We start from the raw sequence: 57671 nt of genomic DNA, 5'->3' as shown, positions 1-57671 counted from the left end.
CCAATAATAACAATGTCCATGTCTTTACCAGCCAACTCTCTAATATAAAGCCAAACAGTTTGTAATATAAAAATCAGCATGAGTATAGTAAACACGCTGAAAAATGTACGTAGGTACGTTGTTAATATGTAACGATCTAAAATTTTCACTAAAAAGTTAGTCTAAATTATTGATGTAATAATCGCTATATTTGGTAGAATCAAAGGTAAATAAGGTTTTTGATAACGGGGTGTTAGTTTTAAATGAATTTACCGTTAATGTTGTTTTTGTTCCATTTTTACCTAATTGAATAAGGTTGTAAATGTTTTTCGTTTTAGAATCTACACCTAAATGAATGGTTTTAATTTCGGAGTTAGAATCAATAGGTATTAATTTTACATATTGAATTTTGCGCCCATTAATATTTTGTTCAATATCTAATTTATAAGTATAGCCTTCTTCGTAAAAAGATAGCATTTTACTTGGTGTAATAGCGCTACCATCATCGTCAGTTTCTGCAGAAATGGTTACTTCTTCATCTTCAGGACTAATGCTGTATAGTTTGTTGCCATCAAAAAGTCGGGTTACTCCTAAAATGTTTAATCGGTATTTATCACCTTGCATAATTACATCGCCTTTGGTTTCTTGTTTAACGTTCTCTGAGATGTTTTCAAGGGTATATTTAAAGTCTATCGATATATTATTATAACTTTTTACTTTTTCTGAAACTTCGTTTAATAGTGCTTTGCCATTATTTTGAGCAAATGCCGAAATTGAAAGTGTAAGTAAGGCTAATGTTATAAATTTTTTCATTGTTTTTTATTAATTAAATTTCGTTTTCTAAATGTTGATCTAATGCAATTAAATCGGGTATTAAAACTTGGCGTGCTTTACTGCCTTCAAACGGGCCAACAATGCCTGCAGCTTCTAATTGATCTATAATTCGACCGGCTCTATTATAGCCTAGTTTTAGTTTTCGTTGCAACAACGAGGCCGAACCTTGTTGGGCAGTTACAATTACAATGGCGGCATCTTTAAACAGTTTATCGCGATCTGCAATGTCTATATCAAGACTTGTGCCACTTTCTTCTCCTACATATTCCGGAAGTAAATAAGCATCAGGATAGGCTTTTTGGGCTCCAATATAGTCGGTTATTTTTTCAACTTCAGGCGTGTCAACAAAGGCACATTGTACACGAATTAAATCATTACCTTGTGTATAAAGCATGTCTCCACGACCAATAAGTTGGTCGGCTCCCGAGCCATCTAAAATGGTACGTGAATCTATTTTTGAAGTTACCCTAAATGCAATTCTTGCAGGGAAATTTGCTTTAATAATACCAGTAATAACGTTAACTGACGGACGTTGCGTTGCAATAATTAAGTGAATGCCAATGGCACGAGCTAATTGAGCTAAACGAGCAATTGGAGTTTCTACTTCTTTGCCAGCAGTCATTATTAAATCGGCAAACTCATCAACTACTAAAACAATGTAAGGTAAATATTGATGCCCATCGTTTGGGTTTAACTTTCGGTCTTTAAACTTTTTATTGTACTCAACAATGTTACGACACATAGCATTTTTAAGCAGTTCGTAACGGTTATCCATTTCAATACAAAGCGAATTTAAGGTGTTGATTACCTTAGTGTTATCTGTAATAATGGCTTCTTCACTATCTGGTAGTTTGGCTAAGTAATGGCGTTCAATTTTATTAAAAAGCGTTAATTCTACTTTTTTAGGATCTACAAGAATAAATTTAACCTCGGCAGGATGTTTTTTATAAAGTAAAGACGTTAAAATAGCATTAAGCCCAACCGATTTACCTTGGCCTGTTGCACCTGCCATAAGCAAGTGAGGCATTTTTGCTAAATCAACAACAAAAGTTTCATTACTAATGGTTTTACCAAGTGCAATAGGTAAATGCATGTCGGAACTTTGAAACTTTTTAGCCGCAATTACCGATCGCATAGAAACAATAGTGGCATTGGTGTTTGGTACTTCAATACCAATAGTTCCTTTTCCAGGGATTGGTGCTATAATTCGAATACCAAGGGCCGAAAGCGAAAGCGCAATGTCGTCTTCTAAATTTTTAATTTTTGAAATTCGAATTCCTGCATCTGGTACAATTTCGTAAAGTGTTACGGTTGGCCCAATGGTGGCTTTTATACTTGCAATACCAATTTTATAATTACTTAAAGTATCTACAATACGATTTTTATTGGCTTCTAGTTCTTCCTGGTTTATAGTAATGCCTTCGGTGTTGTATCTTTTTAATAGATCGAGCGGAGGGAACTGGTATTTTGATAGTTCTAATGTGGGGTCGAATTCACCAAAATCTTCAACCAATTTATTGGCTAGATTTTTTCTTTCAGCATCTTCATCAATTACTGTTTTAACTTCCATTTCCAGTTCTGGTTCAATTTCTTCCTCTTCTTCAGCTTCAGCAACATTAACTTCTAAAGGTGCCGAAATAGATTCTGTTTTTACAACCTTACCAGGTTCTGGAATTGGCTCGGGTTTAAGTTCTGGTTTATTATCTAAATTAATTTCGAAAGCTTCTTTAAAAGCTTCGGCTTCATCAGATAAATTATTATCCACAGGGATTATAGTGTCATTATTAGCATCCTCAAATTCATCTTTTAAATCTTTTTTTGCCGATTTAAATAAGTTTGAAATGCTCTCGAAAGTTACTTTAAAACGAATGGCTAAGTAGGAGATTAATCCAAGCAAAAGTAGTAGAGAGGTGCCTATCTTACCAATATAATCTTGTAAAAATGAATTGAGTTCGAAGCCTACGGTACCACCCAGAACATCCATTTGGTTTTTAAAAAAACCAAATAATATAGAGAGCCAAATAACAATTAAAGTGCCCCAAAACCAATGTTTTCGAAGTTTGGCCTTGTTTAAATTCATTAAAACGTAAATTCCAGACAAGAAAATTAGTCCGGAAAATATAAATGAAGCAACTCCAAAACCTTGATGAATAAAAAGATTACTTAACCAAGCACCGGTTTTGCTAAGCCAGTTTTTGGTTTCGATATTTCTATTTGTGAAATTCGAAAGACTACTTTGGTCTGCTTCACCTGTAAAGAAAAAAGAGATAAATGAAATACAAAGAATAATACCAAAAATAACCAAAAAGCTACCTAAAACCAGTTTTTGCTGGTTAGATAGTTTAAAACTAGGTACTTTAATTTTTTTACTAGGTGTTTTTTTAGTTTTGGGTTTACGCTTAGCCATTAATGGTTTTAGTTTGAGCAAAAATACAAATTACTAACGTTAACGAAACTTTATTTTGAAAAATTGCGCGGCAATATCTCGAAAGATAGATATAAACTTAAATTCGTAATGGTTTGAGGTGAGATTGCGACTTTTAAAAAAGTTTTGGTGCATAAATAATAAGGCCAATAATTACTGCAAAAACTGAAGCTATAAATACGGCTCCAGCTGCTATATCTTTTATTAAACCTATTTTACTATGGTGTTCTGGATGTATAAAGTTAGCTATTTCTTCTACAGCGGTGTTCATACCTTCAGTACTCATTACAAGAGCAATAGCAAGAAGTTGAACAATCCACTCGTTGGTAGAAATTTTAAAATAAAAACCAAAAACCGTAACTAGTATAGCAATTCCAAACTGAATTTTAATACTAGCTTCGGTTTTTAGCAGTAGCATCATGCCTTTAAATGCATAACCGACACTTTTTAAGCGATTTATAATAAAAGGCTCTTTTTTTTGCATCAACTATTTTAATAAAGAGCTTCTAATGCAGCTTTGTAGTTCGGTTCATCAACGGTTTCACTTACTTGCTCAGTATGTATTACTTCGCCAGATTCGTTTAGTACAACTACACTTCTAGATAAAAGACCTTCTAATGGGCCATTAATAAATTCCACACCGTAATCTTTACCAAAAGTTCCAGTTTTAAAGTCAGATAAATTAATAACGTTGTCTAATCCTTCAGCACCACAAAAACGATCTTGGGCAAATGGTAAATCTTTAGAAATACAAAGTACCTTTGTGTTTTCTAGCTCGCTAGCTTCAGTGTTAAATTGTCTAACAGATTGTGCACATGTACCCGTATCTACACTTGGGAAAATATTTAAAATTAACCTAATTCCGTTAAAGTCACTTAACGATTTTGTAGATAAATCTGTTGCTGTTAACATAAAATCCGGTGCTTTAGACCCAATTTTTGGAAGTTCTCCAACGGTGTTTATCGCGTTTCCTTTTAAGGTTACTGTTGCCATAATATAGTATTTAATTTTTATAAAAGTAATAATAATAAATGGTTGTGTTGCTATTATATTGTTAACGGATGTTAAAATTTAAATATGGTTATGTGATGGACTAAAATGGTAGGGGTGCATGAACTATTAATATTATAGATGTCGTGTGGACAAATAAGTATAACTAATATTTTTTTTAGAATTAGCAAATTTAAATAAAGGAATTATGTGTAATAGTTTAAAGCTATAATTTTTTGAAACACTATAAATATTAATGATTATTGTATAGTTTTTTAAAATAAAATTTTAACATTTTTCAGCTGGTTATTCTGTAATTTTATAAAGTGAAATTTCGATTACTCTAAATATATAGTCTAAATTATCAGAATATTTCAATTAGAAGGCTAAATAATTATTGTTTAGTCAATGTTAATTAATTAAAATAACAAGCATTACACATGGGAAAATCAACTAACAATTCTTCAGGTTCTATCCATGAAGAAAATCAAGAATTAAATGGATCGGGTTCTTCAGGGAAATGTCCTTTTATGCACGGCGCCATTACAACTACAGAAAAAACAGTTACAGACTGGTGGCCAAATAGTTTAAATTTAGATATTTTACATCAGCATGATACAAAAACAAATCCTTTAGGAAAAGATTTTAATTATCAAGAAGAGTTAAAAAAACTTGATGTTGAGGCATTAAAAAAAGATCTTCATGAGTTTATGACAGATAGCCAAGATTGGTGGCCCGCCGACTGGGGGCATTACGGTGGATTAATGATAAGAATGGCGTGGCATAGCGCAGGTTCTTATCGATTGGCCGACGGTAGAGGTGGCGGTGGTGCTGGTAATATTCGTTTTGCGCCATTAAATTCTTGGCCAGACAACGTTAGTTTAGATAAAGCTAAGCGTTTACTTTGGCCAATAAAGAAAAAATACGGTAATAAAGTTAGTTGGGCAGACTTAATTATCTTAGCAGGAACCATGGCTTATGAAAGTATGGGTTTAAAAATTTATGGTTTTGCATTTGGCCGTGAAGATATTTGGCATCCGGAAAAAGATGTGTATTGGGGGGCTGAAAAAGAGTGGTTAGCACCAAGCGATGAGCGTTATGCTAACGTGGATGCACCAGAAACTATGGAAAATCCATTAGCCGCGGTTCAAATGGGATTAATTTATGTAAATCCAGAAGGAGTAAATGGTAAACAAGACCCGTTAAAAACTGCTAAACAAGTTCGTGAAACCTTTAGACGCATGGCCATGAATGATGAAGAAACTGTAGCTTTAACTGCAGGCGGACATACAGTAGGTAAAACTCACGGTAATGGTGATGCAAGTATTTTAGGTCCAGATCCTGAAGCTGCTGATGTAGAGGCTCAAGGTTTAGGATGGGCTAATCCTACAAAAACAGGAAAAGGAAGATATACGGTAACAAGTGGTTTAGAGGGCGCATGGACAACGAATCCGACTAAATGGGATAATGGCTTCTTTGAAATGTTATTTAATCATGAATGGGAATCTAGAAAAAGTCCTGCTGGAGCAAGTCAATGGGAACCTATTGATATTAAAGAAGAAGACAAGCCAGTCGATGTAGAAGACTTAACAACTAGGCATAACCCAATGATGACTGATGCCGATATGGCTATGAAGATGGATCCTATTTACAGAGAAATTTCATTGAAATTTATGAACGATTTTGATGCTTTTTCTGATGCTTTTGCTCGTGCTTGGTTTAAGTTAACGCATCGCGATATGGGACCTAAAGATCGTTGGTTTGGTCCAGATGTTCCACAAGAAGATTTAATTTGGCAAGATCCTGTACCAAAAGGTAATTACAATTATGATGTTCACGCAGTTAAAGACAAAATTGCAGCTACTAATTTGAGTATTTCAGAATTGGTATCAACAGCTTGGGACAGCGCAAGAACTTATAGAGGTTCTGATTTTAGAGGAGGAACTAATGGTGCTCGAATTCGTTTAGAGCCTCAAAAAAGTTGGGAAGGTAACGAACCAGAAAAATTACAAAAAGTACTTTCTGTTTTAGAGCCAATAGCTGAAGAATTCAATATTAGTGTTGCAGATACTATAGTTTTAGCAGGAAATGTAGGTGTAGAAAAAGCAATTAAAAATGCAGGAATGGATGTAAGTGTTCCGTTTTCTCCAGGGAGAGGAGATGCTTCTCAAGAAATGACCGATGTAGAATCTTTTGAGTCTCTAGAACCTTTTGCTGATGCCTTTAGGAACTGGCAAAAAGCTGATTATGTAGTGAGTTCTGAAGAAATGATGCTAGATAGAGCACAATTAATGGGCTTAACTGCACCAGAAATGACTGTGTTAATTGGAGGTATGCGTGCAATGGGCACAAATTATGGTGGCACTAAACATGGCGTGTTCACAGAAAATGAAGGTGCTTTAACTACCGACTTTTTTGTTAATTTAACCGATATGATTTACGATTGGAAACCTAATGGTGATGGCACCTATAACATTGTAAATCGTAAAACAGGAGAGCAAAAGTATACCGCAACACGAGTAGATTTAGTATTTGGTTCAAATGCCGTTTTACGTGCTTATGCCGAGGTTTATGCGCAAGATGATAATAAAGAAAAATTTGTTACCGATTTTGTTTCAGCTTGGACCAAAGTTATGAATGCAAATAGATTTGATATTTAATTTTTATTAAAAATGTAGTTAGGCTGTTTAAGAAGTGCAAAACCTGTCATTCTGAATTGATTTCAGAATCTGAAACAAGTTCAGATTGACAAAATGTGACTTTTTAGACGGCCTAATTTTATAAATGTATAACGATATGGATGATAAAAATAGTTTTTTTAGCGCTATACAAAGTGGAAATATTCCTGCCATTTATCAACTAATACAACGAAATCCAGAATTGGTAAACGTAAAAGATGCTCGTGAGTTTACACCTTTAATTTTAGCATCGTATTTTGATAAAGAAGATATTGTAAAAGTTTTAGTTGAAAAAAATGCAAATTTAAACGATACCGATGCTTCCGGAAATACCGCCTTAATTGGTGTGTCTTTTAAAGGTAGTGTAAACTTGGTAAATTATTTATTGGAGGAGGGGGCTAATATAAACGCTAAAAACTCTAACGGAGCAACTGCCTTAATTTTTGCTGCCATGTATAATCAATACGATGTGGTGAAAATTTTACTGAAAAATAATGCAGATAAAACCATTGTTGATAATGATGGTAAAACAGCGTTGCAGTATGCCGAAGAAAAGAAATTTACGCCAATTATAGATCTTTTATCCGATGAGTAATTTGGTTGTCAATGATGTGTTTTAAAATACTATTGTGTTTATAATTAATAAAGGTCGCTTAAGTAATTAAGTGGCTTGTTTGTTTTTAAATGAAACTTATCAAAATAATACAATATTGATTTTATGGGTTTCATTTCATTTATTTTAAGGACGCTTTATGGTTTGAAACATCATGTTTTATGGTTTGAAACATCATTAAGAATAATTATGTTTTTTTAGTTTAAATAGAATGCAACCTGTTATAAGCTTTAAAAACTGTATGCATAAAAAAAGCCACTTAAATTTTACATTTAAGTGGCTTTAACAATTTAAAGTACTAATTTTTATTTATCAATAGATCCTAAAACACGAGACATAAAATTATTTAAAGCCTCTTTTTTAGGTTTGCCATCTTTTATCATTTTGTTAACTTCAATGGCACCGTACATATTAGATATTAGCTCGCCAATAACGTCTAATTCTTCATCTTTAAGTGAAGATACTTCGGTTAAATTTTCAAGCGTATCAATAGTTTCTAAAACGTAATCTTCATCGTTCTCTTCAATAAACTGTGTTAATTGCTTAATTACTGGTAACTTCATTAACTAAATCTTTTAGAACGTCAAACTTATTTGTCTGCACTTGGTTTACAAAAGAACCTCCTTTAAACGTTGCAAATGTTGGTAAATTATCAACGGTAGCTAATTTTCTAGATTCTGGAAATTTTTCAGCATCAGCAATAACGAAAGTTACGTTTTCGTTTTCTGTAGCAAGTTTTTTAAACTTTGGTTTCATAATTCTACAGTTTCCACACCAAGTGGCAGAATATTGAACAATTACGGTATCATTTCCTGAAACTAAGTCAGGTAAATTATCTTGATCTAATTCTTTAATCATAACTATTTTGTGTTATTAGTTAGCGGCAAGATACTCGGCAACACCATTACGGTTAGCATTCATAGCTTCTTTACCTTCTTCCCAGTTAGCAGGACAAACTTCACCTTTTTCTTGAACGTGAGTTAAGGCATCAACTAATCTTAAATATTCACCAACATTTCTACCTAAAGGCATGTTGTTAATACTTTCGTGTTGTACTAAACCATCTTCGTCAATAATGTAAGTAGCGCGGTAAGTTACGTTATCACCTTCAACTTGTACAGTATTAGTTTCTTCGTCAAACGTTTCTTTGGTAATATCTAAAATACCTAAAATGCTAGATAAGTTTCTGTTGCTATCTGCTAAAATAGGATAAGTTACTCCTTCAATACCACCGTTATCTTTGGCAGTGTTTAACCAAGCAAAGTGTACTTCTGGAGTATCACAAGATGCACCAATTACTATAGTGTTACGTTTTTCAAATTCTGGTAAAGCAGCTTGAAAAGCGTGTAATTCTGTAGGACATACAAAAGTAAAATCTTTTGGGTACCAAAATAATACTACTTTTTTCTTGTGGTTTACAGCTTCTTCTAAAACATTTAGTTTAAAAGTGTCGCCCATGTCGTTCATGGCATCAACGTTTAAATCTGGGAATTTTTTTCCTACTAAAGACATAATATATTGTATTTTTAATTAATTTCTTAATACAAATCTATGTGAAGAAGTATCGATTAAAAATAAATTATAATTATTAAATTTTATGTAACAATAGGTTTTAGAAATACCAATAAAAACTTAGCTCTTAATTTGTGAAGTGTTAAATTATTGTCTAGTTAAATTATAAATTTAACAATTTTAGCGTTAAAATAGCTGTTTATTTAAAGTTGTTTATTTCTCTTATTTTAATTTTTAATGCTGCAAAAAGTAATGTGGTAAACGGACTTAACCAGTTAAATATAGCATAAGCAAAATACTCGCCAACTCCAACCCCTAAAACACCACTTTGGTATGCACCACAGCTATTCCAAGGAATTAATACTGAGGTTACAGTACCAGAATCTTCAAGAGTTCTACTTAAATTTTCGGGAGCTAATCCTTTATCTTCAAATGCTTTTTTAAACATTTTACCAGGAATTACAATGGCTAAATATTGGTCTGAAGCAATGGCATTTAATCCTAAGCAACTAAATACCGTACTTGCAAATAACCCAAATATCGAGGAGGCTACAGATAGCAAAACTCTGGTAATACGAGCTAAAGCTCCAATACCATCCATAACACCACCAAATATCATAGCGCTAATTATTAAGAAGATAGTCCATAACATACCGTTCATGCCCCCAGCCGAAAATAATTCGTTAAGCTTATCGTTTTCTGTTGTTATTTGGGTATCGGTTAAAATTGAGGTGATTACCGCGTTTAATTTCGATGCGTTTAGGGCAGATAAAATTTCTGGTTGAAATATAAATGCAAAAATTGCGGCAACAATAACTCCAGAAGCTAATGCGTATAATGGTTTTATTTTAAGTAAAATAAGAGCAATAACAATTCCTGGTACAAAAAATAACCATGGTGTTATTTTAAAGGTGCTTGCTATTGTATTTAATAAGTTACTAACATCTGCATTTCCTGTAGTTTCTGCGGTTGCACTAAAAATTGCAAACACAATAAGCGTAACCAAAATAGTAGGTACGGTTGTTAAAGACATGTAACGAATGTGGGTGAACAAATCGGTTCCAGCAATAGCAGGGGCGAGGTTAGTAGTGTCACTTAAAGGTGACATTTTATCTCCAAAATAAGCTCCGGAAATAACGGCTCCAGCGATGATTCCTGGATTAATTCCTAAAACATTACCAATACCAACAAGGGCAATACCAACAGTGGCCGAAGTAGACCATGAGCTTCCGGTAGAAATTGAAACTAAAGCACAAATAATTACGCAGGCCGGAAGAAATATAGACGGATTTAAAACATTTAACCCATAATATACCATGGCTGGAATTACGCCACTAATAAGCCATGTTCCAGATAAAGCACCAACTAAAAGCAGTAGTAGAATTGGGATAAAAACACTCTTTAGGTTTTCCCAAACTTCTTTAAGCATTAATTTCAAACTTACTTTATTAAATAACCCAACCCCTGCAGCGATCAAAGCACTAATTATTAATATAAGTTGATTTGAGTAAGCTCCTAACATTTCTCCTTCAGCAAAAAAAATATTGTAAGCTAGTAATGCCATTAAAATAATTACAGGAATTAGGGCTTCCCAAATGTTTAATTCGGTGTTTTCAATAATAGATTGCTTGTCGGTTTTTAACTCTGAAATGTTGTCGTCTTTTTGCATTGAGTAGTGTTTACAAATGTAATGTTACGATAAACTTATTTTTTATACAAATAATAACGACCTTCAATTTAATACTTAGGGTGACTATTAATAAGTTTATGTGTCTTAAAGGTATGATAATCAATTTAAATGTACAGTTTTGAAAGTTGTTTTAGGCTCGTTTTTTAATTATTCCTATAGGTCCTTGGTAGAAAAATGTCAAGGTCTAATTAATATAGGTTTGTTGAGTTCTTATGACAAAAATGATGTATTAACTAGTACAAGTATTTTTATAAATACAAGTAATAAGACGAAGGAAATAGTTAAACAGGCCGATAATTTATTCGAGCTTTATAATAATAATTTAAAGTCGAATTTGAAAATGCTTGATTTTTTAACTTCAATAGAAGAAACCTTAACCTTAACTTTAAACACAGATCAGCTTTTAGAAGTACAAAAAATGAAAGTCAAATTACAAAATGATATTATTGAGTTGACCGATAAAATTAATCGTTTAGGATAATTCCCAATTCAAGCATACATGCCTTCATCGTTTGGTAAGTGCGCTCAATATCTGCATCCAAACCAATTGAAAACCTTATTAAACCATCGCTTAAACCCATCTCTTTTTGTTCAGCCTCAGGTATTTCTGAGGAAGTTGAAGAACCAGGTGTACTAAAAAGTGTTTTATAAAAACCTAAACTAACAGCTAAGTAACCTAAATTTTTATGCTGCATAAGCTCCATAAGCGCATTAGCTTTTTCTAGAGAGCCAACATCAGTAGTTAGCATGCCTCCAAAGCCGTATTGTGTATTCATCATGGTTTTAAAGAGATTATGAGAAGGGTGTGATGATAGTCCTGGATATACTGTTTTTAGACCATCAGTTTCAAATTTTTTGGACAAATACAATGCATTTTTACTATGTTGTTGCATACGGATATGTAAAGTTCTTAAGTTTTTTAAAATTGAAGCGGCACGTAAACTATCCATGGTGGAACCTAAAAGCATTACCGCACCATTGTTTACGTTTCTTAAATCGTTTATAAACTCTTGAGTTCCGCAAATTACACCACCAACAGAATCGCTAGAACCGTTTATAAACTTGGTTAAGCTATGAATTACAACATTGGCGCCTAAAATGGCGGGAGAAATAGATAAAGGAGAAAAAGTATTATCGACTACTAATTGTAAACCACGGTTTTGTGCAATTTGAGATAGACCTTTAATATCTGCGATTTCCAAAAGAGGATTGCTAACAGACTCGCAATATAATATCTTTGTATTGGGTTTTATGGCAGCTTCTATGGCTTCTAATTTAGTAATATCCACAAACGAAGATTCAATATTCAATTTAGGAGTGAAGTTTTTTAAAAACGCATAAGTCCCTCCGTAAATAGTTCGGCTAGAAATAATATGATCACCAGCACTGCAAAGCTGCATTAATACGGCTGTGATGGCTCCCATTCCTGAAGCTGTTACGTTAGCGGTTTCTGTGCCTTCCATAGCTGCTAAGGCCTCTCCTAAATATAAGTTGGAAGGCGAGGAGTGGCGAGAGTATAAATAACAACCATCGGCGTTACCTTCAAAAGTATCGAACATAGTTTTGGCAGATAAAAATGTGTAGGTTGATGAGTCGGATATAGAAGGGTTTACGCCTCCAAATTCACCAAAATACTGTAAGTCTTGTATATTATTTGCTGGTTTAAAGCTCATGTCGATTGTGTTTATTCTTGTTAAAGTTGATTTGTTTCGATGCGATTCATACATTAATATTCTAGAAACTTACTAGATTGTTAAATGGTTGAAAATCAAATTATTGTAAACTTCGAGTTATGTTATCCTGAAATAAATCAGAATAACATAAACCTTGAAGTTAAACTAAAAATGAAATCAAAATTCGATCTATTTAGTTTAATAATCAATGATATATCTGTTTATTAGAAAATAAATCTATATTTTAAATTATTATTAACAAATATATCTAAATAAGGGGCTATATTGCTTTTGTATAGAATAATTATCACTTATGATTTTTGATACAATAGACAGAAACTTGCTCGAACTATTACAAATCGATAGTAAACAAACTAATAAAGAGCTTTCTTTAAAACTTAATTTATCAGTTACGGCGGTTTACGAGCGTATAAAAAAGTTAGAGCGTTCGGGTTATATTAATAGTTATGTCGCTTTAATAAATAAGAAAAAAGTTGATAAAAATTTTGTTGTGTTTTGCCATGTTAAACTGGTGCAACATACCCAAGATTATGTCATGCAATTTGAGCGCGAAGTAGCTAAAATATCTGAAGTTTTAGAGTGTTATCATCTTAGTGGAGACTACGATTATTTACTAAAAGTTTTGGTTAAGGATATGGATGAGTTTAGGGCTTTTATGGTAGCTAAGCTAACTACAATTAGTCATATTGGTAGTACACACAGCATGTTTGTGATTAATGAAGTAAAACATTCTACTGTTATAAAGTTATAATTTGTCCTGAATATAAATTTTTAGTAATATAAATTCCCGGGATTCGGTGCGCCAAGTGTATTATTATTTTATAATATTACATGTACCCACCTTGCAAAATTTTTTAATAGTGTTTCCATCAAAATGACAAAAAAACTTGGAAAGTTTACGATTAACTACTAATAAGCGTTAATTTTAATTTATTAACAAAATCTAAATGAATGAATTCTAAACTGTACAAAATCTCCGAGTTTTTTATCATATTTATTTTACTGCCTATAAGTTTTGTTGTGCCGTATTCTAATTATGTAAAATTAGGGTTGGGAGTTGTTGGTTTTGCTTATATAATTTATGTTCTATTAAAAGTTGAAAACCAAAAAATTAAAATAAATAAACATCTTAATTGGTATAAATTTTGGAAAATAACCATGTTGAAATTTTTAGTTATTATAGCTATAACATTTATTTTAGTATTTGTAACCAGTAAAGAATTGCTGTTTCACGTGGTATTAAATAAGCCTAAAATGTGGTTGTTTATTTTGTTTATTTATAGTTTGTTTTCAGTATATCCACAAGAATTATTATATCGTACGTTTTTCTTCTTGCGTTACTCAAATATATTTAAAAATACTAAATGCTTAATTTTTATAAACGCTATAGTATTTAGTTTAGGACATGTTTTTTTTAAAAACGCCTTGGTTATACTGGTAACTTTTATTGGAGGGTTAATGTTTGCATTTACTTTTATAAAAACAAAATCAACGATTTTATCTTCTGTAGAACACGCTATTTATGGGTGTTGGTTATTCACTGTTGGTATGGGAGGTATGTTAGGTTTTCCGTCTTAGTAAAAAAGTATTAAATGGAAAGTTTTTACTATTTTTAGCAAATTAATTAATTAACCAATTAAATATGAAGAAACTTGTTTACCTTATTATAGGGTTATTTATTGGGGCTATTTTAACCTATTATTTTTGTCCTAGAGAGCCTTTATGTAAAATGCCTATTAAAGAAAACATAGTAGTAAAACCTCCAAAGGATACAATTTCTATTGCAGAAGCAACCACGTTTAGTAAAAATTGGGAAAAATATAACCCGAAAGAAATTGATTCAAGCCTAGAGTTTGAAGGCTCAAAAAAGCAAACACGTTCTGTTTGGTGGTCTAAAAGCGATATTGAAGAATATCTGGCATACTCAAAATACGGGGCAGACTCGTTACATTATAATTTTACTGGTTTACGTGTGTATTTTGCTAACTACGGGACAGATAAAGGCAAGCCAACAAAACGCTACCGTAATACCCTATTTATTGTACCTACTGGAAACAAAAAGCAAGCAAAGGCTAGTAGTTTAAATATTAATTTACCACCAGATGATGGAGATATACCTTTACCACCACTTAATAATGGAGGAGGCGGAACGACAGGGTATCCTTGATTTTTTAAATGAACGAATTTTTAATAAAATATTATTATATAATAACTTTTTCTGTAGAATCTTTAGCTGCTGTAACTGGTTTAATTTTATATAAAAAATATAAACTCACATCTGCTAAATATTTTATTTGGTTTTTATGCTATTTAACTATTTGCGATACATTAGCGTACTATCCACTTTTAATTAAGCATGGATATTTAAGTTTTTTGAGGAATACTAGGTTTTTTTCAAATTTTTGGTGGTCAACTCTATTTTGGCATATTGGAGCAATTTTATTTTTTACTTTTTATTACAGAAAAATTTTAACTTATAAAACGTTTAAAATAGTTTTAAAGTATGCAGGTTATCTGTTTCTAGCTTTTTGCTTTATATATGTAAGTTTAAATTTCGAAGATTATTTTGTTAGATTTTTTCCTGTAATAAGTGTTTTTGGAGCCTTAATTATTTTTATGTGCGTTATGTTTTATTTTATAGAAATGCTACAAAGTAATAATATTTTGACATTTTACAAGAATTTAAATTTTTATATTACCGCCATAAGTTTTATTTGGTGGCTAATTATTACAGCTACAGTGTTTTATGAAATATACAATTCTAATAATGATTGGAATTTTATTTTCTTAAGGTGGCAAATTTATATGTTTGCTAACGCGATTATGTATTTTGGTTTTACTTTTGCTTTAATCTATTGTAGACCAGAAGCAAAAGGCTGGTTGAAAGAATGAACACGTTTTTTATATACTATTATACTGCTATAATTTATTCTCTAGAAATTTTAGCAGCAATTACGGGAGTGTTTGTCTATAAAAAGTTTAAAAATACTGCGGTTATTTATTTTATTCATGTTTTAATTTATAGCTTTTTTATTGATCTTTTAGGGGGATATACAATGTTAATTAACGCCAATGGCTTCTTAAGTTTTCTAAGAAATACAAGGTTTGAGCAAAATTATTGGTGGTATACACTCATGTGGAATCTTGGAGCTACAAGTTTTTATGTATATTATTTTTTAAAAATTTTAAAATCTAATAGTTTTAAAAAAGCACTAATAGGTTTATGGGCTATTTTTATTTTAAGTAGCATTTTTATCATCAGTTTTAATTTTGATACCTTTTTCACAAGTAATTTATCTTTAATAAATAATTTCAGTGCGATTTTAATTTTACTAAGTTGTATGTTTTATTTCGTTGAAAAACTATATGGAAACAATATATTCTATTTTTATAAATCAATAAATTTCTATATCAGCATTACCTTGTTATTTTGGTGGCTTATTATGACGCCCTTAGTTTTTTTTGATAATTACAATACCAGATCCGATTGGAATTACGTATTTTTAAGAAGGCAAATTTATATGATGTCTAATATATTCATGTATTTAACTTTTACATTTTCTTTATTATGGTGCAAACCACAGAACGTTTAGCCAGTACGGCTTCCGAACGTTATTTACTTATTTATATGATAGCCGTTTTGGTTATTATTACCTCCTTAGTTATTGTGTTTTTTGTGGTTTTTCAAAAGCGTAAAAATAAATTGCTGCTCGATAAAATAAAGCAACAGCAGGAATTCGAGCAAGAAATTGCTCAAGCACAAACAGAAACTCAAGAGCAAACGTTAAAAAACATTGGTTGGGAGTTACACGATAATGTTGGACAACTCCTTTCATTTGCGAGCATGCAATTAAGTATTTTAAAAATGCAAGTTCAGGATGATGTAAAAGATAAGTTTAAAGACACCACCGAAGCCTTAAGTCAGAGTTTACATGAAGTTAGGCAGCTATCAAGAACATTAAATAACGAAGTAGTATTAAATATTGGTTTCGAAAAATCTATAAACAACGAGTTAAAGCGTTTAAAAAAAATGAAGTTCGCTTCTGCGGAATTAAAAGTAGTTGGCAAGAAAGTTGAGTTCGAAAATCGAAAGCATGAAATTATAATTTTCAGGATTTTACAAGAGTTTTTATCGAACTCGGTAAAATATTCTGAAGCGGAAAACTTAAAAATTACCTTAAATTATAAGTCTGATTATTTAATTATTGATGCTGAAGACGACGGAATAGGTTTTGATATCAAAACAGTTAAAAAAGGTGCCGGATTATTAAACATGAAGAGTAGAGCTAATCTTGTTAATGCCAGTTTGGATATTGCTTCACAACCAAACGAAGGTGTTAAAATGGTTATTAATTATCCGTTTGTTTAATTTTAAAAGTTTTTTTAACCCGATTTTCAGGTTGAGCACAGTCGAAACCAATTTAAAATAGTAAAGATTACAAACAAGCCTCCCAAAGCGTATCGTTAGGTAATGGTGCTTCAATAAATAAAGGTTCTTTTTTTACAGGATGCTCAAAAGCTAAATAACGTGCGTGTAAATGAATACTAGCATCTTTATTACTTCTATCAAAACCATATTTTAAATCGCCTTTAATAGGGCAGCCAATTGAAGCCATTTGTGTTCGTATTTGGTGATGACGACCGGTTTCTAAGTTTATTTCAAGCAGAAAATAGGAGTTTAATTTTTTTATAAGCTCGTAGTGTAAAATGGCTTTTTTACTATCTTTTACTTCTTTGTTGTGTGCGTAAGATTTATTGTTTTTAGGATTCTTTTTTAACCAATGTATTAAAGTGTCTTTTGGTTTAGGTGGTTCATTTTTAACTACAGCCCAATATGTTTTTTTGGCATGCTTTTCGGCAAACAATTTATTAAGGCGTGGTAAAGCTTTGCTTGTTCTGGCAAAAACAACAATGCCAGTTGTTGGTCGGTCTAATCTATGTACAACACCAAGATATACATTTCCTGGTTTGTTATATTTTTCAGCGATATATTCTTTTACAACATCACTAAGCGGTTTATCGCCAGTTTTATCGCCCTGAACAATATCGCCTGCACGCTTATTTATTACAATAAGATGATTGTCCTCGTAAAGTACGTTTAGGTTATTTTTATTGGAAAGTATTTTTTTTATCACAAATACAGAAATATTGTCGCTAACAACTAACAATTAACAACTAAAACCAACTAGTACTTCTCACTATCATTAGGGAAATCTTGAGTTTTAACATCGTCAACATATTGTGCGATGGCATCGGTCATATCATCAAATAAATTTAAATAACGACGTAAAAAACGCGGGTTAAATTCATGCGTCATTCCAATCATATCATGAAGTACTAAAACTTGACCATCAACATCTGGTCCAGCACCAATACCAATTACAGGAATGCTAATGCTTTCTGCCACTTTTTTAGCTAATGCAGAAGGTATTTTTTCTAAAACCACACCAAAACAGCCAATTCGTTCCAACATTTTGGCATCTTCAATTAATTTTTCAGCTTCAGCTTCTTCTTTGGCACGTACGGTATAAGTCCCGAATTTATAAATAGATTGCGGTGTTAAACCTAAATGCCCCATAACAGGAATTCCGGCATTTAAAATGCGCTTTATAGAGTCTTTTATTTCCTTTCCGCCTTCAAGTTTTACGGCGTGTCCACCGCTTTCTTTCATAATTCTAATCGCAGAACGCAACGCTTCTTTAGGGTCGCTTTGGTAGCTTCCAAAAGGTAAATCTACAACCACTAAACTACGGTTTACAGCTCTTACAACAGAAGATGCGTGATAAATCATTTGGTCTAATGTAATAGGCAACGTGGTTTCATGACCCGCCATAACATTACTAGCCGAATCCCCAACCAGAATAACGTCTGTGCCTGCACCATCTACTATTTTTGCCATAGTATAATCGTAGGCCGTTAGCATGGAGATTTTTTCACCATTGGATTTCATATCAACCAATGTTTTAACCGTAATGCGCTTGTATTCTTTTTTAGCTGTAGACATTTTTTTGTTTTTTTGGAGATGCTAAAGTAATAAATTAATAGCTGAAACTTTTTTGAATTTTAAATTTTAATAAGTGTTTATTAAAATATTAGCAATCGGTTAAGTTAACACCAATAGCTAAACCACCTTCGCTAGTTTCTTTATATTTTGTATTCATATCCTTTGCGGTTTCCCACATGGTAGACACCACTTTATCTAAAGGTACTTTTATATTTTCTGGAGAGGTATCTAGTGCAAGTTCGGCAGCATTTATAGCTTTTATGGCTCCCATAGCATTGCGTTCAATACATGGTATTTGCACTAAGCCACCAATAGGATCGCAGGTTAAACCTAAGTGATGTTCCATAGCAATTTCGGCGGCAATTAAAACTTGTTCTGGCGAGCCGCCTAAAAGTTCGCAAAGTGCTCCTGCAGCCATAGCGGACGATACGCCAATTTCGGCTTGACAACCACCCATGGCAGCACTAATAGTAGCTCCTTTTTTAAATATGCTACCAATTTCGCCTGCAACTAATAGGAACTTTTTAATGTCTTCGAAATTTCCGTCGTGGTTTTCTATAACTAAATAATACATTAAAACGGCAGGAATTACGCCTGCGCTTCCGTTTGTAGGTGCAGTAACCACACGACCAAGCGATGCATTAACTTCGTTAACAGCCAAAGCAAAACAACTTACCCATTTAAAAATTTGTCTGAACTTCACTTTTGTGTCTCGAATGGTGTAAATCCATTCTGTGCCATTAGTATATGGTTTGGTCCCGATAAGATTTTTATGCATATCGAACGCACGACGCCTCACGTTTAACCCGCCAGGTAATGTGCCTTCGGTGTGGCAACCCGTGTACATACATTCTAGCATAACATTCCAAATGTCTTGTAACTCTTTATTTATTTCTTTTTCTGGTCGAAGGGATTTTTCGTTTTCGAAAACCACTTGAGAAATAGACATGTTTAACGATTTACAAAAATTTAGGAGTTCGGTACCTTTATCTATTGGGTAAGGAAAGCTGCATTTTATTTCAATATTCTTTTTTGCGTTTTTGCGTTTTTTCTTTACCACAAATCCGCCACCTATAGAATAATATTTTTTGGTTTGTTTTTTACCATTAATATGAGCTGTAAAACTCATGCCATTGGCATGAAAGGGTAGAAACTCTTTATTAAAAATAATATCGGTTTCTGGATTAAAAGGCAATAGTTTTTCGTCGCCAAAATTTATGGTCTTGGTTTCTTTTATGCTATTTACAATAGTATGAATGTTTTCTGGAGGAATGGTTACCGGATCTTTACCACTTAACCCGAGCATAACAGCATAATCTGTGGCATGACCTTTACCGGTAAGTGATAACGAACCGTAAAGGTTTACGGTAATTTTATCTACGTTCTGAAATGTGTTTTTTTCTTTTAGTTTGTTAATCCAACGTTCGGCAGCGCGCCAAGGACCTAGCGTGTGCGAACTAGAAGGTCCAATGCCAATTTTAAGCATATCGAAAACAGAGATACATTCCATAAAAAAACACCTTAATTGTAATAACAAATATATACGGATTTTACAGGCGTACAATATTATTTAATGTTAATTGTGAAGCCCGCGTTAAGGATAGTAGTGGAAAGCCCACAGCGTAGCGAGGACTTGTAACGGATAGCCTGACCCCGCCCAATGCGGGGTAACGCCCAAATAGCAGTTTTAAATAGCTTAATATGACAGTGTGTCAGTATTTTTTGGTTGGCATAATGATTGACTAATATTAACCGAAATTAAAAATGAATAAATGTTTTCCGTTAAATCGGAAATATATAAAACACAAATAAACATTATGAGTAAAATTATTGGAATTGATTTAGGAACAACAAACTCTTGCGTTTCGGTAATGGAAGGTAACGAGCCTGTTGTAATACCTAATGCAGAAGGAAAAAGAACAACACCATCTGTAATTGCTTTTGTTGAAGGCGGTGAAATTAAAGTTGGTGATCCTGCAAAAAGACAAGCGGTAACTAACCCTACAAAAACGGTTTATTCTATTAAACGTTTTATGGGTAATAAATACTCGGAGTCTAAAAACGAAGCAGAACGTGTACCTTACAAAGTTGTAAAGGGAGATAACGATACACCTCGTGTAGATATAGATGGTCGTTTATATACGCCACAAGAATTATCGGCAATGATTCTTCAGAAAATGAAAAAAACAGCTGAAGATTACTTAGGTACCGATGTAAGTCGTGCGGTAATTACAGTGCCTGCTTATTTTAACGATAGCCAACGTCAAGCTACTAAAGAAGCTGGTGAAATTGCTGGTTTAAAAGTAGAGCGTATTATTAACGAACCTACGGCTGCAGCATTAGCTTATGGATTAGATAAAAAAGGATCGGACCAAAAAATTGTAGTATTCGATTTTGGTGGTGGTACACATGACGTTTCTATCTTAGAATTAGGTGACGGCGTTTTTGAAGTATTATCTACAGATGGTGATACTCACTTAGGTGGTGACGATGTTGATGAAAAAATTATTAACTGGTTAGCCGATGAGTTTCAAGCTGAAGAAAGCATGGACTTACGTAAAGACCCAATGTCTTTACAACGTTTAAAAGAAGCTGCTGAAAAAGCGAAGATTGAATTATCATCGTCTGCACAAACAGAAATTAACTTACCATATATTACGGCTACTGCTAGCGGACCAAAGCACTTAGTGCGCACGTTAACACGTAGTAAATTCGAGCAATTAATTGACGATTTAGTAAAACGTACTATCGAGCCTTGTGAGTCTGCACTTAAAGCAGCAGGTTTATCGAAATCTGATATCGATGAGGTCATTTTAGTTGGTGGTTCTACACGTATTCCTGCGGTACAAGCAGCCGTAGAAAAATTCTTTGGTAAAGCGCCAAGTAAAGGTGTTAACCCAGATGAGGTTGTATCTTTAGGTGCTGGTATACAAGGTGGTGTATTAACAGGAGATGTTAAAGATGTATTACTTTTAGATGTAACACCTTTATCTCTTGGTATTGAAACTATGGGTAATGTATTTACCAAGTTAATCGAGGCAAATACAACCATTCCTACCAAAAAATCGCAAGTATTCTCAACAGCCGCCGATAATCAGCCTTCTGTAGAAATTCACGTATTACAAGGTGAAAGAGCAATGGCTGCCGATAACAAAACTATTGGACGTTTTCACTTAGATGGTATTCCACCTGCACGTCGTGGTACACCACAAATTGAAGTAACTTTCGATATTGATGCAAACGGTATTATTAAAGTATCTGCGGAAGATAAAGCGACTGGTAAAAAACAAGATATTAGAATTGAAGCTTCTTCTGGATTAACTGAGGAAGAAATCGAGAAAATGAAAGCTGATGCTGAAGCTAACGCCGAAGCGGATAAAGCTGCTGCTGAAACGGCACAAAAGCTAAATGAAGCAGATTCTATGATTTTCCAAACAGAAAAACAATTAGAAGAGTTTGGCGATAAATTATCTGATGATAAGAAAAAGCCAATTGAAGAAGCTTTAGAAGAACTTAAGAAAGCTTACGAAAGCAAAGATTTAGCAGTTATTACACCAGCTTTAGATAAAATTAACGAAGCTTGGAAAGTAGCTAGCGAAGAAATGTACAAAGCACAAGCTGAAGCTCAAGGTGCTGGTGCACAACCAGGACCAGATGCAAGCGCCGGTGGCGATGCTAACGAAGGTAGCGATGTAGAAGACGTAGACTTCGAAGAGGTTAAGTAAGCAGTGAATCGCTTATTCCCCGAGCTTGTTTCGGAATCTTATAAGCAAAACCTATAAGTTAGAGTCAAAGTACAGGTATTTCGTATAAATAAAATACACTGTCATGCTGAACTCGTTTCAGCATCTCAAAAATAACAAGCTTAAAGCTTGAATTAAGAACGCAATCATTAATTTGGTTGCGTTTTTTTATGCTCTAATTTCTTAAAAACCAGAAAATTCAATAGCTTAGCAAGCCTAACTAACCTGCTTTGTTTTATGAAAAAAGTTGTTGTTTTATTTGTTGTTTTGTCTTCGTTTTTATGGTCTTGTTCTGGAGATTCTGAAAACGGTTCTAATCAGGAAACTGATGCTTTAGTTGGTACTTGGGTTGCCCAAAATATTGAAACAACTGGGACAGCCACATTCGAGGTTCTAGATCAGAATATTACAGCACCAATAGCAGGAGAAGGTTACGATGTCGATTTTAGTTTAACATTCTCCGAAAATCCAAATAATTATACCACGGAAGGTTCCTTTGGTCTTGAAATTTCGGTAACTTATTTGTTTCAAACAGTGAGCGAACGTATTGATGATCAGGAGTTTTTAGGAAATGGTACTTGGAGTAAAGATGGAAATGTTTTAACTATTACTGAAAATGGAGAAACCACGGTTTTAACTATTTCAGAATTAACCAATACAAGTTTGGTTTTAACAGCACAAGAAACCGAAACTATAACCGAAGATGGACTTACTTACGAATCGGAATTTGATTTAGAAGTTAGTTTTGTTAAGCAGTAAAACTATTTTATGAGTAGGAAGTTTTTAATAGTTTTATTCTTGATTTCAGCCTTTTCTTGTAAAAAGAAAGCTGAACAAAAAGCACATTTAGAGCAACCTGCAGAATTAATTAAGTCTGATGAATTTCAATTGGTAAAATCGCCTAGTGAAAACGGATTGTTGGTATTATTTCCTTGTTTTCCTTGCGATGCCGAAAATACGTTGAATGAGTTTAAAATAGCAGATTTGGCTACTGCAAACGGTTTTTCTGTTTTAGCTTTAAATGTTAATAGAAAATTATTTCTTTCTGAACATGAAAAGGAAGAAATAACTTTGATGCTTCAAAATATAATTAAAAAGCAAAGTTTAGTTACTAAAAATGTTTATTTCGGTGGATTTTCAAGTGGTGGTAACATGGCTTTATTAGTTTGTAATCATCTTATAAAAAACAATAAAAATATACAACCCGATGGTGTTTTTGTAGTTGATTCTCCGTTGGATTTATTGGCTTTATACAGAACAGCAGAAAAGAATTTAAAACTGAATACCGCCGAAGTTTCAGTTCAAGAATCTCAGTTTTTAAAGCAAATGTTCGATGCTGAGTTTGGAAACCCTAAGGATAGTTTAGCAGTTTACGAAAAGCGATCGCCTTTTACATTTCAAACACAAAACATTTCAAATCTTTCAGCATTAAAAAACACAAAATTGCGTTTTTACACAGAACCCGATTTACAGTGGTGGAAAGAACAACAACAAAACAATTACGAAGATTTAAATGCCTATTATTTAAAGCAATTAGCAAATACATTAAAGTCGGAATTTAAAACTAACACTATAGAACTTATTGAAACCGAAAATAAAGGTTATCGCGCTAATGGCGAACGCCATCCGCATTCTTGGTCTATTGTAAACACCAAAGAATTAGTTTCCTGGATGCAAAAAGGAATTTAGGGTTATAATTCTTCAATTTTAAACAGAGGCATTCGTTTATATCTTTCGTACTTTCGCAGTCTTAACGGTTTTCAATGTCATTTTCAGAAAAAATACAATCTAAATATTCATCAATTCGGCTTGCGGTAAAATTAAATGCTAAAGGCGAACAATTTGTGTTAAAAGGGCATCCGTGGGTGTTTTCAAATAACATTACTAAAATTAACGACGATGCTAAAACTGGCGATTTAGCTATAGTTTTTAGTAAAAATAAAAACCGAGTTATAGGTTTAGGTTTGTACGATGCCAATTCGCCCATTCGTATTAAAATGTTGCATAGTGGCATGGAAAAGGCTGAAATTAATGCGGCTTTTTTTAAAAACAAAATACAACAAGCCTTTAAAAAACGAACCTCGTTACTAAAAACAAATACGAATAGTTACAGATTAATTTTTGGGGAAAATGATGGTTTTCCTGGTTTAATTGCCGATGTGTATGCTTCGGTTTTAGTCATAAAATTATACTCAGAAATTTGGTTACCTTATTTAGAATCTATTTTTCAAGACTTGCAGCAAACGTCTAAAGCAGCAACAGTAGTATTACGTTTAAGTAGAGGTCTACAAAACTCAAAAGCACATCATTTTACAGATGGCGAAGTTATTTATGGTACATTAGAAAATGAAGTAGTAAAATTTGTAGAGCATGGTATTAATTTTTCTGCAAATGTTATAAAAGGACATAAAACCGGTTATTTTTTAGATCATAGAGCCAACAGAAAACAGGTAGGCGAGTGGAGCAAAGGTAAAACTGTTTTAGATGTTTTTAGTTATGCCGGAGGGTTTTCGGTACATGCTTTAGCTAATAATGCCAAAGAAGTAACCAGTTTAGATATTAGCAAGCAAGCCCTTGAAATTGCTGTTGAAAACGGTAAACTAAACGACTATACCGGTAAGCATAAAACGATTGCAGGTGATGCTTTCGATGAGTTAAATAAACTTATAAAAAACCGGGTCACTTTTGATGTTGTAGTTATTGATCCACCAAGTTTTGCAAAACAAGCTTCAGAAATTGCCTTAGCACAAAAAAAGTATGCACAATTAGCTGAGTTAGGAGTGAAACTTACCAGTAAAAATGGACTTTTAGTATTAGCTTCGTGCTCATCAAGAGTGACTGCCGATGTGTTTTTTAACATTAATGCTGAGGTTTTAAATACATCGAACAGAACCTATAAAAATATTTTAAAAACCTATCACGATACCGATCATCCTATTGGTTTTCCTGAAGGCGCTTATTTAAAGTGTGGATATTATAAGTTGGTATGCATTAGAAAACAGAACTCAAATTGAAAATTATAACTTGGAATTGTAATGGAGCATTAAGAAAAAAGTTTGAGAATTTAACAGACTTTAATGCTGACATACATATAATTCAAGAGTGTGAAAATCCAGCGGAAACCAAACACAAAGAATATAATGAATGGGCGGAAAATTATTTATGGATTGGAGACACCAAAAATAAAGGAATTGGGATTTTTGCAAAGAAAAACATAGAACTGAAAAGACTGAATTGGTCGGACAATTATAAAGACCATAAAGTAAAACACTTTTTACCTTGTTCTGTAAATGGAGACTTTGACTTATTAGCCGTTTGGAATCACAGTAATAAATCACCGACTTTTGGATATATTGGACAATTATGGAAATATCTTCAAGTCAACAAACCTAATTTAAATAAGAGTTTAATTATTGGAGATTTTAATAGTAACAAGATTTGGGACAAATGGGACAGATGGTGGAATCACTCTGACGTTGTGACTGAACTGAACGAAATCGGAATTGAAAGTTTATATCATAAATATTGGAAAGAAGAACAGGGAACTGAAACTCGACCGACTTTTTTCCTGCATAGAAAATTAGAAAAGCCATATCATATCGATTATGTTTTTGGCAGTAAAGAATTTATAGACGCACTAAAAGAAATGGAATTTGGAAAAATTAGTGATTGGTTAAAAGTAAGCGACCATTTACCAATTATTTGCGAATTTGAAACTGAAAAAAAATAACGACACGTCAACACCGTGTATAATTTATTGCTGGTTCTAGCCTACTTACGAAAATCTTATCGGATTTTCTATTCGGTTTTTATTTGCTAAATTAAGTGCTTAAACCAGGCAACAAGCCATATATAAACACGTTGTAAATAATTAATCGGAACGGTTTTTGAGAGTAAATATTAGTTTATAAATAATTCATTATGAAAAGATTACTATTTATTTTTGCTTCTCTAACTTTATTTAGTTGTTGTAATAAAACGTACAAAAAAAATCATTCTATAGTAGGAATGGAGTTTAAGAACTTCAATGAAATAGATAAACTTTCTGATTATTCTAAAATAAGTGACACTACTATTTACGGAAATAATTCTGAACCTAAACACGGAATTCTTCATTTAAGAAACAAAAAAAATAATCTGATAATTTTAAATAACATAACTTCTGATTCAAAAAATGAGAAAAGAATTTTTAAAATTTTGGATACCTTAATAATACCTAATTTAGATAAGCCTGAATTAATTACGATTGGATATTGTCAAATAAATGAAAACAATGATGAAAATTTGATTGCTATTGTTGACAAAACCGATAGTTTAAATATTCAGAATATTAGAAGAATATGGAGAGCTAATACTAGTACAAATAAAATCGAAATACTAAACAATCGAAACGGAATCAATTGCATTAATGAATGGTTTTTGGAATAATAACTGTTTAAAACAATTTATAACGGCAATTACTGCCGATTCTACTACTCTTGGACTTCCTTCAGGATTGGCTTCCGAATCCATTCGGAACTGTTAATGGCTAAGCTGGAAAATTTGCGTACTTTAAACCGTTTTCTTCTTAAAAATTTTAAGACACTAAAAAAACTATGCATGCATAATATTTATTATATTTGTTTACCAACTTAAACTGAAAATTATGTCTACTAAGCTAACTACTTTACTTGCAATAAATCATCCCATAATTATGGCACCCATGTTTTTGGTGTCGAACGTAAAAATGGTTAAAGAAGCGATGGATTGCGGAATTGCGGGTTGCATTCCTGCGTTAAATTATAGAACTATAGATGAGCTTAAAACAGCATTACAAGAGTTAAAAGATGCAAAACCAAATGGTGGTGCGTTTGGCTTTAATTTAATTGTAAATAAATCCAATATTAAATATCACGACCAACTTAATGCCATTTGCGAAATAGGTTGCGACTTTATAATAACATCTTTAGGAAATCCGAAAGAAACTATAGAGCAGGCTCACAATGTAGGTATAAAAGTGTTGTGCGATGTTACCGATTTAAAATTTGCCCAAAAAGTTGAAGATTTAGGAGCCGATGCTATTATTGCTGTAAACAATGAAGCGGGAGGACATAGAGGAAATATGTCACCAGGAGAATTAATAAAACAGTTAAAAAGTAACTGTAGTATTCCGGTTATTTCTGCTGGCGGTGTTGGTGTAAAAGAAGATTTAGATATTATGTTGGCTTACGGGGCCGATGGCGTTTCGGTTGGAAGCCCTTTTATAGCCTCGGTTGAAGCTGGTGTTACCGACGAGTACAAACAAGCATGTGTAGATTATGGTGCTGATGATATTGTTATGACCGAACGAATTTCTGGAACGCCGTGTACTGTTATAAATACACCCTACGTTAAAAAAATAGGTACTAAAGCCACTTGGATTGAAAACTTACTGAACAAAAACCGAAAACTTAAAAAATGGGTGAAAATGATTCGGTTTTCAATTGGTATGAAAGCTACAGAAAATGCAGCTACTAAAGCCACTTATAAAACGGTTTGGGTTGCGGGCCCAAGTATTGAACATACTACAGAAATTTTACCCGTGAAAGATATTGTGAAAAAGTTAATTAACTAAAGCGACATCCTTTGGTTTCTTCTTTTTACCAATAAATAAACTAAAGCTAGTGGTAGCAACAAATCCGCCTACGCCAGTAGCTAATGCTTCACCAGTATCAAGTTTTGTATTAAACTCACGGCTATCTATATATTCTTTGGCAAATCCTGCAAGCAGAGACGAGCCTATACTTAAGTAAAACGCTAACTTTTTATTTTTTGTAGTTGCGTATATAGTTGTATAAGTTATACTAGAAACAACAAAGCCAGCACCGGCATGCTTAAGCTGGTCATTGCTTATTTGCTGAGAGTAACTAAAATGGGTGTAGGTAAACAAGAAAAGGGCAATAAAAAAAATCTTCAATGTTTATAAGGTGTTTGAAGCTCTTAGGGTATTTTCTTTTTTAAAAGTAGCAATTATTTTTTAATCAATAGTTAAATTATAAACTAATTTTAAATTGGAGTTTCTATGCGCTTATAAAAATGAGTATTATTTTTTTATAATTTGCTAGCTAGATTTAATTTAATAGTTGGCCATTCTTCATTTAAAATACCATACACGCAAGTATTTCGTTTAAAACCATCTGGCATAAGTACATCTTTTCTTAATAAGCCTTCTAAAGTAGCACCTAGTTTTTCAACGGCTTTTCTTGAGCGTATATTTCGTTCGTCAACAGTAAAAACGATTTTATCAAATTTTAAAGTTTCAAAAGCGTATTCTAACATTAAAAACTTCATATTGGTGTTTAATCCTGTACCCTGAAAATCTCGACCAATCCAAGTCCATCCTAAATAAATCACTTTATTTTTCCAATTTATATTACCTAAACGCGTAGAACCCGCAAAAGCATTCTTTTTTTTATCAAAAATAATAAAAGGAATGGCATTGTTTTTCTCTTGTTGTTCAATTGTCGCTTCTACATATTCCTTTAAATCCTTAGGCGTATTAATAATTGATGGCGAATATTGCACCAACTTATCTTCTTTAGCAATAGCAATTAGTTCGGTATAATTACTTAAGGTTAAAGGCAATAATTTTACACGATTATTTTCTAGAGTTGGCACGCTTAGTTTTTCCATTTTTTAAGAATGAATTCTGAAAGTTTTACTTAGGTGTTTTGTACTTTTGTAATCTTAAATAAAATTACGGTATTCTATGCAATTATCTAAAGAAGAAGTTTTAAAACAAGCAAATTTGGCTTGTAAAAATACATTAATGGAAACGTTGAATATTGAAATGATAGATTATGGCGAAGATTTTTTAGTTGCCAGAATGCCCGTAAATTCTAGAGTACATCAGCCAGATGGTGTTTTACATGGCGGAGCAACAGCAGCTTTAGCCGAAAGTGTTGGTAGTTTTGCAACTCACGTGTTTATAGATACTAAAAATTTATTTGTTCGCGGTTTAGAAATTACAGCCAACCATTTAAAAAGTGTAAAGGAAGGTTTTGTTTATGCCAAAGCCACTTTTATTCATAAAGGAAGAACTACCCAATTATTAGATATTAGAGTGACAGATGAAGCCGATAATTTAATATCGGTATGTAAATTATCTACTATTTCGTTGCCTAAAAAATAAACATGACCTCAAACGAATTTTTTAAGCGTATTGAAACCCAATACCAAAATAATTTACCTTTTGTTGTTTATAGAAAACCTAATGAAACTTCAGTTTTTGCGATGCTTCAAAAGGATGATAAATTGCATTTTACTTCAAATTTTACAGAGAAAGGTTTTGTGTTTTCACCGTTTGAAAATATAAATGAATCGGTAATAATTCCAACGGAAGTTTCAGAATATTTAGAAAGCGAAACCGATTTTCCAGATTTAAATGTAGTTGAAAATTCTATTGATAGCAGCAATACTTCCGAAGAAAATCATCATATAAAATTAGTAGAAAAAAGCGTAAAAGCTATTAAAAACGGTGCATTTAAAAAAGTGGTGGTATCCAGAGCTGAAGCAATAAAACTGGACGAACCGAATCCGTTATTAATTTTTAAGCGTTTAGTACACAAATATAAATCGGCGTTTGCCTATTGTTGGTTTCACCCAAAAGTAGGGTTGTGGTTGGGCGCTACGCCAGAAACACTTATGAAAATTGAAGGCGCAAATTTTTCAATTATGGCATTGGCAGGCACACAAGAATACAAACGTGTAAGCAAAGTAGTTTGGCAAGATAAAGAAAAAGAAGAGCAGCAATTTGTAACCGATTTTATTGTAGAACAATTAAAACCATGGGTTTCAACATATAAAATTTCGGATGTAGAAACTGTAAAAGCTGGGAATTTACTGCATTTAAAAACCATGATTAATGCACGCTTAAAACCAGAAATTCCGTTAAAAAATATTATAGAAAGTATACACCCAACACCTGCAGTTTGCGGATTGCCAAAAGCTGAAACCAAAACGTTTATTTTAGAAAACGAAAATTACAACCGCGAGTTTTACACCGGTTTTTTAGGCGAATTAAATTTTGAAACCATCGCAAAACCACGTTCCGGCAGAAGAAATATTGAAAATAGAGCTTATGCCATTCCTAAAAAAAGTACGCAACTATACGTGAATTTACGTTGTATGCAAATACAAAATAACAACGCAATAGTTTATGTTGGTGGCGGAATTACCGAAACTTCGGTGCCAGAAAACGAATGGCAAGAAACGGTTTTTAAATCGAAAGTTATTAAAAATGTGCTTTCCTAAAAAATCGCCGTCGATAGAAAGTTGATTTCCGTCGAGACAATCACCCAGAACTTCCATTACCTTATAATATAAGAAGTAATTGTTTCAATTTTGAAGTGTAAAATTAAATACTTTAAAAATGAAACCAATTATATACATCTGTTTTTTTGCACTTAGCAGCTTGGGTGTTTTTGCTCAAGAAAGCCAAGTTAAGCAATGGACGTTCCAAGAGTGTTTGGAGTATGCTGTAGAACATAATATTAGTATAAAAAATATTGAATATTCTGCAGAAACTGCCAATGTAACGCTTCAGCAATCTAAAGATAGTCGTTTGCCAATTGTAAACGGAAGCGCATCTCAGGCTTTTAGAAATGGGCAGTCTATCGACCCAATTACCAGCGAGTTTGTCGATCAGCAAATTAACACCACTAGTTTTGGTGTAAATGCTTCGGTTAATTTGTTTCAAGGCAATCAAATTAAAAATAGAATTAAGCAGAACACGTTATTAGCCGACCAAAACAGTTTATATGTTGAAGAAGCTAAAAACAGTATTAAGTTAAGCGTAGCCGAAGCCTATTTGCAAGCCTTGTATGCCAAAGAAGGTATTGTTGTAGCAGAAAAAACATTAGAAGCTTCAACTAAAGAAGCCGAACAAGCGAAAGCCAGATTAGATGCTGGAAGTATTGCTATGCAAGATTATACAGATGCTATTTCGCAAGAAGCAACAAACCGATACGATTTAATTGAAGCTAAAAATAATTACGAGCAGCAAGTTATTGTTTTAAAACAATTATTAGAGTTAGAGCCCGAGGTAGAATTCGATATTGTAACGCCAAATAATGACATTTATACAGCGCCTATTTTACCAAATAAAATAGCCGTTTATGAAGCAGCTTTAGGTATGTTGCCAGAATACGAAGCTGTAAAATTGGATGTCGATGTTACCGAAAAGGACTTAGATATTGCCAAAGGTGATTATTTACCAACATTGGCTTTAACAAGTAGTTTGGGTACTGGTTATACAAGTTCTCAGGATATGAATTTTTCAAACCAATTAAATGGTAATTTTAATCAAACCGTAGGTTTATCGTTAACTATTCCCATTTTTAACGGATTTCAAACAAAAGCCGAAGTGCAAAAGGCTAAAATAGCAATCGATCAATCTAAACTCGAAGTTGTTAGTCTTCAAAAGGAAATTTATAAAAATGTAGCAACCGCTTATCAAAATGCGCTGTCGTCTCAAGAACAATTAGAAGCATCAAAAGCAGCTAATAAAGCGGCAGAGGAATCGTATAAACTAGCTCAAAAAAAATACGATTTAGGCGCTTTAAGTACTACAGATTTAGTAGTAAGCCAAAACACTTTTACTAACGCCCAATTAAACTATTTACAAGCTAAATACTTAAATATTCTTTACAATCAATTATTACAATATTATCAAGGAAACGAGATAACACTTTAATATCAACATCATGAAAAATAAAAACAAAAAACTAATTATAGCAGGAATAATTACTGCCATTATTGCATTGGTACTTTACAATATTTTTAAGCCTAGTCAGGATGCAGTTGTAGAAGTTAAAACCATAGCAGCTAAAAAAGGAAATGTTACCACTTTAGTAACATCAACAGGAACCATAGAACCTATAACACAAGTTGATGTTGGTACACAAGTATCTGGTGTTGTAGAAAAAATTTATGTAGATTATAATAGCGAAGTTAAAGCAGGTCAGCTAATTGCAGAGTTAGATAAAACAAATTTAAAAGCTGCAGTAGTACAAGCACAAGCCAGTTATAACAACGCTGTTAGTCAAAAAAGTTATACAGAAACGATTTATAAAAGGCAAAAAACGTTATACGATAATCAAGTTATAAGTAAATCAGATTTCGATGATGCTAACTACGATTATCAAATAGCAAAAGGAACGGTTTCTCAACGTTTATCAGAATTAAAAACAGCACAAACAAATTTAGAATATGCCAATATTTATTCACCAATAAATGGTGTGGTTTTATCGCGAGATATAGACGAAGGACAAACCGTTGCGGCAAGTTATAGCACGCCAACATTATTTACCATTGCTCAAGATTTAAAAGAAATGCAAGTGGAAGCCGATGTAGATGAAGCCGATATTGGTAATGTAAAAGAAGGACAACGTGTAACGTTTACAGTTGATGCTTTTATAGGTGAAACCTTTGAAGGTGAAGTAACTCAAGTGCGTTTAGATTATACCGAAACATCAAACGTAATAACCTATACTGTTGTAATTAAAGCCGATAATCCTGATTTAAAATTAAAACCAGGGTTAACAGCAACTGTTTCTATTTACACTTTAGAATTAAATGATGTATTAACGGCCGAAGCTAAAGCTATAAATTTTAAGCCAGAACCCGATGTAATGATGCAATATATGCAACAGGAAAATATAACACCACCAAACGGGAAACCAGAAGCAAATAATGATGCTACAGTACTTTGGGTTTTAAATAACGATAAGTCTATTACACCAAAACCAGTAAAATTAGGTGCTAGCGATGGGGTTAATGTACAAGTTTTAGAAGGATTAAATGCAGGTGATAAATTGGTTTATAGCTTAAAAAGTTCTAATCCTAACGCAATAAACAGCCCACAAGGCGGTGGTTCAAGCGAGAGTCCATTTATGCCAAAACCACCAGGAAAAAAATAGAAATCATGGCAAAAGAAATTATTAAAATAGATAATCTTAAACGCGAGTTTACCATGGGATCGGAAACTGTGCATGCTTTAAAAGGTATTTCTTATAGCATTACAGAAGGCGAGTTTGTAACCATTATGGGATCCAGTGGTTCTGGTAAAAGTACCATGCTAAATATTTTAGGTTGTTTAGATCAGCCAACGTCTGGAACTTACGAGATTGATGGTGTTAAAATGAAAGATTTAAGTAAAAACGAACTCGCTACCATTAGAAACGAAAAAATAGGGTTTATTTTTCAATCGTATAACTTGTTGGCAAGAACAACAGCTATTGAAAACGTAGAATTACCCTTATTGTATAACAGTAAAGTAACTTCTGAAGAGCGAAGGGAACGCGCAATTAAAGCTTTAGAGATGGTTGGTTTAGGTGAGCGATTGCACCATACCCCTTCGCAGCTTTCAGGAGGTCAACAACAACGTGTTGCTATTGCTAGATCGTTGGTAAATAACCCGGTAATGATTCTTGCCGATGAAGCCACAGGAAACTTAGATACCCGAACATCGTACGAGATAATGGCGCTTTTTCAAGAATTAAATAAACAAGGTATAACTATTACGTTTGTTACCCACGAGCCAGATATAGCCACATTTAGTAGTAGAACTATTGTGTTAAAAGATGGCGATATTATTCAAGATTACAAAAACGATAACGTACAATCGGCAGCAGAACAATTAGCAAAATTACCACAAGAAAATCATTAGTTATGAGAATTTTAAACTTAGTAAAAATTGCGTTTAAAGCCATTGTTCTTAATAAAATGAGAACATTACTAACCATGCTTGGTATTATTATAGGTGTTGCATCTGTAATTGCTATGTTGGCCATAGGTGAAGGCTCGAAAGAAAGTATTCGAACTACAATTTCTAGTATGGGCTCGAATATGATTAATATTCGTCCTGGTGAAGATACACGTGGTGGTGTTAGGCAGGAAGCCAGCGCCATGGAAACCTTAACTCTAGACGATTATTATGCTATAAAAGAACAAGCCGATTTATTAACCTATACCACACCTTTGGTTAACGGTAGCGGACAAGTAATTAATGGATCAAACAACTGGCCATCTTCTATTTATGGTGTAAATCCAGAGTATTTAAATATCAAGGTTTTAGATTTACAAAGCGGAAGTATGTTTACAGATGCCGAAGTTAAATCGGCTTCAAAAGTGGTATTGTTAGGGCAAACTGTGGTCGATAATATTTTTCCAGATGGCGAAGATCCTGTTGGTGCTACCATTCGTTTTGGTAATATTCCGTTTAAAGTAATTGGTGTTTTATCAGAAAAAGGAGAAAATACCTTTGGGCAAGATCAAGATGATGTTGTTATTGCACCATACACCACTGTGCAAAAACGTATTTTAGCTATAGATTATTTAAACCAAATTGTGGCTTCGGCAGCAAGCGAAGAGCAAGCGCCAGATGCGGTAACTCAAGTTACTGAAATTTTAAGAACTCAGCATAAGTTGGCTGATAATGAAGATGACGATTTTAACGTGCGTTCTATGGAAGAATTAATTTCAACATTTAGTTCAACCAGTGAGATGTTAACCGTATTATTAGTAGCCGTTGCAGGAATATCACTTTTAATTGGTGGTATTGGTATTATGAATATTATGTACGTTTCGGTTAAAGAACGTACCAAAGAAATTGGTTTACGAATGGCTGTTGGCGGCAAAGGTTCAGATATTTTAATGCAGTTTTTAATTGAAGCCATTTTAATAAGTGTAACTGGTGGTGTTTTAGGTGTTGCTTTAGGTTTAGGAGCAACAGTTTTCATAGAAAATTTCTTAAATTGGCCAACAAGTGTGGCGCTATATTCTATAGTTATTTCCTTTGCTGTTTGTGCAGTAACTGGTATATTTTTTGGCTGGTATCCGGCTAGAAAAGCTTCATCCTTAGATCCAATTACAGCTTTACGTTACGAATAATATAATTAACATATAAACACAATAAAAATGAAAACTAATAGCAATTTCGGACTATTAATTTTAAGAATTACAGTCGCAGGTTTAATGTTATTTCATGGTGTAGCCAAATTAAGTAATTTAAACGGTATTAAAAACATGTTATCGTCTAACGGCTTGCCGGAACTTATGGCTTATGGGTCGTATATTACAGAGTTAATTGCCCCAATTTTAATAATTATAGGTTTTAGAACGCGTTTAGCATCGATAACCTTTTTCTTCGGAATGCTTATGGCTTTATTTTTAGCGCATTCAGAAAATATGTTTGCGTTAAGTAAAACAGGAGGATTAGAAATAGAATTGATTTTGTTGTATGCCTTTGGAGCCTTAGCTTTGTTTTTTACAGGAGCAGGAAAATATGCTTTATCTTATAAAAATACTTGGGATTAAATCTTGAACGTATACATGTCTAAAAATAATAAAATAACTTTATTTTCCCATCTGTTAGTTTGGTTGGTATTGTTTAGTATACCGTACATTTTATCCTATGGGCAAGAACAAAATATTGACAGAATTATAGCGCATTTCTGGATTCCTATTCTGTTTTATGCTGTTATATTTTATTCAAATTATTTTGTTTTAGTAGATCGGTTTTTATTTAAGAAAGAAACTCTGTTGTTTATTCTTATTAACGTTTTAATAATCACGATTTGTATAACGATAAAGGAGCAGATTGAAAGTGCGGTTTTTCCAGATATTAGTCGTCCAATAATTAACGATGGAGATGGCCCGTCGTTAAAAATGATGATTTACGTACAAATGTTTTCATATTTGGCGCCGTTATTATTTTCAATAGCTATAAAAACAACAAAACGCTGGGTAAAAACAGAAGCCGAACGTAAGGAAGCAGCTAACTTTAAGTTGCAATCCGAATTACAACATCTACATTATCAGTTACAGCCACATTTCTTTTTTAATTCATTAAACAACATTTACGCACTGGTAGATATTTCGCCGGTTGAAGCAAAAAGCTCGATTCATAGCTTAAGTAAGTTAATGCGTTATATGCTTTACGAAACTAATGTGGATAAGGTTTTATTATCGAAAGAAATAGAATTTCTACAAAAATATATAGAGTTAATGAAGCTTCGCTTATCCGATAAAACTAAGGTGAATTACACATTTCCTTCAACTGAAACAGGCATTAAAATAGCACCTTTACTTTTTATTTCATTAATTGAAAACGCTTTTAAACACGGCGTGTCGGCAAGTAATGTAAGCCATATTAACATGGAAATGATTTGTGAAAACACAGCAGTAATTTTCAAAATAAATAATAATAATTACCCGAAACAAACAAACGATAAAAGTGGTTCTGGTATTGGTTTGCAAAATTTAGAAAAACGTTTGCAATTATTATATCCTAACAAATTTGAATTTAATAATACTTTAGAAAATAATATTTTCTCTGTCATTTTAAAAATAGAAACTAATTAAAAATGAGTGTTTTAAAAATATCTTGTATTGTAGTTGATGATGAGCCAATGGCGCTAAATCTGGTTGAAAGTTATGTTGAAAAAACGCCTTTTTTAGAGTTAAAAGGAAAGTTTAGTAATGCCATTGAAGCTATGGATTTTATAAAAGAAAATCCGGTAGATGTATTGTTTCTAGACATACAAATGCCCGATTTAACTGGTGTAGAATTTTCGAAAATGTTACCAAAAGACACTCGTGTTATTTTTACAACAGCCTTTAACGAATATGCACTTGAAGGTTTTAAAGTAGATGCTATCGATTACTTGTTAAAACCTTTTGATTATGCCGAATTTTTAATCGCTGCAAATAAAGCACAGCAATGGTTTGAAATGCTAAAAAGAACCACCCAACCAGTAAATAATACACCTAAAGAAAAAGAGTTTTTATTCGTGAAATCGGAGTACAAGCAACTGCGCATTCGGTTGGCTGATGTGTTGTATTTTGAAGGCTTAAAAGACTATATTAAAATTTGGTTAAAAGATACTTCCAAACCCATTTTAACGTTATTAAGTTTAAAGGCTTTAGAACAAGAATTACCAGAAACTAAATTTATGCGTGTACACCGTTCGTTTATTGTGGCATTAAGTAATATTGACGTTATAGAGCGCAGCCAAATACTAATAAACAACCAAAGAATTACTATTTCTGAGCAATACAAAGCCAAATTTATAGAGTTTATAGAAAGTAATTCGCTTTAATACAGATAAATCTAAACATGAAACTGCTTCGCAAATTTAGAAGAAGCTTAATTTTTTCAGGAAAATTTAAGTCGTATATAATTTATGCGTTAGGAGAAATTGTACTTATTGTAATAGGTGTAACCATCGCATGGAAAATTAACGATTTAAACGATATTAGAAAAAGTGCGATTTTAACCCAGAAAATTGAGGTTAATTTAAATGAAGAATTAAGCGCCAATTTACGATTACTAAAGCGAAAAATAGATATTGATTCCGAAATGGTTGCCTATTTAGAAAACACCCTAAAATATGTAGGTAAAAATGAAACTGAATTAAGCCAAGGTGCCAAAGATACTATTACAAACATTGCCCATGTTGAGGTGCAATTACTTGAAAGTACGATGAATTCGGTATTAACAACCAGTAAATTAGAGCAAATAAGTAATGTGAAGTTAAAAGATTTGTTGTCGTTGTATTATCATAAAATTGAGAACTTTAAAAATCAAGAAGGGGTAATTAAAGCTATTATTTCAGAGAAACTAAAACCTATTTTAGAAGAATACGTGTCGTTATCTGAAATTTTACCAGATAACGAAAAATATAAATATATTAAGCAGTATGGAAGCCCATCGAACTATTCTGGTTTATTGCATAGCAAGAAATATCAAAACAGTGTTATAGATAGGTTGTTAGAAACCCAAAAACAGCTAGAAAACTCTAAAATATTATTAAGTAAAACCAAAACTATTATCGCTGCGCTTGAAGCGGAAATAAAATGATAGCAATATCAATAAAACAATTCATTTTAGAAAAAATAATTAATAATCCTTAGCTTTGTGTTTCTATTTAAATAGCCACATGACATACCCAAAAATTCCACTAGCACAAACTGTTGTTCAGCTTTGTAAGGCAAAAAATATTAAACACATTGTAATTTCTCCAGGAAGCCGAAATGCACCTTTAACTATTGGTTTTACGCACGACGAGTTTTTTACATGTTATAGTATTGTCGACGAGCGATCGGCTGCATTTTTTGCGCTAGGAATGGCTCAACAACTTAACGAACCAACCGCTGTGGTGTGTACTTCGGGAAGTGCGCTTTTAAATTATTATCCGGCCGTAGCCGAAGCTTATTTTAGTAATATTCCGTTATTGATTTTATCGGCAGATCGCCCAAAGCATTTAGTTGGTATTGGTGATGGACAAACCATTAATCAAAAGAACGTATACGAGAATCATATTTTATATTCGGCGAATTTAAAACTCGATTTAAAAGATGAACATAATATTCCCGAACACGAAGAAATTCCAATAATTAAAAATCTCGAAAATAAGTTTGAGCGATTATTGGGCATTCAAAAAGATATTCAAACGAATAATGAAGAAGAAATTAATGCGGCAATTAATGTGGCCATAATTAAAAAAGGCCCAATTCATATTAATATTCCTTTTGATGAGCCTTTATACGAAACAGTTGAAAAACTTAGTGTATCGCCAAAAGTAATAGAACCTGTAGTAAAATCTCCTAAAATTGAAGAGCATACTATACAGTCATGTTTAGAGGATTGGAATTCGGCCACAAAAAAAATGATTCTAGTAGGAGTGAATTCGCCAGATAGCATTGATGAAGTTTGGTTGAACGAATTAGCGCAAGATGACAGTGTGTTAGTATTTACCGAAACCACTTCGAACATGCATCACGCTAGTTTTTTTCCAAGTATCGATCAAATAATAACCCCTTTAAATGTAGATGAGTTAAAAGCACTTCAGCCAGATATTTTAGTCACTTTTGGAGGTTTAATTGTTTCAAAACGTATAAAACAATTCCTTAGAAAATATAAGCCAAAGCACCATTGGCATATCGATTTAAAAACAGCTAACGATACTTTTTTCTGTTTAAATAATCATATTGAAATGATACCTAATTCGTTTTTTAGTTTGTTTTTACCCAAAGTAACACATTACGTAAAAAGTAATTATCGAGATACTTGGTCGGTGGTAAAACAATACCGCATAAAAAAACATAAGGAATATTTAGAAGATATTCCGTTTTCAGATTTTAAAGTGTTTCATGAAGTTTTAAAGGATATTCCTCGAAATTATATACTGCAAGTTAGTAATAGTTCGGCCATTCGATATACACAACTTTTTAGTTTAAGTAAAACGCTCGATGTGTTTTGTAATCGTGGTACCAGTGGTATAGATGGAAGTACATCAACGGCTATAGGTTGTGCAGCAGTAAACCAAAAACCAACAATTTTAGTAACAGGTGATTTAAGCTTTTTTTACGACAGTAATGCGTTATGGAACAATTACATTCCTAAAAACTTTAGAATTATCGTGGTAAATAATACTGGTGGTGGTATTTTTAGAATTTTACCTGGCCATAAAAACACAGAAAACTTTGATACTTATTTTGAAACTAACCATGAACTTACAGCCGAGAATTTATGTAAAATGTATGGTTTTAGTTATCAAAAAGCCTTAAATAACGAAGGTTTACAAAAAGAGTTAACTACATTTTATAAAGTTGGAAAGCAACCAAAATTATTAGAGATTTTTACTCCTAGGCAAATTAATGACGAGGTGCTTTTAAATTATTTTGAGTTTATTAAATAAAATTGTGACTTTAATAGGTAATTTGGTGTCTAAAAAATAGTATCTTTAAAGAGTATCAATTAAATTTTTTATCAATTTTAAACATTAAATTTTATCATGAGTAAACGTGACGAACTTATTGCAAAATACGCAGTAGATTTAAAAGAAAAGTGTGGAGTAGAAGCAGACATGGATTTATTAAAAAAAGTAACTATTGGATGTGGACCATCAATTTATAATGCAGATGCTTCAACTGTTTCAGGATCAGATGCATCTGAGTTAGCTACAGTGAAAAATAACTTCTTAATTAAAAAATTAGGATTAAGCGAAAGCGACGATTTAGATGGAGCAATTGCTAGCGTAATTGAGCAATATGGTAAGTCAAACAGAACTAAGTATAGAGCTGTTGTGTATTACTTATTAACGAAGCATTTTGGTAAAGAGTCTATTTACTAGAAATTAAGAAAAATATATACTTAGAAGCGTTACAATTATTGTAGCGCTTTTTTTATTGCAAAAAAACTAATATCGTTACCTTTGTGCCAGTTATGGAATTAGGAAAAATACACACACTAGAAATATTAAGAGAAACCGATCATGGTATTTATTTAATTGATGCCAATGATGAAGAAGTTTTATTACCCAATCGTTATGTGCCAAATGAATTTAAAATTTGGGATAAAATTGATGTTTTTGTGTATTTAGATAACGAGGAGCGCCCTGTCGCTACAACAGAAAAGCCTTATATTACTCGTGATAATTTTGCTTTATTACGTTGTAACCAAGTGACTGAATATGGTGCTTTTTTAGATTGGGGGTTGGTAAAAGAATTATTTTGCCCGTTTAAAGAGCAAGCTTTTAAAATGAAACCTGGCGGTTGGTACTTGGTGCATTGTTATTTAGACGATAAAACAAATCGATTGGTAGCATCAAGCAAAACAAATCGATTTTTAGATAATAAAGATTTAACGGTTAAAGAATTTGATGAAGTCGATTTAATAGTTTCGCATCCTTCAGAAATTGGTATGAATGTTATTGTAAATAATATACACCAAGGTTTAATTTTTAAGGATACTATTTTTAAAGATATAAGTGTAGGCGATAAGTTAAAAGGCGTTGTTAAAAAAATACGACCTGGAAATAAATTAGATATTGTTTTGGGGCAAATAGGCTACCGTAATATTGAACCTAATGCACAGCGTATCTTGGAAACGCTAGAAGATAATAGTGGGTTTTTAAAATTAACCGATAAATCTTCACCAGAGGACATAAAGGAACAGCTTCAAATGAGCAAAAAAAGCTTTAAAAAGGCTATTGGAACGCTTTATAAGCAACGCCAAATAGATATAAAAACAGAGGGGATTTATTTGGTTAAATAGCTATTATTCGTTGTTTAATTTTATTATTTACGCTATCAATAGCTTCATAAATATTATCAAAGCCAATATCATCCGAAAGGCAAAAATTACTTTCAATAGCCGCATTCATTATGCCAGCAGGATCATGCCCAACTACGGCATAGGCTCTTAAATTTGTAATTTGAGCCCTAAAAGCGGGTATGTCTAAAAGTTTAATAGAGTATGAGTTTACTCGGTTGGCTACAACTCCAAATGGTTTCTTTATACCAAAGTAAGTTTTAAGTTCATTAAATAACGCTTTAGTATTATTTAGCTCGACATGTACGCCTTCATTAAATTCTATAACCGCAATATGATTTAGAAAATGCATATAACCTAATTCGTTTTTAATAGATTTTAAAATATGTTTTCTTATATCTGAATCTTTTATTTTCATGATGGTACTAAAAATGCTACTTGTAATGGATTAAATTAATTTGTTGTTTTTTGACACATCTTTAGTAAATAAGTCACACACAGCCGGTTAAGATTTTATGTTTTTTTTTAATTGAGATTTTCTAAGGCTTATTTTTTCTATTTTTGCCAAATGATTTATAACGATACCATAGTAGCTTTAGCAACAGCTTCAGGTGCGGGAGCAGTGGCAATAATTCGATTATCTGGTAAGGAAGCAATCGCTTTAGCATCGGCCAACTTTAAGTCGGTTACCAGAAACAAAAAATTAATCGATCAATGTACGCATACCATTCATTTAGGGCATATTGTAGATGGGAACCGAGTTATCGACCAAGTTTTAGTTTCTATTTTTAAAAACCCAAACTCTTATACGGGAGAAGATGTTGTTGAGGTATCATGTCATGGTTCGGTGTACATTCAGCAGGAAATTATTCAATTATTTTTACGAAAAGGCTGTCGAATGGCGAATGCAGGCGAATTTACGCTACGAGCCTTTTTAAATGGTAAGTTAGATTTAAGTCAGGCCGAAGCTGTGGCCGATTTAATTGCCAGCGATAACGAAGCATCGCACCAAATTGCTATGCAACAAATGCGTGGTGGATTTTCTAGCGAAATAGCAAAACTACGCGAAGAATTACTCAATTTCGCATCCTTAATAGAACTCGAACTCGATTTTGCCGAAGAAGATGTTGAGTTTGCCGATAGAACCCAATTTAAAGATTTGGTTGAGCGTATTTCGTTTGTTTTAAAACGATTAATAGATAGTTTTGCTGTTGGTAATGTTATAAAAAACGGGATTCCGGTGGCTATTGTTGGAGAGCCAAATGTGGGTAAATCTACATTACTAAACGCCCTTTTAAACGAAGAACGCGCCATAGTTAGCGATATTGCTGGAACCACACGCGATACCATTGAAGACGAATTGGTAATTAGCGGCATTGGCTTTAGATTTATTGATACAGCAGGTATTCGCGATACTAAAGATGTGGTGGAAAGTATAGGTATTAAAAAAACTTTCGAGAAAATTGAGCAGGCGCAAGTGGTTATTTATTTATTTGATGCTTCAACCATTTCAAATAATAAAACCGAAGAACGTATTGTTGTTGAAATTGAAAAAATAAAAAATAAGTATCCGTTAAAGCCCTTATTAATTATTGCAAACAAGTCAGATAAATTAACCGAAACAGAAAAACAGCGTTTAAAGGTGTCGCTTGATGCTGTTGAAGGCGCTACATACCTTTCTATTTCTGCAAAAAAAGGAGGAGGTGTCGACGATTTAAAAAACCAACTATTAAACTTTGTAAATACAGGCGCACTTAAAAACAACGAAACTATAGTTACAAATACGAGGCATTACGATTCACTATTAAAAGCCTTCGAAGAAATTCAAAAAGTAAAATATGGTTTAGAAACTGGCTTATCTGGGGATTTAATGGCGATTGATATTCGTCAGGCATTATATCACTTTGGTGAAATTACTGGAGAAATAACTAGTGATGATTTACTAGGGAATATTTTTGCTAATTTTTGTATCGGTAAGTAAGGCTTTATAACAAGTAGTTGGTAATAATTTTTACAAAATTTGTCTAAAAAATTTAAGACAAATATTTTGTGTAACCATTTATTACCAGTGAGTTATCAGTTTTATTATATTTGTTTTTAAGTTGAATAAATAACTGATTTTACACGCGTTGTCTTTTATTTCTAAATCCATAGCCGTTTTGCCATTTGTTAATATGAGTGGCGATGTTGACAATGAATATTTCTGCGACGGCATTTCCGAAGAAATCATTAATGCATTAACTAAAATAAAAAGTTTAAAAGTTATTGCAAGAACATCTTCATTTGCCTTTAAAGGGAAAGATATCGATATTAGAAAAATTGGAGAACAATTAAATGTAAACACGGTTCTTGAAGGTAGCATAAAAAAATCTCAAAATAAGGTTAGAATAACAGCCCAATTAATTGATGTAAAAGAAGGCGTGCATTATTGGTCTAGAAAGTATGATAGAGACCTGGTTGATATTTTTGATTTAGAAGATGAAATTAGTCTGGCCATTGCAGACGAAGTTCGAAACAATTTTGGGTATTTTGATGTACAAGACCACTTAGTACAACAACCTACAAATAGTATTGATGCGTATCAATTATTCTTAAAAGGGCGCTCGTTGCAACTTAAATGGACACCTAAAAGTATAAAAAAAGCTATTTCGTATTATAATGAAGCCATTGCTTTAGATAGTAAATATGCTAAAGCCTACTATGCTAATTTACAGTGTTACGGTTTATTAGCAATGTGGGGTTATATGCCGTATCAAGAGGCTATAGATTTAGCCATTAATAACCTGTTAATTGCCAAAGAAATAGACACCTCTTTGCCAGAATACCCATTGTCGTTTGTAGGACGATTTTTTTGGGAAGAATGGAATTTTAAAAATGCGTTTATACATATAGATAAAGTTTTAGCAATTAACCCCAATCACATCGATGGTTTAGAGGCTATGGCCGAGTTATGCATTGTGCATGGTTTTTTTGATAAAGCGCTAATGTTTGCAAACAAATTATTAGAGGTAGATCCGCTTTCTGGAAATAATCACTATACCTTATCTCATATATATTACTATCAGCATCAATTTGATAAAGCTTTAGAAAGTGTAAATTATGCATTAACACTAAATCCGGAGTTAGAATTAGCGCATCATTTAAAATGTTTTTGCTTAATATGGCTAAACAAAAGGGAACTGTTTAATCAACTTATTCAAAATACGTCATTAGCCGAAGAAAAAAAGTTATTATTTAGGCTAATTAATGAAAGCGATGCAGTAATTCCCGAAAACCTGATAAAAAAATGGGAGCAACCTCGAAGCCCAGAAACCCAGTTGGTTCCATATGATTTATTTATTTTAAGTAATTCTAGCTATAAATCATTAGCTTTTAGTGTTTTAAAAGAAATGATAAATCAAAGGCGAGGACAAATTATAAACTACCGGCAAGAACCCTTTATAAAACCATTACAAGAAATAGAAGGATTTGCAAAATTACATCGCTCTAATTTATCACTTTCAGATATAAAACCTTCAAGTGAAGAAAAAGAAAAAAGCGCCTCTAGTGTTTTAGATGACAACCAAATAGAAATATTAAAAACGGAGTTGCTTAAATATTTTAATGAAGAAGAACCTTATTTAAATCCGCAATTAAGTTTAACCGCTGTTGCAGATGTTTTGGGGTTAAATACGAACAAAGTATCGTACCTAATTAACAAAGCTTTCAACTTAAATTTCAACGATTTTGTTAATTCTTATCGTTTAAAACAGTTTAAAAAAATGGCTTTAAACCCCAAAAATACGCATCTTACTATTCTTGGTTTGGCTTTCGATAGCGGTTTTAATTCTAAAAGTGTTTTTAATACTTATTTTAAAAAAACCGAGCATCTTACACCAAGAGCTTGGTTAAAGGCCAATTCGTAGTAAATCTTCATAAGTTCGTTTCAGATTATAATTTAGAACGATTGCCTTGTTGTTCTTGTTAATCTTTGCGTCATAATTAATTATCAAAAAACGAACAATTATGACAACTTTACACAAAAATTTAATACTATTTATTGTAGCATTTGTATTACTGCTTACATCGTGCTCAAAAGACGACGACAATAATACCGCATTAACAAACTACACAAACATTGAAAATGAATTATCCAAAATGGGGTTTCAAGGTTACGCCATTGTAACTAAAAACGGAAATGATTTAGTACGACAAGGCTTTGGTGAGGCCAATAAAACTACAGCAAAACCACAAGGGTTTAACCTGGCCTATCGAATTGGTTCGGTAAGTAAAACAATAACAGCTGCCGCTTTGGTACAACTAAAACGCGACGACTTAATTAGTAGTTTTAATCAAACCTTAAATGAATTTGATGCCGAATTCCCTAATGGCGATCAAATTACTATTTCGCAATTATTATCTCATCAATCGGGGATTCCAGATTATCTTTTTGTCGTTGAAAATGCCTATGAACAAGGGGAAACTTTTGATGAAGTAGATGTTTACGATGTTATAATTGAATTGATTTTGGAAAACGGTTTAAATTTTACACCAGGCACCAGTAAACAATACAGTAATTCAAACTATTTAATAGCGGCTTTATTAGTGCAAGAATTATCGCAAATGTCTTACCACGAGTATGTACAACAAAAAATATGTATTCCGCTAGAAATGGAAAATACCTATAAAGGCACAAATGTTATAAATGTAAATACCCATGCAGAAGGCTATAGTAATGGTGCTATAAATAGTACGTACTCAATGGCTTTAGCTTTTGGTGCAGGAGATTTTAGTAGTACACCAGAAGACATGGAAACTTGGGTAAATGCTGTAAGTACTAATTGGTTTACCGAAGCAGAGAAAAACGAAATATTTGTCCACGATGTACCAAGTGGCTTTGTCGATTTTGGCTTGGGCTGGTTTACCACACAAGAAGAAGACACCACAATGTTTTGGCATGGTGGTGATATTAATGGCTATTGGAGCATGATTGGGTTTATACCCGAATTCAATGCTAAAATAGTGTTGCTAAGTAACCAACAAGATAATACAGGCGAACAGCGAAACACCATAATTGAGCAGTTGTTAAAAAACGAATTTAATTAAGATTAATAAAATATTATAAAACATAGAAACATGAGAAAATTAGTGACAACAATAATGTTATTTACATTGTTTACGGCAAATAGTTATGCTCAAGAAATAACAAAAAACGCATTTGAAATAAAGGTTATTACCAGTGTAGAATCTATAGTTCCCAGTGGTTTAGGGAGGTCGCGTTTAATTTCAACGAATACAGAAAGAGATTTTAAACAATTTACCTCTAGTCAAACTACAGAAAATAACTCTAGAAATAAATCTAAAAGAAAAGAAATTAGAGTTAAGGATTTTGAAGAAACAAAATTATTGAACTTTTATAATTTAAGCGGCATTCGGTTTCAAAATATCGCAGCAAACGATGCCTTAATTTCCTCAAAATTAACCGATATGCTTTCCAAAGGTTGGGACTTAATGTTTGTAACCAGTGCTGTAGAAAGCGATGCTGGTAAAGATGACGACAATGGCATTTTTATAACGCGCTATATTTTAAAAAGAAAGTTAAATTAAAATAAGTAATAATGAAGTATTCTAACGTATTGTTAGCTGGTGCTACAGGGTATTTAGGCGGTTACTTATTAAAGGAATTAATTGAGAAACAAAACCAAGTAGTCGCTTTAGTTCGTAACCCAGCCCAATTACAGAATATTAACGAAAATTACCTTGAAATTAAACAGGCCGAAGTCACTAAGCCAGCGTCGTTAAAAGATATTTGTAAAGGTATAGACGTTGTAATTTCTACAGTTGGTATTACCAGACAAAAAGAAGGTTTAACTTATATGGATGTAGATTATCAGGCTAATATAAATTTACTTGATGAAGCAAAAAAAAGCGGTGTTAAACATTTTGTTTACGTGTCTGCAATTAATGGCGACAAATACCGAACATTGAAAATTTTTGAGGCTAAAGAAATGTTTGTTGATGCTCTAAAAGCTTCAGGTCTTAATTATACCATTGTTCGACCCAATGGTTTTTTTTCCGATATGAAAGATTTTATGTTAATGGCTAAATCTGGGCGTGTTTTTTTATTCGGTTCTGGAGAGCAAAAGTTAAATCCTATTCATGGTGAAGATTTAGCTCAAGTTATTGTAAACAATTTAGGTAATTGTAATAACGAAATAACCGTTGGAGGCCCCGATGTTTTAAGCCTTAACTATATTAGTAAAGCGGCATTTAATGCCCAAAATAAACCCATAAATATTATTCGTTTACCCGACTTTTTAAGAAAATTAATCCTTTGGAGTTTAAAAACATTTACAAGTGTTAAAACCTATGGGCCTATTGAGTTTTTTCTAACCTTAATGGCTGCCGATAATGTTGCAACACCTTATGGAACAAATCATTTAGTCGATTTTTATAAGGCAGAGGCTAAACGTTTTTAAATAGTTTAATAATGAAAATTTCAGACAAAATAAGTTTAACTATAATACTAGGCTACTGTGTGTTGCATGTATTAGTTTTGTTTCAAATAATTCCACATAGTTTGGTTTGGGGCGGTAAAATCGAATCTATAAAAACAATATATTATTTAGAGGCTCTAGCCTTGGTTATATTGGTGTTTTTAGCTAGCGTTATAATGATGAAAAACCGGATGGTAAAGCCTGTTTTTTATATTGAGACTATTAATAGAATTCTATTATTGTTTGCCGTTTTTTTTATGCTGAATACCGTTGGAAACCTTTTGGCGGAATCGATAGTAGAACAATGCCAAGCAATTATTACACTATTTTTAGCTATATTATTATTTAAATCATCAAAAACATAATTTTCTTATGAATATTCCTAATCCCAATACGGGTTTTCCGTTAGCCAATTACAATAAGCTTTGTTTTTTAAAAAATATAGTTAGCAATCCTAATATTATTGTTGGCGATTATACTTATTACGATGATTTCGAAGATGTCAATAATTTTGAAAAAAATGTAAAGTACCACTTCGATTTTATAGGCGATAAACTAATTATTGGTAAGTTTTGTATGATTGCTTCAAATGCTACCTTTATTATGAATGGCGGTAACCATTTAACCGAAGCTACATCTGCCTATCCGTTTGCCATATTTGGTGGGGCTTGGAAACATGCTATGGATGGCAAAACTTACCCTACCAAAGGTGATACCATAATTGGTAATGATGTATGGGTGGGCTACCAGGCAACTATTATGCCTGGTGTAAAAATTGGTGATGGTGCTGTTATTGCTGCAAATGCTGTAGTAACTAAAGATGTAGAACCCTATACCATTGTTGGTGGTAACCCTGCAAAACCTATTAAAAAACGGTTTTCTAAAGCTACTATTACAAAATTATTGGAATTAAAATGGTGGCATTGGGATATTGAAAAAATAACTAAAAATGTAGATAAATTCACCGCTCATCCTGAAGCGTTGTTTTAAAACAACACCTAAAAACTAAAAAGGCTTAACACTAAACATGTTAAGCCTTTTTTTATTCTAATAGACTATAAGTACTAAATTTTAAAAAGGTTCCAAATCATAATTCAGGACGATTGGCTAGTACTTCTATTTCATCTTTGCATCAATAATTTATTAATCAATAAACGAAACTTTAAAATCAATTAAAATGAAAAATTTAGTACTTATCTGCTTAACCCTGTGTACATTTAATGTATTTGCACAACAAAAATCTGTGTCTTTAAAACAAGATTCTGATAAATTAAAATACAGAGTTAGCTTTCCGGCAATAATATTATCTAATATTGGCGATGGTGGTAAAAGAACCAATACACAACATATTGAGCTACATGTAAAACGTGAATTAGACGAAAAAAACATTATTGGTGTAAAATTCGCTACTTGGAGATTATTTCAACCCATGGGAATTCAATGGTGGGACGGCCTTTTAGATAAAATAGATTCAGAAAGTGAGTTTTATCCAGGGTATTTGCGCGAAACAGGATTAGGAGTTTCGTACCAACGCATGTTATGGAAAGGTTTATTTGCTACAGTTGAAGTGTTACCACAATACAAAACCTATTTAGATGAAAATAATAAAAAATTGGCTAACGGATTTAAACTTTACACGTCCTATCATTTGGGATATCACATTGCTTTTGGTAAAAAGAAACGCATTTTTGTTGAGCCGCAAATACATGCACAAAACTGGGTTTTTGATACAAATACACCAGACGCATTTAAACAATTAGATAATAAATGGAAATCTTATTTTTTATTTGAGCCCAATCTTTATGTAGGAATTAGGTTTTAAAAATTAAAAATACAGGTAATTAATATTAACTTATAAGCCTTTAAAACTAAACCCATGAGAAATAAAATATTTTTAGGTTGTTTCCTGTTTGTTTCAATATTTGGCTTTGGTCAAGAAACTTATAAAATTCAAATTGAAAAACGGTTTAACACGGCATTAAAAAACCAATCGATAAAAAATGCTTGTTTGCAAGTTTATTCGGCGTCAAAAGGTATAAATATTCAGTTGTTTCACGGCGAATCGGTTACAGAAAATGCTTTAAAAATGGAAATTCCTTTTTATACAGCAAGCATCACAAAAATGCTAACGGCTGTTTCTATTGGGATTTTAAAAGATAAAAATAAATTAAGTTTTAACGATAAAATAGCACAGCATTTACCAAAATCTATTTTAAAAAACCTTCATGTGTTGCATGGAGAAGAGTTTTCAAATAAAATAACCATAGCTCAATTATTGCAACATACCTCTGGTTTGCCAGATTATTTTACAGATTCAACCCTAGATGGTAGTCCAAATATTATAAATCAAATACTTACAAATACCAAAAAATCTTGGTCGCCAACAGAACTTATTGAGTTTTCAAAACAAAAAATGAAGCCTCATTTTGTTCCGGGTGAAGGTTACCATTATAATGATACAGAGTATGTAATTTTAGGGTTAATTATAGAAAAACTAAGTGGTTTAACATTAAGTGCGTTTTTTAAACAATACCTTTTTAAACCTTTTAAAATGAACAGTTCGTTCATTAATTTAAAATCGGAACCTATTGATAAAGCACTTCCTTTAGCAAAGTTTTATGTGGCCAATATTGATGTGTCATCATTTACAAGCTTAAGTGCCGATTGGGGTGGCGGTGGCTTAGTGTCTACAACTCAAGATTTAATTCGTTTTTTTAAAGCATTAAATGAGGGTTTAATTTTAAAAAAAGCAACACGATTACAAATGCAAAACTGGGTTGATGAAACCGTAGGAATAACTTATGGTTTTGGTATTAGAAAGGTGTTTTTTAAAACGCTGTTAAATATAGAAACAAGTTTAGAAGTAATTGGGCACACCGGTAGTACAGGCTCTTTTTTATGGTACTGCCCGCAGTTAGACACTTATATTGTTGGTTCATTAAACCAATTGGAAGCCTCGAAAAGTACAACGCATTTAGTGTTTGATATCCTTAATTTAATTAATGATAAATAGTGTTATGAATACAATTCAAAAAGTAATTATTAATTTTTTAATGATTATAACAGTTTCGGTAATTAACGTAGTATTTGCTCAATCATCTAGAGAAATTAATTGGACAGAAGATCTTGAAATATATAAGTCGTTATTAGAAGAAAAACATATAAATCTTTATCATTCCATATCAAAAGAAGCATTTTATAACCAATGGAAAAACCTTAATAACAATATAAAGGCATTAAACGATTTTGAGATTATTGTTGAACTAATGCGCCTAACAAGGCAAATTGGAGATGGGCATACAGCCGTGTCTTTACAAAATGTTTCAACAAATAGATTTCCATTTGAGATAAAATATATCGACAAACAATGGCGCGTAGTTAATGTAAGTAAAGCACATAAAAACTTGTTAAAACTCTCTTTAATTTCTATCGAAAATACGCCCATAGAGGAAGTGACAACTAAGGTTTCTAAAGTGACACAGTTTGTAGAAAACGAATATTCGCAAGTTATTAGAACAGAAAGTTATTTAAACCTGGGCGAACTGCTACATGCGCTTAAAATTACCAAAAAACCAAAGGAAGCGGTTTTTACATTTCTAGATGCAAATAATCAACAAATTAAAATAACACTTAAAGCATCAAACCAACCTGCATCAAATAAAATATCAGAATTTGTTAATTTATTTATTGGCGTACCTGAAATAACCAAGCCTAATAATGCTATGTTTCCATATTTATGGTATGCTCCAATAAAACATACGAAAGCTATTTATATAAATTTTAAAAGTTATCCAACTTTTGAAGATATGCAAGTTTTTGGAGAAACACTGGTAAACACTATTTCTGAAAATAAATTTCAACAGGTAATAATAGATATGCGAGATAATGGAGGTGGAGATTTGTACGTTGGTGCCGTTTTAGCATATGCCCTTAATCTTGCCGATACTATAAACTGGAAAAACGGCGTGTATGTATTAACTAGTAATAAAACCTTTTCTGCAGCTACAAGTAATGCCGCACTTTATAAACAACTATTAAATGCTAAAATTGTTGGTGAAGCCACAGGTTCTAACCCCAATGGTTATCAAGATATGGATTCATTTGTTTTACCTAATTCAAAATTAACCATCACGTACTCAAAAAGGTTATTTCGCTTATCTCACAAGCCAAATTGTGCCCTTCAGCCAGATTTAATTATTAGTCAAAAGTGGGATGATTTTTTACAGGGTACCGATACTGTTTTAAAAGAACTAATTGAAAAAATTAAGAAATAGCTAGAGTAATCCTTCATATGCATAATTGATTTTATTTTAAAGCGGATTTTAAGCATTTTGTTATATTATATTGGTAAATGAATTTTATTGACTGCTATTTATCTTGTTGATAACTGTATTATTGCTTTATAATTTGTGAAATTAAAATAATAAATTAATTTTTTTGAGAAGTAATGATTGTAGAAGACTTATCTGGAACTTTTAATGTTATAGGCCATAATCAAAATGCTGAAAAAACAACCTACAAAGGCATTTTAACTTTAAGTTTAGATGTTAACAAGCGTATAGAGGCAAAATGGGTTATAGGACAAAACCAAGAACAAAAAGGAATAGGCTTTTTTAAAGATAATATTTTGGTTATAAATTTTAACTATCTAAATGATGAGCAAATCATTTACAAAGGTGTGGCGGTTTATAAATGTTTGACTAAAGATGTACTTGAAGGTTTTTGGTCCGAAAAACATGGCGATCCATTATTTTTGGGTGGAGAACGTTGTTTTAGGGTTAACGATAGTTATTTGGTTAATTAATCTTTTTTAACTCAAATAAGTTTTTAAATGGTGATTATGAATAACATAAGCGGTTTTATTTAAAATAAATCGACAAAACGCTTGTTTTTTACGTTAAATTACATAGATTTGCATAATAACCCTAAAGTCTATGTAATGAAAACCAAAGTTATATTCCTTGTTTTTAGTATTTTTTTTACAATAAATACTGCCTTTGCTCAAAAAAAGAAAGATGCAAAAAGTATTATTAATGAAAAGGTCGCAATAAAAAAATATCACAACAAAGCTGAATTACAGGCTATGCAAAAAGGTGAATTACTTACATTATATATTGAGCGCATAGAGAGCTTAGTTAAAACACTACCTTATATTGCATTTGCTACTAAGCCAGGAGTAACCATGACTACACTGGGTATTCCTAACACAAGCGATAATCGTAAAATGCTGGATATGCAATTTGAAGAAACCGATAAGTATTTAGGAAGTACTAAAGAGTTTCAAAATACATTTTTACCTTATTCTGATACTCAAAACTTAATTGCTGCTATTTTATTTTACGAAGAAATAATGAAATCTTTGCATACCTACAGCGAATTCCGATAGTATTACAATTTTAGTTTTAAGTTTATTAAAAGTGCCTTTTATTGTTTGTGTTTTGTTAATACATCGTTAAAAAGCACATTTTTATGTACTTAAGTGCTTTCAGAAATAATAATAAAATACATAGTTAGTATTTTCCTTTATAAAAAAAAAGGTTAAATCACTTAATTTTTAAGTTTAATTCATGCTTTTTGTGCATTTCGTCGATGAATTGTTTAAAATTTCACCAGATATAATGTATTTTAACGTTAAAATTGGTATTTCGTGGATTTTATTCTATTTTTGAGTAACATTGTTAAAAAGCTTCCCCAAAGCTACAAATAACCAATATTATGACTATGAATAATTTTACTAAAGTGTTATGGATATGCCTTTTTATTACGGGTAATATGTTTGCGCAACAAGAAAAAGGAATTTTTGGCGCTACTAATTGGCTTAACTATTGGACAGAGTTTAAATCTGCAACTAAAGACTATGGCGAACCTAATAAAATTTTAACAGGAGATATTACGGAAGATACCAAATTAAATAAACGCGATATTTATTTATTGGTTGGTAATGTTTTTGTTAAAGATGGTGCGGTTCTTACTATAGAACCAGGAACAGTTATTATTGGTGATTACGAAACTAAAGCCTCACTAACCATTACGCGTGGTTCAAAAATTATTGCAGATGGTTACGAAACAGATCCTATCGTATTTACTTCAGAAAAAATATCGAAACGCCCAGGAGATTGGGGAGGAGTAATTATTTTAGGAAATGCCCCCTCAAATAAGTTTGGTAATGGTTCTGTTGCACAATATTATAATAATCTAGATCCTGCCTTGTATGCGAGTGCTAACTTTGGAGGTAATAATGCCGATGATAATTCAGGAATTTTACGTTACGTACGCATTGAATATGCTGGAAATAGATTACGAAATATTGGGTATACTAACGGTTTACTATTAGCAGGTGTTGGAGGAGAAACAATTTTCGAAAACGTTATGGCAAGTTATTGTGCTGGCGATTCATTTAAAGCTTGGGGAGGTTCTCCTCATTTAAAAAAACTAGTTTCTTACAAGGCCTCGGGTAACGATTATAAGTTTAATTTTGGAGCACAAGCTATAATAGAAAATTCAATAGCTATTCGTTCGCCTTATGTTTCAAATAGTGAAGTAGCACGAAGTTTACAGGTGAAATCTTATAATAATATTCAAGAGGTCGATTTTTCTAAAAACAATACTTTTGTGGCGGCAAAAAACCTAACCTTTGTAACCACTAGTGACAATATTAATAGCGACATTGAAAAAGGTTTAGTAAACGAAGCTGTGTACGTTGGTGAAAACGCGTCATTAGATTTGAATAAAAGTGTTATTTCTGGTTTTAATCCAGCGGTTATTTTTCAAAATACTATACGAATAAATCAAGAAAATTTAGATAAAATTAAGTTTTCAGAGATGTATTTCAATAATTGCAACGGAAACATTTTTATTGAGAACAATACTAATAATGAAGACCTTGAAAACTGGTATGGTAATAGTGCCTTTTTTAATGTATATTCTAAAGGTGATGATTCTGAGACATTTATCGACTCAAGAAACGAAAAGAAACCAGATTTTAGATTAAGAATTAATAAAATCATGGCAACAAATCTCGATCCAGAATTACAGCGTGATTAATATTTTAAAATAAAAATACCCAAAACCGTATAACTGTCCTAATTAGAAGTAGAAATAGCAAATTAGGAAGTTGTTAATACCAACCAAATTAAATAATAATAGTAAACAAGTTCAAGGAACGTTTTTTAAAAAGTAATCAAAATGAAGAATTTACACATTACTTTTATATTGTTTTTTATTCTTAGCTTGTCTCAAATACAAGCTCAGGTGGTAATAAGCAAGCCTACTTTAGGTTTTACACAAGCTTGTGCAAGTCCGTCGTTTAATGAGTATAACGTGACCTTTACATTTTCGCCAAATACCTCATTGTTATCGTCAAATCAGTTTGTTTTAGAATTATCTGATGCTACCGGCGATTTTACTAATGCAACTACAATTTATACTTCTGCCCAAGGTGAAATCACCGAATCTCCTGCAACCATTACGTTTGCATTTCCAGAGACGGTTTCAGGTGAAGCTTATAAAGTAAAAGTTAAAAGTACTGCTCCAGAGGCATCTAGCACATCATCAGTTTCTTTTGCAGCATATTTCAAAATTCAGGATACGCCATTTTCAATAAATAATTTAATTTCAAAAGGAGTGTTTTGTGCAGGTGGAAGTTACTTATTAACTATTGATAACCCTGGCAATTCTAATAACGATTCACCACTACAATATTCTTCGTTAAATTTTAATTGGCATAAAGTTTTAACAGAAACAACCTCAGTAATTGTTCACACTGGATTAACTTACGAAGTTACCGAAGCAGGAACTTATTTTGCGGAAACGAACTATGGCACTTGTACATCAAATTCATATTCCAATCGTGTGTCCATTAACGAATCAGTGTCCGGAAATTCATCCGAGATAACATCTAGCCTTGGCAATCCTTATTGTGCAAGCGATGGCGAAACAACGTTAAGTGCCATTAGCGCAAATGCATATCAGTGGTATAAAGAAGGAGAACTAATTGAAGGTGCTATAAATCAAATTTATAAAACCAATAAGTCTGGATTGTATACAGTGGATATTGATTTAGGTACGTGTAGTACTTCTGCGTCAATAGATTTAGATACCATGACTTTTACAAGCGACTTAAATGTAGAAGATGAGTTTGCTTTAAGTGATGGTGAAGCCGTAATTGTTAATATATCAACAAATGCAGATTTACCAGTGTTTCAATGGTTTTTAAATGAAGTATTAATCACAGGAGAAACGTCTAGTCAATTAACTGTAAATCAGACTGGAAACTATAGGGCAGTTGTTACTCAAACTAATGGTTGTGAAACATCGGCAACGCATCAATTTTATGTATCTGAACCATTTCCAAGTGTAGAAAATATACCAAATATTATTAGTCCAAATGGAGATGGGATTAACGATACTTGGGTTATTCCTAAAAATTACGTAAGCGGCTCAAATGCCGAAGTAACTATAATGACATCCCAGGGTAAAGTGGTTCTTCGCACTAACAATTATTTAAATAATTGGCCGGAAGAATCTATCGTATTTACAAGTATTAACCCAGTGTATTATTACGTTATAAAAACGGAAAACAATCAAACTAAAAAAGGATCCATTACAGTATTAAAATAGCATGAAAAAAGTAATGCCATATATAATTTTATTTGTTTTGATCGTGCAGCACATTGGTGCGCAGGAGCAAGATGGTGTTGTGGCATTACAATTACCAATTAGGAATTCGTTACGCTTTAATAAATATGCTATTAATCCAACTTTTAGTTTTGTACGTGAACAAAATAAGTATATTAGTTTTACCAATAAACGTGAGTGGGTTGGTTTTGAAAACGCGCCACAAACATATCTATTTAGCTATTCTGGCCGGTTTAAAGAAAATTTAGGTGCAGGTTTAGGCTTGTTTCAGCAAAACTATGGTGTTTTAACAACGTTTGGAGCAGTTGTTAATGTGGCTTATAATGCCGTTATAAATCGTGATCAAAATTTAACTTTTGGACTTAATATTGGCGCTTACAAAAGTGGAATTAATGAAGGAAGTGTAATTACAAATTTTCAAGATCCATCATTACAAGGTATACCTTCAAATACATTAATTACAATTAATCCTGGTATAAATTATGGAACTATGTTTTTTGATTTTGGAGTGTCTTTAAATAATGTTTTCGCCTATAACTTTACCACTTCAGCAATGCTAGAAAATAATCCAGAGCAATCCGTTCAGGGACATATTATGTATACAGGATACATAAATAGTCGTGGCTTTTTCGATGAAAGTAAATTTACTGGTTTTGTGCGTTCAGAATTTAAAAAAGAAGAAACCATAATTTCTGCCATAGTTATGCTTACCGTACCTAAAGGTATTTGGGCGCAGGTGGGTTACAATACGTTTTATGGTGTATCTGGAGGTGTTGGTTTTAACATTACAAATAATATTGGGCTAGAATATAACTACGAAAAAGCAATAGGTGAATTAGATAGTTTTGGTAGTTCTCATGAAATAACTTTAGCTTATAAGTTTAATAATAACAATAAACGTTTTCTTTATAGTGGAGATGATGATGAACAAGCAGTATTAAGTTCCAATAAGAGAAGAAAGAGGTCTTCAGCGAAGCGCAAAATAACGCCTAAAAAGGAAGTTGTTAAACCTCAATCTAAAACGGCAAAAGCTAATGAAGATACCAAGAAACAAACTGAAGCAGTAGCGAAATTAGAACAAGAACCTTTAGCTGAGGAAGCTAAAATCAAAGTCGAAGCAGAAAAGCAACGTTTGGCAGAAGAAGCCAAAAAACAAGCAGAAGCCGAAGCCGCAGCAAAATTAGAACAAGAACGTTTAGCAGAGGAAGCCAAAATCAAAGCCGAAGCAGAAAAGCAACGTTTAGCAGAAGAAGCTAAAAAACAAGCAGAAGCTGAAGCAGTAGCGAAATTAGAACAAGAACGTTTAGCAGAGGAAGCTAAA

The 57671-nt window shown here is 32.5% G+C and carries 58 protein-coding genes (1 of these 58 running past the window's edge); 42 read left to right on the top strand and 16 right to left on the bottom strand.

From position 1 onward, the window contains the following. The 5 genes from PW52_RS13670 to tpx form a co-directional block, all read right to left on the bottom strand. Nucleotides 1-149 carry the 5' end (the start) of an LptF/LptG family permease gene (locus PW52_RS13670; protein WP_082050918.1) on the bottom strand. The gene continues 1834 nt to the left of window position 1, outside the view, so the window shows 149 of its 1983 coding nt (coding positions 1-149); the start codon lies at nucleotides 147-149; the stop codon falls past the left edge of the window. A gap of 7 nt (nucleotides 150-156) precedes the next feature. Further along, nucleotides 157-792, bottom strand: coding sequence for a LolA family protein (locus PW52_RS13665; RefSeq protein WP_044633529.1), 636 nt, complete (start codon nucleotides 790-792; stop codon nucleotides 157-159). Between the two features lie 13 nt (nucleotides 793-805). Continuing rightward, nucleotides 806-3220, bottom strand: a complete 2415-nt coding sequence (locus PW52_RS13660) for an FtsK/SpoIIIE family DNA translocase (protein WP_044633528.1) — start codon at nucleotides 3218-3220, stop codon at nucleotides 806-808. A gap of 133 nt (nucleotides 3221-3353) precedes the next feature. Beyond that, the gene (locus PW52_RS13655; RefSeq protein WP_044633527.1) at nucleotides 3354-3722 is read right to left on the bottom strand and encodes a diacylglycerol kinase family protein; all 369 of its coding nucleotides are present in this window, start codon (nucleotides 3720-3722) and stop codon (nucleotides 3354-3356) included. Between the two features lie 8 nt (nucleotides 3723-3730). Next, nucleotides 3731-4231, bottom strand: a complete 501-nt coding sequence (gene tpx, locus PW52_RS13650) for a thiol peroxidase (RefSeq protein WP_044633526.1) — start codon at nucleotides 4229-4231, stop codon at nucleotides 3731-3733. 527 nt (nucleotides 4232-4758) lie between these two features. On the opposite strand from tpx, the gene katG reads away from it, so the two are divergent. Together katG and PW52_RS13640 are read left to right on the top strand one after the other, a co-directional pair. Next, nucleotides 4759-6888, top strand: a complete 2130-nt coding sequence (gene katG, locus PW52_RS13645) for a catalase/peroxidase HPI (RefSeq protein WP_240475189.1) — start codon at nucleotides 4759-4761, stop codon at nucleotides 6886-6888. Between the two features lie 136 nt (nucleotides 6889-7024). After that, on the top strand, nucleotides 7025-7501 hold the full coding sequence (locus PW52_RS13640) for an ankyrin repeat domain-containing protein (protein WP_044633543.1): 477 nt from the start codon (nucleotides 7025-7027) through the stop codon (nucleotides 7499-7501). Nucleotides 7502-7824: 323 nt separating this feature from the next. On the opposite strand, the gene PW52_RS13635 is transcribed toward PW52_RS13640, so the two are convergent. The 4 genes from PW52_RS13635 to PW52_RS13620 form a co-directional block, all read right to left on the bottom strand. Next, complete coding sequence (locus PW52_RS13635) at nucleotides 7825-8082, bottom strand: DUF6952 family protein (protein ID WP_044633524.1); 258 nt, start codon at nucleotides 8080-8082, stop codon at nucleotides 7825-7827. Beyond that, entirely contained in the window at nucleotides 8063-8377 is a 315-nt protein-coding gene (locus PW52_RS13630; RefSeq protein WP_044633523.1) for a thioredoxin family protein, read from the bottom strand. The genes PW52_RS13635 and PW52_RS13630 overlap by 20 nt, the downstream gene beginning before the upstream one ends. Before the next feature lie 15 nt (nucleotides 8378-8392). Then, nucleotides 8393-9031: a peroxiredoxin gene (locus PW52_RS13625; RefSeq protein ID WP_044633522.1), complete on the bottom strand. Its 639-nt coding sequence runs from the start codon at nucleotides 9029-9031 to the stop codon at nucleotides 8393-8395. A gap of 199 nt (nucleotides 9032-9230) precedes the next feature. Next, nucleotides 9231-10700, bottom strand: coding sequence for a Na+/H+ antiporter NhaC family protein (locus PW52_RS13620; protein WP_044633521.1), 1470 nt, complete (start codon nucleotides 10698-10700; stop codon nucleotides 9231-9233). A gap of 139 nt (nucleotides 10701-10839) precedes the next feature. On the opposite strand from PW52_RS13620, the gene PW52_RS13615 reads away from it, so the two are divergent. Then, entirely contained in the window at nucleotides 10840-11202 is a 363-nt protein-coding gene (locus PW52_RS13615; protein ID WP_131454008.1) for a hypothetical protein, read from the top strand. Here the strand turns inward: PW52_RS13615 and PW52_RS13610 are convergent. Beyond that, nucleotides 11186-12394 carry an aminotransferase class I/II-fold pyridoxal phosphate-dependent enzyme gene (locus PW52_RS13610; RefSeq protein WP_044633542.1) on the bottom strand — a complete coding sequence of 403 codons (1209 nt, stop codon included), beginning with the start codon at nucleotides 12392-12394 and terminating at the stop codon, nucleotides 11186-11188. The two genes, PW52_RS13615 and PW52_RS13610, sit on opposite strands and share 17 nt — an antisense overlap. 313 nt (nucleotides 12395-12707) lie before the next feature. On the opposite strand from PW52_RS13610, the gene PW52_RS13605 reads away from it, so the two are divergent. The 4 genes from PW52_RS13605 (at nucleotide 12708) to PW52_RS13580 (ending at nucleotide 16784) form a co-directional block, all read left to right on the top strand. Beyond that, nucleotides 12708-13166, top strand: coding sequence for an Lrp/AsnC family transcriptional regulator (locus tag PW52_RS13605; protein ID WP_044633519.1), 459 nt, complete (start codon nucleotides 12708-12710; stop codon nucleotides 13164-13166). Between the two features lie 200 nt (nucleotides 13167-13366). Then, on the top strand, nucleotides 13367-13993 hold the full coding sequence (locus PW52_RS13600) for a CPBP family intramembrane glutamic endopeptidase (RefSeq protein ID WP_044633518.1): 627 nt from the start codon (nucleotides 13367-13369) through the stop codon (nucleotides 13991-13993). A gap of 64 nt (nucleotides 13994-14057) precedes the next feature. Next, a complete protein-coding gene (locus tag PW52_RS17210) occupies nucleotides 14058-14582 on the top strand; it encodes a hypothetical protein (RefSeq protein WP_052823510.1) in 525 nt (174 codons plus the stop codon). A gap of 1401 nt (nucleotides 14583-15983) precedes the next feature. Beyond that, complete coding sequence (locus PW52_RS13580; protein ID WP_044633515.1) at nucleotides 15984-16784, top strand: sensor histidine kinase; 801 nt, start codon at nucleotides 15984-15986, stop codon at nucleotides 16782-16784. Between the two features lie 67 nt (nucleotides 16785-16851). On the opposite strand, the gene PW52_RS13575 is transcribed toward PW52_RS13580, so the two are convergent. The 3 genes from PW52_RS13575 to PW52_RS13565 form a co-directional block, all read right to left on the bottom strand. Beyond that, nucleotides 16852-17547 carry an RluA family pseudouridine synthase gene (locus tag PW52_RS13575; protein ID WP_044633540.1) on the bottom strand — a complete coding sequence of 232 codons (696 nt, stop codon included), beginning with the start codon at nucleotides 17545-17547 and terminating at the stop codon, nucleotides 16852-16854. A gap of 53 nt (nucleotides 17548-17600) precedes the next feature. Next, a complete protein-coding gene (panB, locus tag PW52_RS13570) occupies nucleotides 17601-18419 on the bottom strand; it encodes a 3-methyl-2-oxobutanoate hydroxymethyltransferase (RefSeq protein WP_044633514.1) in 819 nt (272 codons plus the stop codon). 88 nt (nucleotides 18420-18507) lie between these two features. Then, nucleotides 18508-19929 (bottom strand): L-serine ammonia-lyase, encoded by a 1422-nt coding sequence (locus PW52_RS13565; protein ID WP_044633513.1) that lies wholly within the window; start codon nucleotides 19927-19929, stop codon nucleotides 18508-18510. A 307-nt stretch (nucleotides 19930-20236) separates the two neighbouring features. On the opposite strand from PW52_RS13565, the gene dnaK reads away from it, so the two are divergent. The 7 genes from dnaK (at nucleotide 20237) to PW52_RS13530 (ending at nucleotide 27755) form a co-directional block, all read left to right on the top strand. Then, complete coding sequence (gene dnaK, locus PW52_RS13560) at nucleotides 20237-22144, top strand: molecular chaperone DnaK (protein WP_044633539.1); 1908 nt, start codon at nucleotides 20237-20239, stop codon at nucleotides 22142-22144. Nucleotides 22145-22399: 255 nt separating this feature from the next. Next, nucleotides 22400-22921, top strand: coding sequence for a lipocalin family protein (locus PW52_RS13555; protein ID WP_044633512.1), 522 nt, complete (start codon nucleotides 22400-22402; stop codon nucleotides 22919-22921). A gap of 9 nt (nucleotides 22922-22930) precedes the next feature. Then, nucleotides 22931-23851, top strand: a complete 921-nt coding sequence (locus PW52_RS13550; protein ID WP_044633511.1) for an alpha/beta hydrolase — start codon at nucleotides 22931-22933, stop codon at nucleotides 23849-23851. A gap of 74 nt (nucleotides 23852-23925) precedes the next feature. Continuing rightward, nucleotides 23926-25176, top strand: coding sequence for a class I SAM-dependent rRNA methyltransferase (locus PW52_RS13545; RefSeq protein WP_044633510.1), 1251 nt, complete (start codon nucleotides 23926-23928; stop codon nucleotides 25174-25176). Next, the gene (locus PW52_RS13540; RefSeq protein ID WP_044633509.1) at nucleotides 25173-25892 is read left to right on the top strand and encodes an endonuclease/exonuclease/phosphatase family protein; all 720 of its coding nucleotides are present in this window, start codon (nucleotides 25173-25175) and stop codon (nucleotides 25890-25892) included. Before PW52_RS13545 ends, PW52_RS13540 begins: the two co-directional genes overlap by 4 nt. A 191-nt stretch (nucleotides 25893-26083) precedes the next feature. After that, a complete protein-coding gene (locus tag PW52_RS13535) occupies nucleotides 26084-26590 on the top strand; it encodes a hypothetical protein (RefSeq protein WP_044633508.1) in 507 nt (168 codons plus the stop codon). Nucleotides 26591-26807: 217 nt separating this feature from the next. Further along, entirely contained in the window at nucleotides 26808-27755 is a 948-nt protein-coding gene (locus PW52_RS13530; RefSeq protein ID WP_044633507.1) for an NAD(P)H-dependent flavin oxidoreductase, read from the top strand. On the opposite strand, the gene PW52_RS13525 is transcribed toward PW52_RS13530, so the two are convergent. Further along, a complete protein-coding gene (locus PW52_RS13525; protein ID WP_131454007.1) occupies nucleotides 27744-28097 on the bottom strand; it encodes a hypothetical protein in 354 nt (117 codons plus the stop codon). The genes PW52_RS13530 and PW52_RS13525 overlap by 12 nt on opposite strands. Before the next feature lie 134 nt (nucleotides 28098-28231). After that, nucleotides 28232-28813, bottom strand: coding sequence for a GNAT family N-acetyltransferase (locus PW52_RS13520; RefSeq protein ID WP_044633506.1), 582 nt, complete (start codon nucleotides 28811-28813; stop codon nucleotides 28232-28234). Nucleotides 28814-28889: 76 nt separating this feature from the next. Between PW52_RS13520 and PW52_RS13515 the strand changes: the two genes are divergently transcribed. The 13 genes from PW52_RS13515 to PW52_RS13455 all read left to right on the top strand — a co-directional run bounded on the left by PW52_RS13515 (nucleotide 28890) and on the right by PW52_RS13455 (nucleotide 41240). Next, nucleotides 28890-29312 (top strand): PaaI family thioesterase, encoded by a 423-nt coding sequence (locus tag PW52_RS13515; RefSeq protein ID WP_044633505.1) that lies wholly within the window; start codon nucleotides 28890-28892, stop codon nucleotides 29310-29312. A 2-nt stretch (nucleotides 29313-29314) separates the two neighbouring features. Further along, nucleotides 29315-30433, top strand: a complete 1119-nt coding sequence (locus PW52_RS13510; RefSeq protein WP_044633504.1) for a chorismate-binding protein — start codon at nucleotides 29315-29317, stop codon at nucleotides 30431-30433. Between the two features lie 118 nt (nucleotides 30434-30551). Further along, the gene (locus tag PW52_RS13505) at nucleotides 30552-31874 is read left to right on the top strand and encodes a TolC family protein (protein WP_044633503.1); all 1323 of its coding nucleotides are present in this window, start codon (nucleotides 30552-30554) and stop codon (nucleotides 31872-31874) included. 10 nt (nucleotides 31875-31884) lie between these two features. After that, a complete protein-coding gene (locus tag PW52_RS13500; RefSeq protein WP_044633502.1) occupies nucleotides 31885-33099 on the top strand; it encodes an efflux RND transporter periplasmic adaptor subunit in 1215 nt (404 codons plus the stop codon). A 5-nt stretch (nucleotides 33100-33104) separates the two neighbouring features. Next, a complete protein-coding gene (locus PW52_RS13495) occupies nucleotides 33105-33848 on the top strand; it encodes an ABC transporter ATP-binding protein (RefSeq protein ID WP_044633501.1) in 744 nt (247 codons plus the stop codon). A 2-nt stretch (nucleotides 33849-33850) separates the two neighbouring features. After that, on the top strand, nucleotides 33851-35071 hold the full coding sequence (locus tag PW52_RS13490; protein WP_044633500.1) for an ABC transporter permease: 1221 nt from the start codon (nucleotides 33851-33853) through the stop codon (nucleotides 35069-35071). 27 nt (nucleotides 35072-35098) lie between these two features. Beyond that, nucleotides 35099-35497: a DoxX family protein gene (locus tag PW52_RS13485; RefSeq protein WP_044633499.1), complete on the top strand. Its 399-nt coding sequence runs from the start codon at nucleotides 35099-35101 to the stop codon at nucleotides 35495-35497. Nucleotides 35498-35512: 15 nt separating this feature from the next. Then, nucleotides 35513-36544, top strand: coding sequence for a sensor histidine kinase (locus tag PW52_RS13480; protein ID WP_044633498.1), 1032 nt, complete (start codon nucleotides 35513-35515; stop codon nucleotides 36542-36544). 2 nt (nucleotides 36545-36546) lie between these two features. Further along, complete coding sequence (locus PW52_RS13475; protein ID WP_044633497.1) at nucleotides 36547-37281, top strand: LytR/AlgR family response regulator transcription factor; 735 nt, start codon at nucleotides 36547-36549, stop codon at nucleotides 37279-37281. 17 nt (nucleotides 37282-37298) lie between these two features. Next, a complete protein-coding gene (locus PW52_RS13470) occupies nucleotides 37299-38042 on the top strand; it encodes a hypothetical protein (protein ID WP_044633496.1) in 744 nt (247 codons plus the stop codon). Between the two features lie 79 nt (nucleotides 38043-38121). Then, entirely contained in the window at nucleotides 38122-39882 is a 1761-nt protein-coding gene (menD, locus tag PW52_RS13465; protein WP_044633495.1) for a 2-succinyl-5-enolpyruvyl-6-hydroxy-3-cyclohexene-1-carboxylic-acid synthase, read from the top strand. A gap of 96 nt (nucleotides 39883-39978) precedes the next feature. Continuing rightward, nucleotides 39979-40317: a DUF2853 family protein gene (locus tag PW52_RS13460; protein ID WP_044633494.1), complete on the top strand. Its 339-nt coding sequence runs from the start codon at nucleotides 39979-39981 to the stop codon at nucleotides 40315-40317. 92 nt (nucleotides 40318-40409) lie between these two features. Further along, on the top strand, nucleotides 40410-41240 hold the full coding sequence (locus PW52_RS13455; protein WP_044633493.1) for a CvfB family protein: 831 nt from the start codon (nucleotides 40410-40412) through the stop codon (nucleotides 41238-41240). On the opposite strand, the gene PW52_RS13450 is transcribed toward PW52_RS13455, so the two are convergent. Then, nucleotides 41233-41655, bottom strand: a complete 423-nt coding sequence (locus PW52_RS13450; protein ID WP_044633492.1) for a hypothetical protein — start codon at nucleotides 41653-41655, stop codon at nucleotides 41233-41235. The genes PW52_RS13455 and PW52_RS13450 overlap by 8 nt on opposite strands. A 150-nt stretch (nucleotides 41656-41805) precedes the next feature. Here PW52_RS13450 and mnmE point away from each other — a divergent pair, with 150 nt between their 5' ends. The 15 genes from mnmE to PW52_RS13375 form a co-directional block, all read left to right on the top strand. Next, entirely contained in the window at nucleotides 41806-43218 is a 1413-nt protein-coding gene (mnmE, locus tag PW52_RS13445; RefSeq protein WP_044633491.1) for a tRNA uridine-5-carboxymethylaminomethyl(34) synthesis GTPase MnmE, read from the top strand. A 178-nt stretch (nucleotides 43219-43396) separates the two neighbouring features. Then, nucleotides 43397-45142: a helix-turn-helix domain-containing protein gene (locus PW52_RS13440; RefSeq protein WP_240475188.1), complete on the top strand. Its 1746-nt coding sequence runs from the start codon at nucleotides 43397-43399 to the stop codon at nucleotides 45140-45142. Nucleotides 45143-45242: 100 nt separating this feature from the next. Next, complete coding sequence (locus PW52_RS13435) at nucleotides 45243-46322, top strand: serine hydrolase domain-containing protein (RefSeq protein ID WP_044633489.1); 1080 nt, start codon at nucleotides 45243-45245, stop codon at nucleotides 46320-46322. 30 nt (nucleotides 46323-46352) lie between these two features. Continuing rightward, nucleotides 46353-46823, top strand: a complete 471-nt coding sequence (locus PW52_RS13430; protein WP_044633488.1) for a hypothetical protein — start codon at nucleotides 46353-46355, stop codon at nucleotides 46821-46823. A gap of 11 nt (nucleotides 46824-46834) precedes the next feature. Beyond that, the gene (locus PW52_RS13425) at nucleotides 46835-47695 is read left to right on the top strand and encodes an SDR family oxidoreductase (protein WP_044633487.1); all 861 of its coding nucleotides are present in this window, start codon (nucleotides 46835-46837) and stop codon (nucleotides 47693-47695) included. 11 nt (nucleotides 47696-47706) lie between these two features. Then, nucleotides 47707-48078, top strand: coding sequence for a hypothetical protein (locus PW52_RS13420; RefSeq protein ID WP_044633486.1), 372 nt, complete (start codon nucleotides 47707-47709; stop codon nucleotides 48076-48078). Between the two features lie 7 nt (nucleotides 48079-48085). Further along, a complete protein-coding gene (locus PW52_RS13415) occupies nucleotides 48086-48703 on the top strand; it encodes a CatB-related O-acetyltransferase (RefSeq protein ID WP_044633485.1) in 618 nt (205 codons plus the stop codon). A 187-nt stretch (nucleotides 48704-48890) separates the two neighbouring features. Further along, the gene (locus PW52_RS13410) at nucleotides 48891-49535 is read left to right on the top strand and encodes a hypothetical protein (protein WP_044633484.1); all 645 of its coding nucleotides are present in this window, start codon (nucleotides 48891-48893) and stop codon (nucleotides 49533-49535) included. 54 nt (nucleotides 49536-49589) lie between these two features. Beyond that, nucleotides 49590-50726 (top strand): serine hydrolase domain-containing protein, encoded by a 1137-nt coding sequence (locus tag PW52_RS13405; protein WP_044633483.1) that lies wholly within the window; start codon nucleotides 49590-49592, stop codon nucleotides 50724-50726. A 4-nt stretch (nucleotides 50727-50730) separates the two neighbouring features. After that, entirely contained in the window at nucleotides 50731-51987 is a 1257-nt protein-coding gene (locus PW52_RS13400) for a S41 family peptidase (RefSeq protein ID WP_044633537.1), read from the top strand. Nucleotides 51988-52160: 173 nt separating this feature from the next. Continuing rightward, nucleotides 52161-52517: a hypothetical protein gene (locus tag PW52_RS13395; protein ID WP_044633482.1), complete on the top strand. Its 357-nt coding sequence runs from the start codon at nucleotides 52161-52163 to the stop codon at nucleotides 52515-52517. Between the two features lie 135 nt (nucleotides 52518-52652). Further along, nucleotides 52653-53099, top strand: coding sequence for a hypothetical protein (locus tag PW52_RS13390; protein ID WP_044633481.1), 447 nt, complete (start codon nucleotides 52653-52655; stop codon nucleotides 53097-53099). 335 nt (nucleotides 53100-53434) lie between these two features. Beyond that, on the top strand, nucleotides 53435-54757 hold the full coding sequence (locus PW52_RS13385) for a hypothetical protein (RefSeq protein ID WP_044633536.1): 1323 nt from the start codon (nucleotides 53435-53437) through the stop codon (nucleotides 54755-54757). Between the two features lie 141 nt (nucleotides 54758-54898). Continuing rightward, nucleotides 54899-56332 (top strand): T9SS type B sorting domain-containing protein, encoded by a 1434-nt coding sequence (locus PW52_RS13380; protein ID WP_044633480.1) that lies wholly within the window; start codon nucleotides 54899-54901, stop codon nucleotides 56330-56332. 1 nt (nucleotide 56333) lies between these two features. Next, nucleotides 56334-57671, top strand: a 1338-nt coding sequence (locus tag PW52_RS13375) for a PorP/SprF family type IX secretion system membrane protein (RefSeq protein WP_044633479.1), incomplete at its 3' end; no start/stop codon positions are given.

Origin of the sequence: Neotamlana sedimentorum, assembly GCF_000943565.1 — a bacterium.
Lineage (GTDB): Bacteria > Bacteroidota > Bacteroidia > Flavobacteriales > Flavobacteriaceae > Neotamlana > Neotamlana sedimentorum.
This window is presented reverse-complemented; position numbering and strand designations above follow the sequence as displayed.

What these genes read in the sequence shown, in the direction of transcription:
- PW52_RS13520 (WP_044633506.1), bottom strand. Translation starts at nt 28,813, where the DNA reads ATGGAAAAACTAAGCGTGCCAACTCTAGAAAATAATCGTGTAAAATTA.
- PW52_RS13630 (WP_044633523.1), bottom strand. Translation starts at nt 8,377, where the DNA reads ATGATTAAAGAATTAGATCAAGATAATTTACCTGACTTAGTTTCAGGA.
- PW52_RS13430 (WP_044633488.1), top strand. Translation starts at nt 46,353, where the DNA reads ATGAGAAAATTAGTGACAACAATAATGTTATTTACATTGTTTACGGCA.
- PW52_RS13475 (WP_044633497.1), top strand. Translation starts at nt 36,547, where the DNA reads ATGAGTGTTTTAAAAATATCTTGTATTGTAGTTGATGATGAGCCAATG.
- PW52_RS13400 (WP_044633537.1), top strand. Translation starts at nt 50,731, where the DNA reads ATGAATACAATTCAAAAAGTAATTATTAATTTTTTAATGATTATAACA.
- PW52_RS13425 (WP_044633487.1), top strand. Translation starts at nt 46,835, where the DNA reads ATGAAGTATTCTAACGTATTGTTAGCTGGTGCTACAGGGTATTTAGGC.
- PW52_RS13605 (WP_044633519.1), top strand. Translation starts at nt 12,708, where the DNA reads ATGATTTTTGATACAATAGACAGAAACTTGCTCGAACTATTACAAATC.
- PW52_RS13565 (WP_044633513.1), bottom strand. Translation starts at nt 19,929, where the DNA reads ATGGAATGTATCTCTGTTTTCGATATGCTTAAAATTGGCATTGGACCT.
- PW52_RS13500 (WP_044633502.1), top strand. Translation starts at nt 31,885, where the DNA reads ATGAAAAATAAAAACAAAAAACTAATTATAGCAGGAATAATTACTGCC.
- PW52_RS13550 (WP_044633511.1), top strand. Translation starts at nt 22,931, where the DNA reads ATGAGTAGGAAGTTTTTAATAGTTTTATTCTTGATTTCAGCCTTTTCT.
- PW52_RS13415 (WP_044633485.1), top strand. Translation starts at nt 48,086, where the DNA reads ATGAATATTCCTAATCCCAATACGGGTTTTCCGTTAGCCAATTACAAT.
- PW52_RS13470 (WP_044633496.1), top strand. Translation starts at nt 37,299, where the DNA reads ATGAAACTGCTTCGCAAATTTAGAAGAAGCTTAATTTTTTCAGGAAAA.
- PW52_RS13510 (WP_044633504.1), top strand. Translation starts at nt 29,315, where the DNA reads ATGACCTCAAACGAATTTTTTAAGCGTATTGAAACCCAATACCAAAAT.
- mnmE (WP_044633491.1), top strand. Translation starts at nt 41,806, where the DNA reads ATGATTTATAACGATACCATAGTAGCTTTAGCAACAGCTTCAGGTGCG.
- menD (WP_044633495.1), top strand. Translation starts at nt 38,122, where the DNA reads ATGACATACCCAAAAATTCCACTAGCACAAACTGTTGTTCAGCTTTGT.
- PW52_RS13620 (WP_044633521.1), bottom strand. Translation starts at nt 10,700, where the DNA reads ATGCAAAAAGACGACAACATTTCAGAGTTAAAAACCGACAAGCAATCT.
- PW52_RS13580 (WP_044633515.1), top strand. Translation starts at nt 15,984, where the DNA reads ATGGTGCAAACCACAGAACGTTTAGCCAGTACGGCTTCCGAACGTTAT.
- tpx (WP_044633526.1), bottom strand. Translation starts at nt 4,231, where the DNA reads ATGGCAACAGTAACCTTAAAAGGAAACGCGATAAACACCGTTGGAGAA.
- katG (WP_240475189.1), top strand. Translation starts at nt 4,759, where the DNA reads ATGCACGGCGCCATTACAACTACAGAAAAAACAGTTACAGACTGGTGG.
- PW52_RS13535 (WP_044633508.1), top strand. Translation starts at nt 26,084, where the DNA reads ATGAAAAGATTACTATTTATTTTTGCTTCTCTAACTTTATTTAGTTGT.
- PW52_RS13610 (WP_044633542.1), bottom strand. Translation starts at nt 12,394, where the DNA reads ATGAGCTTTAAACCAGCAAATAATATACAAGACTTACAGTATTTTGGT.
- PW52_RS13505 (WP_044633503.1), top strand. Translation starts at nt 30,552, where the DNA reads ATGAAACCAATTATATACATCTGTTTTTTTGCACTTAGCAGCTTGGGT.
- PW52_RS13385 (WP_044633536.1), top strand. Translation starts at nt 53,435, where the DNA reads ATGAATAATTTTACTAAAGTGTTATGGATATGCCTTTTTATTACGGGT.
- PW52_RS13395 (WP_044633482.1), top strand. Translation starts at nt 52,161, where the DNA reads ATGATTGTAGAAGACTTATCTGGAACTTTTAATGTTATAGGCCATAAT.
- PW52_RS13435 (WP_044633489.1), top strand. Translation starts at nt 45,243, where the DNA reads ATGACAACTTTACACAAAAATTTAATACTATTTATTGTAGCATTTGTA.
- PW52_RS13660 (WP_044633528.1), bottom strand. Translation starts at nt 3,220, where the DNA reads ATGGCTAAGCGTAAACCCAAAACTAAAAAAACACCTAGTAAAAAAATT.
- PW52_RS13490 (WP_044633500.1), top strand. Translation starts at nt 33,851, where the DNA reads ATGAGAATTTTAAACTTAGTAAAAATTGCGTTTAAAGCCATTGTTCTT.
- PW52_RS13455 (WP_044633493.1), top strand. Translation starts at nt 40,410, where the DNA reads ATGGAATTAGGAAAAATACACACACTAGAAATATTAAGAGAAACCGAT.
- PW52_RS13665 (WP_044633529.1), bottom strand. Translation starts at nt 792, where the DNA reads ATGAAAAAATTTATAACATTAGCCTTACTTACACTTTCAATTTCGGCA.
- PW52_RS13480 (WP_044633498.1), top strand. Translation starts at nt 35,513, where the DNA reads ATGTCTAAAAATAATAAAATAACTTTATTTTCCCATCTGTTAGTTTGG.
- panB (WP_044633514.1), bottom strand. Translation starts at nt 18,419, where the DNA reads ATGTCTACAGCTAAAAAAGAATACAAGCGCATTACGGTTAAAACATTG.
- PW52_RS13390 (WP_044633481.1), top strand. Translation starts at nt 52,653, where the DNA reads ATGAAAACCAAAGTTATATTCCTTGTTTTTAGTATTTTTTTTACAATA.
- PW52_RS13405 (WP_044633483.1), top strand. Translation starts at nt 49,590, where the DNA reads ATGAGAAATAAAATATTTTTAGGTTGTTTCCTGTTTGTTTCAATATTT.
- PW52_RS17210 (WP_052823510.1), top strand. Translation starts at nt 14,058, where the DNA reads ATGAAGAAACTTGTTTACCTTATTATAGGGTTATTTATTGGGGCTATT.
- PW52_RS13555 (WP_044633512.1), top strand. Translation starts at nt 22,400, where the DNA reads ATGAAAAAAGTTGTTGTTTTATTTGTTGTTTTGTCTTCGTTTTTATGG.
- PW52_RS13495 (WP_044633501.1), top strand. Translation starts at nt 33,105, where the DNA reads ATGGCAAAAGAAATTATTAAAATAGATAATCTTAAACGCGAGTTTACC.
- PW52_RS13515 (WP_044633505.1), top strand. Translation starts at nt 28,890, where the DNA reads ATGCAATTATCTAAAGAAGAAGTTTTAAAACAAGCAAATTTGGCTTGT.
- PW52_RS13410 (WP_044633484.1), top strand. Translation starts at nt 48,891, where the DNA reads ATGAAAAATTTAGTACTTATCTGCTTAACCCTGTGTACATTTAATGTA.
- PW52_RS13380 (WP_044633480.1), top strand. Translation starts at nt 54,899, where the DNA reads ATGAAGAATTTACACATTACTTTTATATTGTTTTTTATTCTTAGCTTG.
- PW52_RS13450 (WP_044633492.1), bottom strand. Translation starts at nt 41,655, where the DNA reads ATGAAAATAAAAGATTCAGATATAAGAAAACATATTTTAAAATCTATT.
- PW52_RS13640 (WP_044633543.1), top strand. Translation starts at nt 7,025, where the DNA reads ATGGATGATAAAAATAGTTTTTTTAGCGCTATACAAAGTGGAAATATT.
- PW52_RS13545 (WP_044633510.1), top strand. Translation starts at nt 23,926, where the DNA reads ATGTCATTTTCAGAAAAAATACAATCTAAATATTCATCAATTCGGCTT.
- PW52_RS13600 (WP_044633518.1), top strand. Translation starts at nt 13,367, where the DNA reads ATGAATTCTAAACTGTACAAAATCTCCGAGTTTTTTATCATATTTATT.
- PW52_RS13485 (WP_044633499.1), top strand. Translation starts at nt 35,099, where the DNA reads ATGAAAACTAATAGCAATTTCGGACTATTAATTTTAAGAATTACAGTC.
- PW52_RS13530 (WP_044633507.1), top strand. Translation starts at nt 26,808, where the DNA reads ATGTCTACTAAGCTAACTACTTTACTTGCAATAAATCATCCCATAATT.
- PW52_RS13625 (WP_044633522.1), bottom strand. Translation starts at nt 9,031, where the DNA reads ATGTCTTTAGTAGGAAAAAAATTCCCAGATTTAAACGTTGATGCCATG.
- PW52_RS13655 (WP_044633527.1), bottom strand. Translation starts at nt 3,722, where the DNA reads ATGCAAAAAAAAGAGCCTTTTATTATAAATCGCTTAAAAAGTGTCGGT.
- PW52_RS13460 (WP_044633494.1), top strand. Translation starts at nt 39,979, where the DNA reads ATGAGTAAACGTGACGAACTTATTGCAAAATACGCAGTAGATTTAAAA.
- PW52_RS13635 (WP_044633524.1), bottom strand. Translation starts at nt 8,082, where the DNA reads ATGAAGTTACCAGTAATTAAGCAATTAACACAGTTTATTGAAGAGAAC.
- dnaK (WP_044633539.1), top strand. Translation starts at nt 20,237, where the DNA reads ATGAGTAAAATTATTGGAATTGATTTAGGAACAACAAACTCTTGCGTT.
- PW52_RS13420 (WP_044633486.1), top strand. Translation starts at nt 47,707, where the DNA reads ATGAAAATTTCAGACAAAATAAGTTTAACTATAATACTAGGCTACTGT.